The sequence below is a fragment of the Brevundimonas sp. genome (genome assembly GCF_032017145.1).
Lineage (GTDB): Bacteria > Pseudomonadota > Alphaproteobacteria > Caulobacterales > Caulobacteraceae > Brevundimonas.
In genome coordinates, this window is sequence record NZ_DALZQC010000012.1 from 1 (window position 1) to 47131 (window position 47131).

The 47131-nt window shown below is 66.5% G+C and carries 39 protein-coding genes and 1 pseudogene; 13 read left to right on the forward strand and 27 right to left on the reverse strand.

The annotated features are described in order from the left end of the window. Positions 1-75 precede the first annotated feature (75 nt). From RTU05_RS03625 to RTU05_RS03670, 10 genes and pseudogenes are all read right to left on the reverse strand, one after another. Positions 76-2130 carry a TonB-dependent receptor domain-containing protein gene (locus RTU05_RS03625; RefSeq protein ID WP_312595791.1) on the reverse strand — a complete coding sequence of 685 codons (2055 nt, stop codon included), beginning with the start codon at positions 2128-2130 and terminating at the stop codon, positions 76-78. Positions 2131-2201: 71 nt separating this feature from the next. Continuing rightward, entirely contained in the window at positions 2202-2981 is a 780-nt protein-coding gene (locus tag RTU05_RS03630; RefSeq protein ID WP_312595793.1) for an SDR family oxidoreductase, read from the reverse strand. Continuing rightward, complete coding sequence (locus RTU05_RS03635; RefSeq protein WP_312595795.1) at positions 2978-3409, reverse strand: nuclear transport factor 2 family protein; 432 nt, start codon at positions 3407-3409, stop codon at positions 2978-2980. Before RTU05_RS03635 ends, RTU05_RS03630 begins: the two co-directional genes overlap by 4 nt. A gap of 47 nt (positions 3410-3456) precedes the next feature. Beyond that, positions 3457-4218 carry an SDR family NAD(P)-dependent oxidoreductase gene (locus tag RTU05_RS03640; RefSeq protein ID WP_312595796.1) on the reverse strand — a complete coding sequence of 254 codons (762 nt, stop codon included), beginning with the start codon at positions 4216-4218 and terminating at the stop codon, positions 3457-3459. A gap of 97 nt (positions 4219-4315) precedes the next feature. Further along, positions 4316-5599 (reverse strand): AMP-binding protein, encoded by a 1284-nt coding sequence (locus tag RTU05_RS03645; protein ID WP_409411590.1) that lies wholly within the window; start codon positions 5597-5599, stop codon positions 4316-4318. Between the two features lie 14 nt (positions 5600-5613). Beyond that, a pseudogene (locus RTU05_RS03650) lies at positions 5614-6702 on the reverse strand (acetyl-CoA C-acetyltransferase); the annotation flags it as partial. Positions 6703-6837: 135 nt separating this feature from the next. Beyond that, positions 6838-9507 (reverse strand): LuxR C-terminal-related transcriptional regulator, encoded by a 2670-nt coding sequence (locus tag RTU05_RS03655; RefSeq protein WP_312595799.1) that lies wholly within the window; start codon positions 9505-9507, stop codon positions 6838-6840. Between the two features lie 176 nt (positions 9508-9683). After that, positions 9684-12020: a TonB-dependent receptor gene (locus RTU05_RS03660; RefSeq protein WP_312595801.1), complete on the reverse strand. Its 2337-nt coding sequence runs from the start codon at positions 12018-12020 to the stop codon at positions 9684-9686. Positions 12021-12094: 74 nt separating this feature from the next. After that, on the reverse strand, positions 12095-13174 hold the full coding sequence (locus RTU05_RS03665) for a 2Fe-2S iron-sulfur cluster binding domain-containing protein (RefSeq protein ID WP_312595803.1): 1080 nt from the start codon (positions 13172-13174) through the stop codon (positions 12095-12097). A gap of 15 nt (positions 13175-13189) precedes the next feature. Then, the gene (locus tag RTU05_RS03670) at positions 13190-14293 is read right to left on the reverse strand and encodes a fatty acid desaturase (RefSeq protein WP_312595805.1); all 1104 of its coding nucleotides are present in this window, start codon (positions 14291-14293) and stop codon (positions 13190-13192) included. A 135-nt stretch (positions 14294-14428) separates the two neighbouring features. On the opposite strand from RTU05_RS03670, the gene RTU05_RS03675 reads away from it, so the two are divergent. The 9 genes from RTU05_RS03675 to RTU05_RS03715 all read left to right on the forward strand — a co-directional run bounded on the left by RTU05_RS03675 (position 14429) and on the right by RTU05_RS03715 (position 26072). Continuing rightward, positions 14429-15208: an enoyl-CoA hydratase-related protein gene (locus RTU05_RS03675; RefSeq protein WP_312595807.1), complete on the forward strand. Its 780-nt coding sequence runs from the start codon at positions 14429-14431 to the stop codon at positions 15206-15208. Positions 15209-15321: 113 nt separating this feature from the next. Then, complete coding sequence (locus RTU05_RS03680) at positions 15322-16425, forward strand: NAD(P)-dependent alcohol dehydrogenase (RefSeq protein WP_312595809.1); 1104 nt, start codon at positions 15322-15324, stop codon at positions 16423-16425. 21 nt (positions 16426-16446) lie between these two features. Then, positions 16447-17871, forward strand: coding sequence for an aldehyde dehydrogenase family protein (locus RTU05_RS03685; protein WP_312595811.1), 1425 nt, complete (start codon positions 16447-16449; stop codon positions 17869-17871). Positions 17872-17944: 73 nt separating this feature from the next. Next, positions 17945-18721 (forward strand): enoyl-CoA hydratase-related protein, encoded by a 777-nt coding sequence (locus RTU05_RS03690; protein ID WP_312595812.1) that lies wholly within the window; start codon positions 17945-17947, stop codon positions 18719-18721. A 3-nt stretch (positions 18722-18724) separates the two neighbouring features. Beyond that, the gene (locus tag RTU05_RS03695) at positions 18725-19375 is read left to right on the forward strand and encodes an acyl-CoA dehydrogenase family protein (protein ID WP_312595813.1); all 651 of its coding nucleotides are present in this window, start codon (positions 18725-18727) and stop codon (positions 19373-19375) included. A gap of 86 nt (positions 19376-19461) precedes the next feature. Then, the gene (locus RTU05_RS03700) at positions 19462-21819 is read left to right on the forward strand and encodes a TonB-dependent receptor (RefSeq protein WP_312595815.1); all 2358 of its coding nucleotides are present in this window, start codon (positions 19462-19464) and stop codon (positions 21817-21819) included. 533 nt (positions 21820-22352) lie between these two features. After that, positions 22353-23342 carry an SDR family oxidoreductase gene (locus tag RTU05_RS03705; RefSeq protein WP_312595817.1) on the forward strand — a complete coding sequence of 330 codons (990 nt, stop codon included), beginning with the start codon at positions 22353-22355 and terminating at the stop codon, positions 23340-23342. Continuing rightward, entirely contained in the window at positions 23339-25186 is a 1848-nt protein-coding gene (locus RTU05_RS03710; protein WP_312595819.1) for a glycoside hydrolase family 15 protein, read from the forward strand. The genes RTU05_RS03705 and RTU05_RS03710 overlap by 4 nt, the downstream gene beginning before the upstream one ends. Then, complete coding sequence (locus RTU05_RS03715) at positions 25179-26072, forward strand: SDR family oxidoreductase (protein ID WP_312595821.1); 894 nt, start codon at positions 25179-25181, stop codon at positions 26070-26072. The genes RTU05_RS03710 and RTU05_RS03715 overlap by 8 nt, the downstream gene beginning before the upstream one ends. A gap of 56 nt (positions 26073-26128) precedes the next feature. Here RTU05_RS03715 and RTU05_RS03720 read toward each other — a convergent pair whose 3' ends face one another. The 12 genes from RTU05_RS03720 to RTU05_RS03775 all read right to left on the reverse strand — a co-directional run bounded on the left by RTU05_RS03720 (position 26129) and on the right by RTU05_RS03775 (position 38869). Continuing rightward, positions 26129-27784, reverse strand: a complete 1656-nt coding sequence (locus tag RTU05_RS03720; RefSeq protein WP_312595823.1) for an SDR family oxidoreductase — start codon at positions 27782-27784, stop codon at positions 26129-26131. 65 nt (positions 27785-27849) lie between these two features. After that, positions 27850-28035 (reverse strand): hypothetical protein, encoded by a 186-nt coding sequence (locus RTU05_RS03725; protein WP_312595825.1) that lies wholly within the window; start codon positions 28033-28035, stop codon positions 27850-27852. A 113-nt stretch (positions 28036-28148) separates the two neighbouring features. Beyond that, positions 28149-31454 (reverse strand): DEAD/DEAH box helicase, encoded by a 3306-nt coding sequence (locus RTU05_RS03730; RefSeq protein ID WP_312595827.1) that lies wholly within the window; start codon positions 31452-31454, stop codon positions 28149-28151. A gap of 87 nt (positions 31455-31541) precedes the next feature. Beyond that, complete coding sequence (locus tag RTU05_RS03735) at positions 31542-32396, reverse strand: glycosyltransferase (RefSeq protein ID WP_312595829.1); 855 nt, start codon at positions 32394-32396, stop codon at positions 31542-31544. Continuing rightward, positions 32393-32974, reverse strand: a complete 582-nt coding sequence (locus RTU05_RS03740; protein WP_312595831.1) for a class I SAM-dependent methyltransferase — start codon at positions 32972-32974, stop codon at positions 32393-32395. Before RTU05_RS03740 ends, RTU05_RS03735 begins: the two co-directional genes overlap by 4 nt. Next, complete coding sequence (locus RTU05_RS03745; RefSeq protein ID WP_312595833.1) at positions 32967-33674, reverse strand: PIG-L family deacetylase; 708 nt, start codon at positions 33672-33674, stop codon at positions 32967-32969. Before RTU05_RS03745 ends, RTU05_RS03740 begins: the two co-directional genes overlap by 8 nt. Next, complete coding sequence (locus tag RTU05_RS03750; protein ID WP_312595835.1) at positions 33668-34768, reverse strand: acyl-CoA dehydrogenase family protein; 1101 nt, start codon at positions 34766-34768, stop codon at positions 33668-33670. Before RTU05_RS03750 ends, RTU05_RS03745 begins: the two co-directional genes overlap by 7 nt. After that, on the reverse strand, positions 34765-35796 hold the full coding sequence (locus tag RTU05_RS03755; RefSeq protein ID WP_312595837.1) for a glycosyltransferase: 1032 nt from the start codon (positions 35794-35796) through the stop codon (positions 34765-34767). The genes RTU05_RS03750 and RTU05_RS03755 overlap by 4 nt, the downstream gene beginning before the upstream one ends. Beyond that, the gene (locus RTU05_RS03760; protein ID WP_312595838.1) at positions 35793-36761 is read right to left on the reverse strand and encodes a glycosyltransferase; all 969 of its coding nucleotides are present in this window, start codon (positions 36759-36761) and stop codon (positions 35793-35795) included. The genes RTU05_RS03755 and RTU05_RS03760 overlap by 4 nt, the downstream gene beginning before the upstream one ends. Then, entirely contained in the window at positions 36758-37864 is a 1107-nt protein-coding gene (locus RTU05_RS03765; RefSeq protein WP_312595840.1) for a glycosyltransferase, read from the reverse strand. Before RTU05_RS03765 ends, RTU05_RS03760 begins: the two co-directional genes overlap by 4 nt. Before the next feature lie 190 nt (positions 37865-38054). Then, positions 38055-38495, reverse strand: coding sequence for a DUF1810 family protein (locus RTU05_RS03770; protein WP_312595842.1), 441 nt, complete (start codon positions 38493-38495; stop codon positions 38055-38057). After that, complete coding sequence (locus RTU05_RS03775; protein ID WP_312595844.1) at positions 38492-38869, reverse strand: hypothetical protein; 378 nt, start codon at positions 38867-38869, stop codon at positions 38492-38494. Before RTU05_RS03775 ends, RTU05_RS03770 begins: the two co-directional genes overlap by 4 nt. Between RTU05_RS03775 and RTU05_RS03780 the strand changes: the two genes are divergently transcribed. Then, a complete protein-coding gene (locus RTU05_RS03780; RefSeq protein WP_312595846.1) occupies positions 38855-39457 on the forward strand; it encodes a HipA domain-containing protein in 603 nt (200 codons plus the stop codon). The two genes, RTU05_RS03775 and RTU05_RS03780, sit on opposite strands and share 15 nt — an antisense overlap. Position 39458: 1 nt before the next feature. Next, positions 39459-39581, forward strand: coding sequence for a hypothetical protein (locus RTU05_RS03785; protein ID WP_312595848.1), 123 nt, complete (start codon positions 39459-39461; stop codon positions 39579-39581). Between the two features lie 90 nt (positions 39582-39671). On the opposite strand, the gene RTU05_RS03790 is transcribed toward RTU05_RS03785, so the two are convergent. From RTU05_RS03790 to RTU05_RS03810, 5 genes are all read right to left on the reverse strand, one after another. Beyond that, positions 39672-40859, reverse strand: coding sequence for an acyl-CoA dehydrogenase family protein (locus tag RTU05_RS03790; protein ID WP_312595850.1), 1188 nt, complete (start codon positions 40857-40859; stop codon positions 39672-39674). A gap of 2 nt (positions 40860-40861) precedes the next feature. Beyond that, the gene (locus RTU05_RS03795) at positions 40862-42067 is read right to left on the reverse strand and encodes an acetyl-CoA acetyltransferase (protein ID WP_312595852.1); all 1206 of its coding nucleotides are present in this window, start codon (positions 42065-42067) and stop codon (positions 40862-40864) included. A 24-nt stretch (positions 42068-42091) separates the two neighbouring features. Then, positions 42092-43372, reverse strand: coding sequence for an OB-fold domain-containing protein (locus RTU05_RS03800; RefSeq protein WP_312595854.1), 1281 nt, complete (start codon positions 43370-43372; stop codon positions 42092-42094). Positions 43373-43521: 149 nt separating this feature from the next. Next, positions 43522-44388, reverse strand: coding sequence for a MaoC/PaaZ C-terminal domain-containing protein (locus RTU05_RS03805; RefSeq protein ID WP_312595856.1), 867 nt, complete (start codon positions 44386-44388; stop codon positions 43522-43524). Positions 44389-44394: 6 nt separating this feature from the next. Next, positions 44395-45300 (reverse strand): SDR family NAD(P)-dependent oxidoreductase, encoded by a 906-nt coding sequence (locus RTU05_RS03810; protein WP_312595858.1) that lies wholly within the window; start codon positions 45298-45300, stop codon positions 44395-44397. 96 nt (positions 45301-45396) lie between these two features. Between RTU05_RS03810 and RTU05_RS03815 the strand changes: the two genes are divergently transcribed. Next, positions 45397-46173 (forward strand): IclR family transcriptional regulator C-terminal domain-containing protein, encoded by a 777-nt coding sequence (locus tag RTU05_RS03815; protein WP_312595859.1) that lies wholly within the window; start codon positions 45397-45399, stop codon positions 46171-46173. Between the two features lie 12 nt (positions 46174-46185). After that, on the forward strand, positions 46186-46995 hold the full coding sequence (locus RTU05_RS03820; RefSeq protein WP_312595860.1) for an enoyl-CoA hydratase/isomerase family protein: 810 nt from the start codon (positions 46186-46188) through the stop codon (positions 46993-46995). The last annotated feature ends 136 nt before the right edge of the window (positions 46996-47131 follow it).

Genomic DNA, 47131 nt, shown 5'->3' on the forward strand with positions numbered 1-47131 from the left:
CGGCCGGCTGGGCCAGGGCGGGCGCGGCCGCCAGGACCGCCAGGCCGCAGACGGCGATGAGCAGGGCGCGGCGCATCAGAAGGTGTAGTTCACGCCGATCCAGCCGCGACGCCCGTCGCCCTGGAAGTCGTAGTCGGCGACATTGATCGCCTCGTCGCCCAGATTATAGACACCCGCCTTAAGGCTGACGGCTGGGGTCACGCGCCAGTTCGCCCCGACGTCGATAGTGGTGTAGCTGGGATAGCGCCGCCCGACCTGGGTCGAGCCGTTCAGGATCGGCTGGCCGTTCGCCCCCACGCGCAGGCCGGCGTTCAGCTCGGCTCCGTGATAGTTGACCGCGCCCCACAGGTTCAGCCGCTCGCTGACGTCATAGTCGGCGCGCAGGTTGGCCATATGCTCGGGCGTGCGCGACAGCGGCAGACCCTTGTAGGTCCCCGACTTCTGCTCGGATTCGGTATAGGTGTAGCCCGCCTTCAGACCCAGGCGGTCGATGGGCCGCCAGCGCCCCGAAAGCTCCACGCCCTGCAGATCGGCGTCCTGAAGATTGTACCAGTAGTAGAGGCGATAGTTCGGGTTCTCGCTCCAGCGGGCGATGGTCCCGTTGGCGTTATAGACCAGGGCGCTGTCGATCTTGTCCTTGAAGGCGGTGCGGAACACCGTCGCGCTGGCCGACAGGGTGGTGGACGGGTTCCACAGCACGCTGATCTCATAGTTGGTGCTGGTCTCGGGTTCGATGTTCGGATCGCCCAGGATGACGCCGCAGGTCCCGTTCGGTCCGACCGAGCAGTTGGCGCCGCCGGTGGTGTAGGCATAGCCGGTCGCCACCTGACGCAGTTCGGGCGCCCGGAAGCCGGTGGAGACGCCGCCCTTGATCGTCCAGGCCTCGGCCGGGGTCCAGACCGCATAAAGACGCGGGCTCCAGTGCGAGCCATAGCGTTCGTGGTCGTCGAAACGCAGGCCGGCGGTCAGGGCCAGGCGGTCGTTCAACCGCCATTCGTCCTCGACGAACAGAGCGCGCTGCCATACGGTGAAGGTTCCCGGCTGGGTCGCGCTGACGCCGGGGTTCAGATCGACCAGCTTGTTCTCGATATACTGACCGCCGACCACCAGCTGGTGATCGCCCAGGCGCGACCCTTCCAGCGGGATGTTGAACAGGGCGTCATAGACGGTGTTGGTCAGTTCGGGCGCGCGCGCGTCCTGAGTGAACGAACCGCTGCGCTGGGTGAAGGTCTTTCGCTGGGTCTGTTCACGCAGCACCGACAGGGCGCTAGTCCCCCAGTCCCAACGGCCGTTCCAGCCCAGGGAGGCGGCCGTCCGCTCATTGGTGTTGTAGTTGGACGCGGCCGTGGCGGCCAGGGTCGCGCCGGCGGTGTTCTCGCGCCGGACATCGGTGCGGTCGACCTGCAGCAGCACCTCGTGATCCGTATTCGGCGTCCAGGCCAGGCGGCCGGTCAGGTTCCAGTCCTCGCCGCCGTTGACGCCGCCCAGGATGCGATCCTCGTCGCGCTTGTAGGTGCGGCCCCAGATCTGCGCGCCCAGCACGCCGTCCGCCAGCGGCCCGGCCAGATAGCCCTGCGCCTGGCGCCAATCGCCCGAAGCGTTCTTCTCCTGGGCCACATAGTCGCCGCCGATGGAGCCGCCCCAGCGCTCGGGCACCTTCTTGGTGATGATGTTGATGACCCCGCCGATGGCGTCCGATCCATACAGCGACGACATCGGCCCGCGCACCACCTCGATCCGCTCGATGGCGCCGGACGGCGGGGTGAAACTCTGTTCGAAGCCGGCGTTGCCGTTGACCCGGCTGTCGCGCGTGGACTGGCGCTTACCGTCCACCAGCACCAAGGTGTAGCTGCCGGGCAGGCCCCGAATGAAGACGTCCTGATTGTTCGACCCGCCGCTGATCGACACGCCCTCCACGTCCCGCAGCGCATCGGTCAGGTCCGCGTTTGGTCGATTGGCCAGGGTCTCTGCCGTCACCACTGAAATCGAGGCCGGCGCCTCCACCACCCGCTGCGCGCGCGTCGAAGCCGTGACCACCACATCCTCGAGCGCCGCGGGCTGCTGCGCCTGGGCGAGCGCCGAAACGGGCGCAACGGCGAAAACGGTGGCGAGCAACAGGTGACGGCGCATGACGAATCCTCAAATCCGCCTCGCTGTTAATGAGAATAGTTATCAAATGCAAGAATGAGGGATGATGTTGCTCAGTTCAACGCATCGGCGCTGGCGTCGCCCAGGTCGTTGCCGCCGTCGACGTTGAGGATGGCTCCCGTGACGTAACCGGCCGCTTCGCTGGCCAGATAGAGGGCCGCCTGGGCGATGTCCTGGCGGGTTCCGTAATCCCGCAGGGCCAACCGTCCCTTCAAGGCGGCCTCGGACACCGGATCGGCGGTCAGACGGGCCATGCCTTCTGTATCCTTGATGGGTCCGGGCGAGATGGCGTTGACCCGCACGCCGGCCGGTCCCCATTCCAGCGCCAGGCATTTGACCACCATGTTGACGCCGGCCTTGGCGGCGCAGGCGTGCACCTGGAAGGGCATGGGATTGACGGCCTGACCCGCCGTGATGGCGATCAGGGCCGCGCCGGGCTTTCGCAGATAGGCGAAGGCCGCGTGGAAGACGTTGAAGGTGCCCAGAAGGTCGATGTCGACCACCGTCTTGAACCCATTGGCCGACAGCTTGGCCGCCGGCGCCAGGAAATTCCCGGCGGCGCCGGACACCAGGACATTGATGGGGCCATGGGTTTCGGCGACCTCGGCGAAGATCGCTTCCAGCTGGTCATGGTCTCGGACATCCCCGGCATAGGCCGTCGCATCGAGGCCAAGCGCGCGCAAACCCTCGGCCGCAGGCTCGATCCGTTCGGGATTGCGACTGAGGATGACCACCCGCGCCCCGGCCCGGCCATAGGCCTCCGCGATGGCAAGGTTGATCCCCCCGGAGGCGCCGGCGATGAAGGCGACCTTGTTCTCGAACGACGGTTTCATGTCGCGTCTCCTGGCGCTGGGCCGCGCATCATGGCGGCGATGTCTGGATGCTCCCTGATCCTGGCGGTCATTCTTTCGAGAAACAGCAGGGCGACCTTGGGCGGCCGAGAAAAGATTTCGAAGACCGAGATCAGGCCTTCATCGTTCAGGAGCACCCAGTCGACGCCGGACAGGGCCTGCCCCTCCACCTCGGCTTCGAAGCGCAGGATCAGGATGTCGCCATCCGCCACGACATCGGTGTAGCTCAGGCGATCGAACGACGCGGCCGCGAACCCGAGAAGCGGGGCCACAAGCCCCCGGCCCCTCCAGGATTTTCCATAGGTCGGGGGACGCAACTCCACATCCTCGGCCAACAGACTGTCCAGCGCACCCGGAGCCTTGTCCTGGAACGCCGCGATGATGCGGGCGCTGACTGCGTCTGTCGGCATGGTTCAAGGCCTCGTGCTTCGCGCCTCGTGGACGGGGCGTCGGACGCCTATTTGGCGCCCATGCGGATGGCGCCGTCCAGGCGGATCACTTCGCCGTTCAGCATGGGGTTGGCCACGATCGACGACACCAGATGGGCGAACTCTTCCGGCTGTCCCAGACGGCTGGGGAACGGCACCTGCTTGCCCAGCGAATCCTGCGCCTCCTTGGGCAGGCTTTCCAGCAGGGGCGTCCAGAAGATGCCGGGGGCGATGGTCATCACGCGAATGCCGTAGCGGGCGAACTCGCGTGCGACCGGTAGGGCCATGCCGACGATGCCCGCCTTGGAGGCCGCATAGGCCGCCTGGCCGATCTGACCGTCGAAGGCGGCGACGCTGGCGGTGTTGATGACCACGCCGCGCTCCTCGCCCACCGGATCGGCGTCGTGCAGACGGGCGGCGAACTTGGACATCACATTGAAGGTGCCGATCAGATTGATGGCGATGATCTTGTGGAACAGCTCCAGGGCCAGGGGCTGGCCATCCTTGCCGATCACCTTGTTGGGCGGGCCGATGCCGGCGCAGTTGACCAGGATGCGGGCCTTGCCATGCAGACCCACGGCCTCTTCCAGGGCGCCGGCGACCGCCTCGGCGTCGGTGACGTTCACCTGAAGAAAGGCACCGCCGATGCTGTCGGCCAGGGCCCGGCCGGCTTCGGCGTTCAGATCGAAGATCGTCACCTTGGCCCCGCCCTTGGCGAGGGTTCGCGCCGTCGCGGCGCCCAGGCCGGATGCGCCGCCGGTGACGATGGCCGGGATGGCTTCGGTGATCATGGTGTTCTCCAACTGGAATGCGAACGGGGACGACGCCCGATGGCGGGCGTCGAAGGGAAATCTTGGGACGCGGCGCGGCCGCCTTGTTCGGGCGCGACTAGACCGGGGCGGGCGCCGCCTCGCGTTCGGCGGCCTCGATCAGGACGCCGCGCACGACCTTGCCGGTCGGGGTGCGCGGCAACTGGTCCAGGATCATCAGCTGGCGCGGATGCTTGTATCGGGCGATCCGGCTTTCCAGGAAGGTGCGGACGGTCGCCAGGTCCACGGTCGCGGGGTTCACCCCGGGACGCAGAACGGCCGCCGCCGCGATCCGGCTGCCCCAGCGGGCGTCGGGCACGCCAAACACCGCCGTCTCCTGAATGTCCGGGTGCTCCAGAAGCGCCGCCTCGACCTCTGACGGATAGACGTTCTCGCCGCCGCTGATCATCATGTCGCGGGTGCGGTCGACCACGGTCACCAGGCCCGTCTCGTCCACGAAGCCGGCGTCGCCGGTCATGTACCAGCCGTCGCGGAGAACCTTGGCCGTCTCGGCGGGGCGACGCCAATAGCCGCCCATGATGGAGGCGCCCCGCAGGGCGATTTCGCCGACCTCGCCCGTGGCGGCTTCCTCAACACGCTCGTTGACCACCTTCAGCTCCAGGCCCTTCTGCACGCGCCCGGCGGCCCGCAGGGGCGGGTTCTCGCCCAGATGGTCGTCGGGCGACAGGCTGACGGCGGCCGCCGTGGTTTCGGTCGCCGCATAGACCTGGGTGAACTGGCAGCCGAACACCGTCATGCCGCGCTGAAGCGTGGGCAGGGAGATGCCCGATCCGCCATAGATGATCGACTGCAGGCGTGCGTGGTTCAACGCCTGCACGCGCTCGTCGCGGCTCAGCATGTCGATCAGGGTCGGCACCAGCGGCATGCGCGTCACCCCGCCCTGGTCCAACGCCTTGAGCGCGCTGTCCGGCGAGAACTCGCGCAGCAGATAGACGGCCCCGCCCTGCAGCAGGGTGAACAGGGTGAAGTTCGCGCCGATGGCGTGGAAGACCGGAAGAGCGATCAGACAGACGTCGCCCGGCGCCCATCGGCCGATGCCGCTGTCGGCCCAGGCGCGATAGGCCGCCATATGGTTCAGGTGCGTCTGGGGCACGCCCTTGGGCACACCGGTCGTACCGCTGGTGTAGAGTTGCAGGAAGGGGGCGGCGGCGTCGCCGACCGGGGCGATGTCGGCGGCCTCTTGAGCGGCCGAGCGCAGGGACGGCAGCACGCCATCCGCGCCCGCGCCCGCGACCCAACCCTTGCGACCGCCTTCGGCCAGGGGACCGGCGAACTCTTCCGACACGATGACCAGGCGCGGCTCGCTGTCGTCGAGAATGGCCTCGACCTCGCGAATGGCCAGTCGCCAGTCGCCCTGAGGGCGTGGACCAGGGTCGCGGTCAGCTTGGCGCCCGAGGCGCCCAGCGGGTGGCCCAGGGCGATGGCGCCGCCGTTGACGTTCATCCGCTCCGGGTCCGCGCCAAGGGTGTTCGCCCAGGCCACCGGCACGCTGGCGAAGGCTTCGTTCACTTCGTAAAGGTCGATGTCGTCCAGCGACAGTCCGGTGCGCTCCAGCGCCCGGCGCGTGGCGAAGATCGGCTCTTCCAGCATGATCAGCGGATCGCCCGCCGTGACCGTCATGTTGTGGATGCGCGCGATGGGCGTCAGGCCGTGGGTCTGGAGCGCGCGTTCGCTGACCACCAGGACGGCGGCGGCGCCGTCGCAGATCTGGCTGGCGTTGGCGGCCGAGATCACGCCGCCGTCGTGCAGCAGCTTGACCGATCCGATCGATTCCAGGGTGGCGTCGTAGCGGATGCCTTCGTCCCGGCGGTGGACCTGCGGCCCTTCGGGCGTGTCCACGGTCAGCTCGACGATCTCCTTGTCGAAGGCGCCCGCCTCGGTGGCCTCGATGGCGCGGCGGTGGCTTTCCAGGGCGAAGCGATCCAGGGTGTCGCGGTCCAGTCCGTGCTTCTTGGCCAGCATTTCCGCGCCCAGGAACTGGCTGAAGTTCTGGACGCCCCATTCGGCCTTCAGCTTGGCGCTCAACGGCCCTTCGCCGATCCCGGCCTTTTCGTGCAGGGTGAAGTTGGAGAACATCGGCACGCGCGTCATGCTTTCGGAGCCGGCGGCGATGACCACGTCCTGGACGCCCGACATCACCGCCTGGGCCGCGAAGGACACCGCCTGCTGCGACGAGCCGCACTGACGGTCGATGGTCACCGCCGGCGTCGAATTGGCCAGACGCGAGGACAGGACGGCGTTGCGGCCGAAGGCGAAGGCCTGTTCGCCGGCCTGCATCACACAGCCCATGATGACGTCGTCGACCCCTGCCGGGTCCAGCCCGCTGCGCTCGACGACCGCGTTCAGCACCTCTGCGCCCAGATCGACGGGGTGCCAGCCCGCCAGCCGTCCCGCGCGCTTGCCGCCTGCGGTGCGAACCGCCTCAACGATATAGGCCTCAGCCATGATCCGATCCTTCCGGTGTTGCGAGGGTCAGCCCGGACGCCTCTCTGACTCAGAGGCCTAGGGCCGCCCGACGCACCGCGCCCCCGACGAAAGTATGGCGGGCGCCGACCGGAATCGGCCGGGGACCGGGCGGCGTCAGATCAGGTGTAGGTCGCGCGCCAGCCGCACCGCGCTGGCCCGATTGCGGACCTCGATCTTGGAGAACAGATTATGCAGATGCCATTTGACGGTCGGCACCGCGATGCCCAGACGCACGCCGATCTCCTGATTGCTCAGGCCGCCGTCCAGGAACTCCAGCATCTCACGCTCGCGCTCGGTGATCTGGAACCCGGCGTCGTGCGCCTCGGCCGTCTGCACCAGGCGCGCCTCGGCCCGGACCTCCAGCCCCAGCAGGTCGCAGAACCGCCGCCACGCGCGGGGATTATTGCCCAGAGGCGTGCGCTCTCCGGCCTCGGCCAGTTGTTTGAACATCGGCTCGATGAAGCGGCGTTCGCGCAGGAACGGCCGGTACAGCCCGTCGCGAACCGCCGTCTCGGCGCATTGGATCACCAGCCTGAGCGCGGTGGCCTGTTTGCCCATCCGGTACAGGGCCGAGGCGCGCAGCAGGGTCAGTTGCATGTCCGCCAACCCCCTGCCCTTGCGCTGGGCGTCGGTGATACCCGGCACCAGCAGGTTCAGCGCCTGCTCCAGATTGCCTCGGCGGATCTGAAGGCGGGCCTGGATGCCTATGTTCAGATCTCGCAGCTGCCAGCCATGCGCCAGGAAGTGCGGGTCCGCGCTCTTGGCCGCGTCCATGCGCGCATCGAACACCGCCACCGCGTCCTCCAGCACCGCCAGGTCCACGTCCTTCTGGGTCACCGCCTCCAGCCTGTAGGCCTCGCGGATCAGATTGATCGCCGGCGACCGCAGATGGTTCTCAAGCCGACGCTCTTTCCAGTTCAGGCTTAGGGCGCGCGCCACGGACGCCGCGCAGACGACGATCAGGGGCAGGCCGTGCTCGTCGTCGGACTGTTCCGCCTTCTCAAGGTCCGAAATCGCGCCCTCGTCGTCGCAGGCGTACCATTCGACGGAGGCCGCGACCAGGCGGGCGACGCGTGCGATGGGGGCGTGCGGCCCCATCAGGGCCTCGACGGTTCGGATCGCCTCCCTGGCCTTCAGCCCGCCCTCGTTGACCTTGCCCTTCAGCAGACTGGTGAAGGCCGTCAGGGCCAGGACCCAGACGCGGCCATAGGAGAAGTCGGTCTTGTCGATGGCGAAGCGGGCGCGGTGCATCGACTGCTGCGCGCTGTCGAACGACCCCTGGGCCAGTTCGGCGACGGCGGCGGCGCAGTACATGACGCATTGGTTGAAGGCCGAACCGGGCGCGCCATCGGCCAGCCAGCGGTCCACCGTCCGCCGCAGGGTCGGCTGATCGTCGCTGAAGGCCGACAGGGTGGCGGCGATCACCGGATGGGCCGCATCGTCCAATCGGTTCTGCACCGCCAGGGCGTCGCGCCAGCGCCCGCTGAACACCAGGCTCCACAGCCACCAGTGCTTGACCCCGTCACTGAGGTCGGTTCCGCGCTCGACCAGGGTGTCGATCCACTGGGTGAACAGAAACACCTTGCCGTCCAGCGCCAGACGGCTGTCGCCGTAATCCTCGATCATGGCCAGGACATCGTCGCCCCCGGCCTTCAGGGCGTAGCCGATGGCCTGTTCGTGTTCGCCCCGTTTCAGATGCCAGGCGCTGGCCCGCGCATAGACGTCGCGGGCCGCATCGTCGGCGCCCGCCTGTCGCTGCGACAACAGGAAGTCGCGGAACAGCGAGTGAAAACGGTAGCGCCCCGAACCTTCGACCGTCTCGGTGATGAAATAGTCGTCCTTGGGCAGGTTCTGGAACCGCTGCTGCGTCTCCTGGCGCCCGAACACCTCGTCGATCATCTCCGCCGTCATCTCCTCCAGCAGGGCGATGTCGCGAAGAAACGCCTGACGGGGCGCGGGCAGATGGTTGAAGAAGGCCTTGCTGAGATAGCGCGCCACATCGGATTTCGGCCCCGACAGGTCCATGCCGCGCGCGGCGGCGCCGTCCGTCTGATCCAGCGCCAGGCGCAGAAGCTGCACCGCCGCCGGCCAGCCCTCGGTCATCTCGACCAGGCCGAACAGGGACAGGGACAGGTCGCGCCCCCCGTCCGGCGCCAGAATCTGGGCCGCCTCGTCATTGGTGAAGGCCAGGTCCCGCGCGCCCAGTCCGGTGAAGGCGCCCGCCATGCGCCAGGTCTCGAACATGAACTCCGGCACGCCGCGCGACGAGACGACGAAGTTGACCAGGTCATCCGTCTCGATCAGCAACTGATCGAAGAAACGGTTGGTCGAGGGCGCCTCGATGAAGTTCCAGTTGTCGATCAGGACCACGACCGGCGCAGCGGCGGGACCGCCCTGCGGCCCCATGCCGACGGTGGCGCGATAGGCCAGGGAGGCGAAATCCTCACCCGGCAGGGCCTCCAGCGAGAACAGGCGCGCCAACTGGGCGGTCAGCATCCGCGACAGCCAGGCCGCATCGCGATCGGCCTCTGTCACGCTCAACCAGAGGCAGGCCGCGCCCGCGTCGCCCAGCGCGCGGAACGCCTCGCTCATCAGCGTCGTCTTGCCATAACCCGATGGGGCGCAGATCAGGGTCAGGCGCTTGGTCAGGGCCGCCGTCCGCACCCGCTCGGTCAAGGCCGGGCGGGCGATCTGATTGGGATGGGCGCGAGGCGGACGGACATGGGCGGGCAAGGCGGCGCGGACATCAAGCGGATCCTGAGGCCCGTTCAACTCGTCCGTCATGCAGCGCTCCCCCGCCTGATCTTCGTCCGCGTTTGGTGCGGGCGTTCGATCCCGTTTTTCCGGGATCGCCATTGCGGGTCATGCCAGCATCCGCCTCTCGTCAGGTCAAGAGACGCGGGCGCCTTCGGGCCGCTTGAGGGAGACGCGGTTCGCGCGCCTCCCGCTGTGGTCATGCGTCAGAAACGATATCGGGCGTTCAGGCCGTAGGTCCTCCGCTCGCCGCGCACCAGGAAGTCCACGCCGATCGAGTTGCGAAGGTCCAGACCGTAGGAGAAATACTCCTCCTCGAAGATGTTCTTCACATAGGCGCCGATCGACAGCGGTCCGCGCTCATAGCTGGCCTGAAGATTGGCGACCCAATAGCCGTCCTGCTGAAGATTGGCGTTGCCGTTCTTGTCGTTGAAGGGCGAAAGCCAGGTATGGCCGGTGTAGACCACGTTCGGCCGCACGATGAAGGCGCTTTCGCCGTCGTCGAACAGACGGATTTCCGCATCGGCGTTCAGCGTCATCTCGGGCGCGTTCGAGAAGACGTTGCCGCTCAGATCCACGCCCGCCAGCTCCAGCGTCTTGTACTCGCTGTCCAGATAGCCGAAGCCCAGGTTGAAGGTCAGGGCGTTGGTCGCGGCGAAGGTGGCGTCGAAATCCACGCCCAGCACCTGGCCTTCCGGCGCGTTGCGAAGGAAGGGAACGATGCCGACGATCTCCTGCAACTGCTGATTCTTGTAGTCGTAGAAGAAGACCGCCCCGTTCATGCGCAGGCGCCGATCCAGGAAGCGGCTCTTCAGGCCGATCTCATAGGCGGTGACCTCTTCCGGCTCGACGAAGGTCAGCTGCGTCGGCGATGCATAGGCGGTGCCGTTGATCGCGCCGGAGCGATAGCCGCGGCTGTAGCTGACATAGGCCAGCACGTCTTCGGCCACGTCGTAGTTGAGGATCAGTCGGCCCGTCACGCTGCTGGAGTCGGTCTCAAGCGACGGGCAGCCCGGCGTATCGGGGCATTTGGAGCCGGGCGGCGCCAGGAAGGGAATGAAGTTGAACTGCGGCACGCCGGCGTAGTTGCGGGCGGTCGAGCTGACATCGGTCAGTTCCAGATCGTCGCGCGTATAACGCAGGCCCGCCGTCAGGGTCAGCCGGTCGGTGATGTCCCAGTTGCCGTCGCCATAAATGGCCGCCGACTTGCGCGTCTGGGTGAAGCGGTGATCCACGTTGAACCCGCTGAAGACGCCCGGCACGCCGCCGAACAGGCCCGGATAGGGCGGAGGGGCGAAGATGTTGGGCGGATCGAACGCCGGCAGGCCCGGCACCCCTTCCAGGAAGCCGAAGAAGTCGTAGGTGTTGAAGGTCTTGTTCTGATCCCAGCCGTAATAGGCGCCGATGATGCCGCGCACCGGGCGGCTGGGATCGGACGCGATACGAATGTCCTGGCTGAACTGTTCGTAGTCCGAATACCAGTTGATGTTGAACTCATCGACAGGACCGCCGTCGGCGTCCTGATCGACGCGCAGTTCACCCTTGTCGTAGGCGGTGATGGAGATCAGGTCCCAGGCGCCGAGCGCCAGCTTTCCGGTCACCGAAATCCCGCTGGCCTGGGCGCGGTTATGACCGACATAGTTGGTCGCGGTCTCGTAGAAGCCCATGTCCTTGGGCCGCGAATAGCCGGTGATGGGGTTCACGCCGCCGGGACCCGAACCGATCACGAACGGCGGCTCGCCGGTCGGATTGCTCTCGCCGGTATAGGCCCGCACCAGGAAGGACAGATCGTCCGTCGGCTTCCACAGCAGCGAACCGCGAATGGCGTAGTTGTCGATCGAGCGTTCGTCGGGATTGCCGGGGAAGAGGTTCTTCAACTGGCCGTCGCCCTTCTCGACCGTTCCCGCGATGCGGAAGGCCAGCCGGTCCTCGACCAGGGTCCCGCCCGCCGCGCCCGTCAGGGACCAACGGTTGAAGTTACCGTATCCACCCTCGACGAAGCCGTTCAGAGGCGCGAACTCGGCCTTGCGGGTGATGATGTTGATGGCGCCGCCGACGGTGTTGCGGCCGTAAAGCGTGCCCTGCGGCCCCTTGACCACCTCGACCCGCTCCAGATCGAACAGGTTCATGCCCTGGGCGAAGCGGGCGCTGAGATACACCTCGTCCAGATAGACGCCGTTGGGCGAGGCCTGGTTGGCGTTGAACTCATTGGCGACCGAAACGCCCCGCAGGCTGAAGTTCGGCTGGGTCTTGCCGTACGGCGAACTCACCTGAAGGTTCGGCACGATGGCCGAAAGCGAGGCGGTGTCGACGATCCCCTTGTTCTCCAGGGCCTCGCCGCCGATGGCGTTGATCGCCATGGGCACGTCCTGAAGGTTCTGGCTGCGGCGGTTCGCCGTCACCACGATATCGTCGACCGTGGCCGCCTGCGGCTCGGCCGGCGGGATCGGCGACGCCGTCTGGGCCATGGCCCCTCCGGCGCCGAAGCCGCCCGCCAGGGCGACGCTCAACGCCAGAATCGAAGTCTTCGTCTTGGGCTTCATGGTTTCCCTCCATCGTCGCAATTATCGCGATCTTGAGAGGGTGGTACGCGGCCCGCCGAGGCCTGGCCCCATACTTAAGGTTTGGCCTCGGCGATATCTTTGAGCCGCGCCTGGGTTCCGCTGGACATATCCAGGAAGCGATCGGCCAGAATCCGGTCGGACGCCCAACCCTGGGCCGCCAGACTGTCGGCGCAACTGTCGACCATGATCGGCGGACCACAGAGATAGGCGTGGCCCGCCGCGCCGCCGAAGCCGTTGAACTGCTCAAGCGCCGAGGCGGCGAATCCACGCATCCCGATCCAGTCGCTATCCTCGGCCTCGGCCGACAGGATCGGCGCGAACCGCCAATTCGCGGGCCAGCGCTCGGCCAGGGCCTGGATCCGCTCCAGCCCGAACAGATCCGCCTGGGACCGCACCGCCAGGAAGAAATGCACGTCGCGCGTCTGGCCGCTGTCGAGCGCGTGCTGCAGCACGGCCAGGATCGGGGCCAGGCCCGTTCCCCCCGCGACGCACAGCATCGGCGCCTCGTCTTCCGACAGGCCGAAGCCGCCCAGCGGTCCCTCGACCGTCGCCTTCTCGCCCGTGAAGTCCCTGGCGAACAGCGCCTCGGTGAACTGGCCGCCGGGCGCCAGGCGAATCATGAACTCAACCTCCTGCCCGACCTGCGGCCGGCACGGCGTGGCGAACGAGAAGGACCGCGCCACCGGCACGCCCTCCAGACCGACATGAGCATACTGGCCGGGCCGATAGGTCATCGGCTCATCCAGCACGATCCGCAGCCCCATGATGTCCGAGGTCAGGCGGGTCTGGCCCGCCACCCGGCCGGACACCTTGGCGAAGTCCGCCTGAGAGCCCAGATCGACCTCGATGGTGACGTCGCTTCGAACCGAACTCTGGCAGGCCAGGATATAGCCGGCCCGCAACTCCTCCCCGGTCAGGGGCGACAGGGCGAAGTCCGTCAGCTCGACGATCTTGCCCTCGGTCAGGCGGCATTTGCAGGCGCCGCAGGTGCCCACGGTGCAGTTATGCGGAAGCGGCACGCCGGCCAGCAGCGCCTCTTCCAGAAGAACCCCGCCTTTTCTGGCCGAGAACTGGCGGCCCGCCGGCGACACGGTGATCGTGCGCGGCGGCGCGGGGCGGAACAGATTGAACATCGTCGGCTAACCTGATCAGCGCGCGGCGACGATGGTCGCGGTCGCCGGCTTGTCGATCCATCCGGCGCGGACATTCTCGGCATGGGCCAGGGCGCGCTCCTTGTCGGTGGCGAACCGCTCGTCCCAGTCCTGAAGGCGGGGCCGAATCACGGCGAACCAGGCCGGCGGCGCGAAGGCCAGCAGCACGCAGACCAGGAAGTGCGGCTGTTGCGGCCCGGTGCGGTCCGGCTCCAGCAGATAGAAGGGCTTGTAGCTGTCGACGTGGTGGCCGGCGTGGTTGGTGATCTCGAAGCTGAGAACCCGCACCAGGGGGCTGAGGTGGTTCCAGGTGTGACGCGGCGCGAACCGGCCCGGATGCTCCGTCACCAGACCGTAGTGACCGACGTAGTTGAAGATCTCCAGGCTGACGCGCGGGATCAGACAGGCGCCGGCCACGCACAGGGGCGCGACCCAGCCGCCGCCGATGACGGCCGCGGCGATCAGAAAGGCCGCAACGGCCAGGACCGCGCGAAACACCATGCCGTGCTGGGAAATCATCCCGACGCCGCGCTTGGTGCAGACCATGCGGTCCAGCTTCCAGGCGTCCAGCATCTGGTGCGCCAGGGAACGCGGCAGGAAGGCGTACAGATTGTCGCCGCGACGCGCCGTGTCGGGGTCGTTCGGCGTGGCGACGTGCAGGTGGTGGGTCACCACATGGGTCCGCTCGCGCAGGGGATCCAGGATCAGCATCTGGCTCCAGCGGCCGAACACCCGCTGCCAGGGCGACCGGCGGTGGAACAGTTCGTGGATGGCGGCGGTGATCGGCACGAAGCCGATCAGACCGGCGTTCAGACTGGCGCTGACGATGGTTCCCGTCGTCCATCCGGCGCGACCGACCTGCCAGGCCAGGACCGCGATCTGGACGAAGCCGAGCAGCACCGTGAAGATGATAACTGTGTCGTAGAGCGCCGGATAGCGTGGATCGCGACGGCTGAAATCACGCGGCAGCGCGATATCTATGACCAGCAGGGCGAGCACCAGGGCCGTACCGGCCCAAACCCAGGCGCCGCCGGCCAACAGCCCGGCGATGCTTACACACACCACGAATGGCGAGATCAGATATTTGGCAGGATCTTTCACGGGCGCCTCCATCATTTTGACGGCAAGCTAGCCCCGGGGGCCGGATCGCACCCCCACCGGAAGTTCGGGGTCGCCGGCCCGCCCGCCGCCTATGGCTGGCGCCACGTTCAAACGCGGCGACGAAGAGAGGCGAACATGGCGATCGATCTGACTATCGAGGGCAAGACGGCGCGGATCGTCCTGAACCGGCCCGAGGTCGGCAACGCCCTGGACACCGACAGTTGCCGCGCCCTGCTCGACGCCGTTCATCGCTGCGAGGCCGATCCGGCGATCCGGGTCGTGATCCTGACCGGCGCCGGGCGTATGTTCTGCGCGGGGGGCGACGTGGCGGGCTTCTCGTCGGCCGGCTCGGACCTGCCGCGCCTGTTGCGCGACCTGACGGCGCCGCTGCACATGGCCGTGGCGCGCCTGGCGCGGATGCCCAAGCCGGTCATCACCGCCGTCAACGGCGCGGCCGCCGGGGCCGGTCTCAGCCTGGCCCTGATCGGCGACATCGTGCTGGCGTCGGACGCGGCCAGCTTCTCCGTGGCCTATCCCGGCGTGGGCCTGTCGCCGGACGGCGGGGCGACCTTCCTGTTGCCGAAGCTGATGGGGCTCAGGCGGGCCCAGGCCTTCATCCTGCTGAACCGCAAACTCTCGGCGGCCGAGGCCCTGGACCAGGGCCTGGCGACGTTCGTCTGCCCGAGCGCGGATCTGGCCGCCGAAACCCAGGCCATGGCCGAACGGCTGTCGGCGGCCCCGACCCTGGCCATCGGGCGGTCCAGAATGCTGCTGGCCGACAGTTTCGCCGCCGCCCTGGAAAGCCAGCTGGAAGCCGAAGCGCGCGCCATCTCGGCCTGCGGGGGCGAGCCTGACGCCCTGGAGGGCATCGCCGCCTTCGTTGGGCGTCGCGCCCCGGTGTTCGACCGCGACTGAGCGCCAGGACCAAGCCGCTGGGCGCCCCTTCCCCCCCCCAGACTTTGGATGGGGGGCGGGCGATGTGAAAGGGCGCAACACTCGGGTCAAACAGAAACGCGAGGAGACCTCCTGTGAAAGCCGTCGCTGCGGTTCTTAAGGAACCGAACACCCCGTTCGTGCTGGAAGAGCTGGATGTCGCCCAGCCGCGACCGGACGAGATTCTCGTCCGCATCCAGGCCGTCGGCATCTGTCACACCGACCTGGTCTTCGCCAGCGGCGCCATGGGTACGAATTTCCCCCTGGTGCTGGGCCACGAAGGCGCGGGCGAGGTCGTCGCCATCGGCGAGAAGATCACCAAGGTCGCGCCGGGCGACAAGGTTCTGCTGACCTTCGATTCCTGCGGTCACTGCGCCAACTGCGAAGCCGAGGCGCCGGCCTATTGCGACAGTTTCACGGGTCTGAACTTCGCCTGCGCCAGGCCTGACGGCACGTCGCCGCTCAGCAAGGACGGCCAGGCGGTCTCCGGTGTCTTCTTCGGCCAATCCTCCTTCGCCAGCCTGGCGGTGGCGCATGAGCGCAATGTGGTGAAGGCGCCGTCCGACGCGGACCTGTCGCTGCTGGCGCCCTTGGGCTGCGGCGTTCAGACCGGGGTCGGGGCGGTGCTGCGTTCGCTGGAGGCGCGCAAGGGCAGCGCCCTGGTCGTCCTCGGCGGCGGGGCGGTGGGCCTCAGCGCGGTGCTGGGCGGCGTTCTGGCCGGGTGCGACCCCATCATCCTGATCGAGCCGCGCCCCGAACGGCGCGCCCTGGGCGCGGAGCTGGGCGCCCATCATGTGATCGACCCGGCGGCCGGCGACATCACCGAGGCGGTGCGCGCGATCTCGCCGCGCGGCGTCGACAACATCGTGGACACCAGCGGCGTGGTGAAGGCGCTGGAAGGCGCCCTGGGCATGCTGGCGCCCAAGGGCGCTTTGGCGCTGATCGGCGTTCCGGGATCGCTGGACGCGGTCCTGCCCGTGCCGATCGTCGGCGCCATCACCTATGGCTTCACCGTCAAGGGGGTGATCGAGGGCGACAGCGATCCCGACGTCTTCCTGCCGCAACTGGTGGAGTGGACCCAGTCCGGCCAGCTGCCGCTGGAGAAGATCGTGCGACGCTACCCCTTCGCCGATATCAACCAGGCCATCGCCGACGCCCACGACGGACGTTGCGTGAAGGCCGTGCTCATTCTCGACTGACCGCTTCCCTGGAGCTTGTTCATGACTGACTATCTTCCCATGACCGTCGGCGGCGTCGATCTGGACGCCGAGAAGCGACTGCAGATCCTTAACCCCGCCGACGGCTCTCCGGTCGGCGAAACCCCCGACGCCGGCGAGGCGGAGCTGGAGACGGCCATCGCCGCTGCCCAGGCCGCCTTCCCGAAATGGGCGGCGACGCCCTGGGCCGAGCGCCAGGCCGCCGTCGCCGCCATCGGCCAGACCCTGCTGGACAACGCCGACGAACTGGCGCGGATGCTGACCCGCGAGCACGGCAAGCCGATCGACCAGGCCGCGTTCGAGATCAACGCCGCCGGACAGTGGTGTCTGGCCACCTCGAGCTACGCCGATCCGGTCACCGTGGTCGAGGACACGCCGGAACACCGTATCGAGACCCACCATGTGCCCATCGGCGTCGTGGGGGCGATTTCGCCGTGGAACTTCCCCGTCCTGCTGTCGATGTGGAAGATCGGCCCCGCCCTGCTGGCGGGCAACACCATGGTCCTGAAGCCCTCGCCCTTCACCCCCATGACGGTGCTGAAGATCGGCCAGCTGCTGCGCTCGGTCCTGCCGGCCGGAGTGCTGAACCTGATCACGGGCGGCGATCACCTGGGACCGCTGATGACCTCGCACGAGGCGTTCGGCAAGATCAGCTTCACCGGCTCCACCGCCACGGGACGCAAGGTGATGCAGAGCGCGGCGCCGACGTTGAAGCGTCTGACGCTGGAGCTGGGCGGCAACGACGCCGCCATCGTCTTCCCGGATGTGGACGTGCGCGACACGGCCGAGAAGCTGTTCTGGTCCGCCTTCACCAACGCCGGTCAGATCTGCGTGGCCACCAAACGCGCCTATGTCCACGAAGAGGTCTATGACGCCGTGCGCGACGTCATGGCGGAAATGGCCCGAACCCTGCCGATCGGCGACGGGTCGCAGCAGGGCGTGGCCTTTGGTCCCGTTCAGAACCGCCCGCAGTACGACCGCGTGCGCGACCTGATCGCAGACAGCCGCGCCTCCGGCCACACGGTTATCGAGGGGGCCGCCCCGCCGCCCGGCGACGGCCTGTTCGTGCCCGTCACCCTGATCGACAACCCGCCGGAATCCAGTCGGATCGTCCAGGAGGAGCAGTTCGGCCCCGTCCTGCCGCTGATGCGCTTCAGCGACGAGAAGGACGTCATCGCCCTGGCCAACGCCAGCGAGTTCGGCCTGGCCGCCACCGTCTGGACCAAGGACGAGGATCGGGCCATGCGCGTGGCCTCGCAACTGGAGGCCGGCAGCGTCTGGATCAACGAAGGCCTGGCCCTGACGCCCTTCGCCGCCTTCGCCGGCCACAAACAGTCCGGCGTCGGTCAGGAGAACGGCCTGGGCGGCCTGCTGGAATACACCAACCCCAAGACCGTCACCCTGCGGCGCGCCCCCGTCGCGGCCTGACCGTCCGACATCCCTGTCCTGCAAGGCGGTCGAGCCTCTCGGCCGCCTTTCTTTTCACAAGAGCACAAGACCCATGAGCCAAGCCTACGCCGTCGTCGAGCGGGACGGACCGCTGACGATCATCACCATCAATCGACCCGAGGCGCGAAATGCGCCGAACGGTCCGGCGCACGAGGCGCTGGGCGACATCTTCGACGACTTCGCCTCGGACCCGGATCAATGGGTCGCCATTCTGACCGGCGCCGGCGACAAGGCCTTCTGCGCGGGGCAGGATCTGAAGGTCCAGGCCGAGGGCGCCGCCCTGGCCCTGCCGAGGCGCGGCTTCGGCGGGCTGACCAGTCGCAGAGGTCTGGACAAGCCGGTGATCGCGGCCGTCAACGGCTTCGCCTTCGGCGGCGGTTTCGAACTGGCCCTGGCGTGCGACATCGTCGTCGCCGTCGAGGGCGCCGCCTTCGCCCTGCCCGAACCCAAGGTGGGACTGGCGGCCCTGGCCGGCGGGCTTCAACGCCTGCCGCGCGAGATCGGGCTGAAACGCGCCATGGGCCTGATGCTGACCGGCCGTCCTGTCTCGGCGCACGAAGGCTTGGCCCTAGGCTTCGTCAATGAGGTCGTCGAGGCTGATGTCCTGGGCGCGGCGCGCCGCTGGGCCGACGACATCCTGAAATGCAGCCCCATGTCCGTTCGCGCGACCAAGGCCGCAGTTCTCGCTGGACTGGACCAACCTCTGGACCAGAGCCTGGCCGAGGTCTGGACCGCCCCCGCGACGCTGAAGATGCTGGCCTCCGAAGACGCGCTGGAGGGGCCAAAAGCCTTCGCCGAAAAGCGCGCGCCCGCCTGGAAGGGACGCTGAACCATGATCCTGTCCGAAACCCAGACGATGATCCGCGACGCCGTGCGCGACATGGCGCGCGAGCGGATCGCCCCTCACGCCGCCGCCTGGGAGGCTGCGGGCGCCTATCCGCCCGATCTGTTCAAGGACCTGGCGGACCTGGGCCTGATGGGCATGACCGCGCCCGCCGAACATGGCGGCGCCGAGGCGGACTATGTGTCCTACGCCCTGGCCCTGATGGAGCTGGCGGCGGCCGACGGCGGCGTTTCGACCGTGGTCTCCGTCCACAATGCGCCAGTGGTGGCGGCCCTGTTGCGCAACGGCACGGACGCGCAGAAGGCCGCCTTCCTGCCCCGGCTGTGCGCGGGTGAAATCATCGGCGCCTTCGCCCTGACCGAGCCTGGCGCGGGATCCGACGCCTCGGCCCTGAAGACCCGCGCGGTGCGTGACGGCGACGATTGGCGTATCGACGGGACCAAACAGTTCATCACCTCGGGCCGCATCGGCGGACTGACCATCGTCTTCGCCGTCACCGACCCGACGGCGGGCAAACGCGGCCTGTCCGCCTTCCTGGTTCCCGCCGACATCCCCGGCCTGACCGTCGCCCTGCCCTGCCAAGACGCCGCACCCCGCCCCCAACTTTCGTACAGGTCGCACGTCGTCCGCATCTCCTAGCGTCGCTGCAAACGGCACAGACCGTTTTTTGATAACGCAATGGGAGGATTGCAATGAGGGGACCAATCGGTCGGAATTTCACCGCGATGCTGATCACATCGTGCTCTGTCTCGGCCCTGGGAACGGCTGCGCTGGCGCAGACCGCACAGACGGGACAAGCGCAGGCCGAGACCGTATCGTCCGTGGACGACATCGTCGTGACGGCGCGCAAACGCTCCGAAACGGTCAATGACGTGCCGCTTACGATCCAGGCGGTTTCGGGCGAGGCCCTGACCCAGGCGGGCGTCAGCGACACCTCCAATCTGGTTCAGATCGTCCCGGCCCTGAACTACAGCAAGTCCAGCGCCAATACGCCGATCTTCACGGTGCGCGGCATCGGCTTCAACACGCCGAACCTGTCGTCGACCTCGCCGGTCGGCATCTACGTGGACGAAGTGTCCTACGCCTATCCCTATATGGCCAACGGTCCGATCTTCGACGTGGCTCGGGTCGAGGTGCTGAAGGGGCCTCAGGGTCTGCTGTACGGCCGCAACACCACCGGCGGTCTGGTCAACTTCATCACCCAGAAGCCAGGTCAGTCGTTCGCCGCCTCGGCCACCGCAGAGATCGGCAACTATCAGACGCGCAATGTCGAAGCCTATGTCAGCGGCCCGCTGTCGGACACTGTGGGCCTGCGTATCGCGGTGCGCGCCGAAAACTCAGGCGAAGGCTGGCAGGAAAGCGTCTCGCGCCCCGGCGACCGCCTGGGCGAAAAGGACCGGACCGCGGCGCGTCTGACCCTGACCGCCAATCCCAACGACCGGCTCAGCCTGGACTTCACCGCCAACTACTGGCGCGACCAGTCCGACACTGTCGCACCCCAGGCCATCCAGTTCCTGCCCGACCAGGCCGCCTTCGCCGTCCCCGGCCTGTCCAAGGCGATCATCGCCAACCCGGGTTCAAAGGACGCGGACTGGGATGCGCCTGAGGCCGGCAAGCCTCCGTTCGCCACGGACTCGCGCTTCTGGTCGGCGGCGCTGCGCGGCGAACTGGCTCTATCCGATTCCATCAGCCTGGTGTCGCTCACCGCCTATAACGACCTGCGTCGGCGCGACTTCAACGACCTGGACGGCACCCCCTTCGAGACCCTGGCCTATGGGTCGAACGGCACGATCACCTCGTTCTCGCAGGAACTGCGTCTGATGGGGGATGCGGGACCGGTCGACTGGATCCTGGGCGCCTACTATTCCAAGGACAAGATCGTCGACGACCAGTTCGCCTATTACGGCCAGTCCTCGACGGTCCGGCTGCTGCGCTTCATCGGCGCCAATCGGGTGGTCCAGAACCAGTATACGCCGGCCCAGATCGCCTCGGGCATGCGCAACTTCCTGAACAATACGGCGCAGGACAGCCAGTCCACCTCGGTCTTCGCAAACATCGACTGGAAGCTGGCCGAAAAGTTCACCCTGTCGGGCGGCCTGCGGTATTCGGACGACAGCCTGTCGTACCGGGGCTGCACCCGCGACATCGACGGTCAGGTCCTGCCGGTCTGGAACACCGGGGTCGCCTTCGTCGTGCGCGCGACGCCCAATGTTCAGCCGAACGAATGCCTGACCTTCAACACCAACTTCACCGACAACGTCCCGATCGTGGAACGGTCGCTGGACGAGGATAGTCTGGCGGGCCGACTGAACCTCAGCTTCGCGCCCAACACCGACACGCTTCTGTATGCCTCGATCAGCCGGGGCTACAAGTCGGGGGCCTTCCCGGTCTTGGCCGCCAACAACGAAGCCCAGTTGGAAGCCGCCCGTCAGGAAGAGGTCCTGGCCTATGAGGTCGGGCTGAAGGCGACGCTGGACGGCGGCCGCCTGCAGTTCAACACCAGCGGCTATTTCTACGACTACAAGGACAAGCAGCTCTTCGGCGAGATCCCCGACCGGGTCTTCACCACCCTGACCCGTATCCTGAACGTGCCCAAGTCCGAGGTTTACGGCGCCGAAGCCGATGCGTCATGGCGGCCTGCGCCGTCGCTGTTGCTGAAGATCGGCGCCTCCTACACCCGCACCGAAATCACCGAGTTCACCGGCTTCGATCGGGCGGGCGTGGCCACCGACTTCGCCGGCGCCCGCTTCCCCTATACGCCCGAATGGCAGGTGAACGGCCTGGTGAACTGGGATCATCCGGTCAGCGAGACCCTGGGCGTCAGCGCCACCCTCAGCGCCGCCTATCTGTCGGACGCCGAAGGCTCCATCGAGGCGGAGCCGGAGTTCCACATCGACGCCTACACCCTCGTGAACGCCAATCTGTCGCTCTACGCCCTGAACGACAGCTGGCGCGTGGGGGCCTATGTCAGGAACCTGTTCGACAAATACTACTGGACCAGCGCCGACACCAATGTGGACACGGTCGTCCGCATCCCCGGCATGCCGAGAACCTTCGGCGTCACCCTGACCAAGTCCTTCTGAGTTCTCCCCACTGACTGCGCCCCCGTTTCGACGGGGGCGCCTCTTTTTTCTCGGGTGAGCACCGTTCGCGGGGACCATGCGCCTCTGCGATCAGAGCGCGCGAGACGCGGGCCGTCGCGCATTTCCCGCTATACTCCATCGCTTTGACGCCGGTCAGCGCGATCAGTCCATTGAGGATCGGTGTCGCTTGCGGACCGTCAGGACGCTGGATCAGTCATCCCTAAACATGGCGTTCTGAGCGGCGACGCCGAACGCCTGCGTCAATGCGTCGTGACCCTGGTTTATCAAGGCAGGAACGCGGCCGCGCGACCCGTCACGCCCATACCTCTCATGACGGAGTGTCGGTTGCGCCTTCTGCCTCCAACGCATCCCGGTTGCTCGGCCTTCCCAGCAACAAGAGCGACACTGTTCTCAGGATCGTCCACGCGGCGCCGGTTTTCGGACGGCAACCTTACCCGATGCGTGTCGTTGTCAGACCCTCCCATGCGGCCCGAACCGCAACTTTCAGTCACGGTTAGATCAGAGGGATCGCGATGCCGGTCATCGTCGTCACAGGGGCCAGCGCCGGGATCGGTCTGGCGATCGCGGAACGGTTCGCCCAGGCAGGATGGCAGGTCGTTGTCATCGCCAGACAGGCCAAGCGTCTGGCCGAAGCCGTCGAACGGCTGGAACGCTCGGGCGGCCGCGCCACTGGCATTGCAGGTGATGTTTCCAACCCCGAGTTCGTCGAGCAGGTCGGCCGCGATGTGACGGAAGCCTTTGGCGGCATCGACGTCTGGGTCAACAACGCCATGTCCACGGTCATCGGGCGCGATGAGGATTTGACCGACGCCGATTACCGCCGTGTCGCCGAGACGACCTATCTTTCGCAGGTCTACGGAACACGGGCGGCTCTGCGGGCTATGCGGCCGAAGGACCAGGGAGCGGTAATCCAGATCTCGTCGGGCCTGGCGTTGCGGCCTGCCCCCCTGCAGGCGGCCTACTGCGGGGCCAAGGCGGCCGTGGATGGATTCACCCAGGCCATCCGGGCCGAACTGATCGCGGCGTCCTCCAACGTCACGCTGACCACGGTCTATCTGCCTGCGGTCAACACGCCCCAGCCGCTGTGGTCGCGTAATCGCACGGACCGGGCGCAGGTCATCCCCGATCCCCTGTTCGATCCCCGCCTGTGCGCGGAGGCTGTCTGGTCCGCAGTGCAGAACCCAAGCCGCAATATCTACGTCGGCCGCTTGACATGGCTGATGGCCCTTGCGCAACGACTGGCGCCGGCGCTGGCGGACCGCAAGGCCGCAGATATGATCGCCGCACAGCAGGGCGAACCTCAACTTCCCCGCCTGGGCAATCTCGATCAACCCGAAGAAGGACCGGCGGCCATCGACGGCCCTAAAGCCGAACGGGTCATCAAGCCGTGGATCGGCTTCGTCTCCAGCCGCCAGACGGCCGCGCTGAAGGTCGTGGCGCTCGGCGTGTTTACAGGCCTCGCCATGACGACGGGCTTTGCGATCGGATTCTCGAAACGATGACCGCGACGCCCTTCACGCCCCATCCCCCGCATTCCTCAGAGCTTCTTCGGCCCGAGGGATACGCCGCCCTGGAGGATTACGGCGTCCTGGGCGAGGGTCGCACGGTAGCCTTGTCGGCCCTGGACGGCGGCATCGATTGGTGGTGTGTCCCGGCGATCGACGCCCCGCCCCTGTTCGACCGTCTGCTCGATCCCGAGGGCGGCCGGTTTTCGATCACGCCGACCGAAGCCTTCACCGCCACCCGCCGCTACCGTCCCGACAGCAATGTGCTGGAGACGGAGTTCACCACCGCGACCGGTCGCGCGCGCCTGACCGAAAGCCTCAACAGCGGCACGGCCGGCCGCTTGCCTTGGTGCGAACTGGCCCGGCGCATCGACGGCTTGGAGGGCGAAGTCACCTTCGCCCTGGACATGCGTCCGGGGCGTCGGGGCGATACGGCCAACCCCTATCACTCCAAGATCGGCGAACACACGGTCTTCCATGTCGAGCGGGTGCTCGGCCTGTTCGTGCATGATCCGCGCGTCTCGTGCGAATGGTCCGACGAGGGCATTGTCGGAACCATCGTCGTCGGCGCGGGCGAGCGTCGCACGGTGGCCATTGTCGCCGGACGCGACGAGCCGCTGGTCGTCCCCTCCATCGAAGAGATCGACGCCCGCATCGACCTGTCCGACCAGGAGTGGCGGGACTGGGCGGCGCGCTTGAACTGCCCCGGTCTGTATCGCGACGACTTCGTCCGCAGCGCCCTCGCGTTGAAGCTGCTGCTCTATTCCCCGTCGGGCGCCATCGCCGCGGCCGCCACCACGTCCCTGCCCGAGCGTCTGGGCGGCGACAAGAACTGGGACTACCGCTACGCCTGGCTGCGCGATGCGGGCTACACGATTGAGGCCTTCCTCGCGGCCGGCGCCCAGGCCGAGGCCAAGGCCGCCTTCAGCTGGCTGCTGATGCAGCTGAAGAACCACGGCGCGAAGGTCTGCTACAGTCTGGACGGCGCGCTCGTGCCGGCGGAGACCCGCTGGGGCATGCCCGGCTATCAAGGCTCCCGTCCGGTCGTCACCGGCAATCGGGCCTCCGATCAGGTTCAGCATGGCGTGTTCGGCGACATCTTCGAAACGGCGTCACGCTTCGTCGGCTGCGGCAACATTCTGGACAGCGCCAGCGCCCAGCTGCTGTCCGAACTGGCGGACCGGTGCGCGGACGCCTGGCGCCAGCCGGACGCCGGCATGTGGGAGCTGGAGGACCGGCAGCACTACACCATGTCCAAGATCAGCTGCTGGCAGGCCCTGGCCCGCGCCGTGGAACTGGCCGACGCCGGGCAGCTGCTGACGACCTGCCGGGACCGCTGGCGGCGGGAGCGCGACCGGATCTTCGACTGGGTCGAGACGCACTGCTGGTCCGAAAAACTCCAGGCCTTCGTCATGTATCCGGGCAGCGACAGGCTGGACGCCGCCGTCGCCCTGGCCGTCCGGTTCCGCTTCGACGGCGCGCACCGGCTTCGCGCGACCCTAGAGGCGCTGGACCGCCATCTCGGCGCCGGCGTTTTCCACTATCGCTACACCGGCATGGAGAAGGAGGAAGGGTGTTTCATCGCCTGCTCCTTCTGGATCGCCGAAGCCTGGGCGACCCTGGGCGAGCCGGACAAGGCGCGCGCCCGCATCGACGCTCTGCGCCAGGCCCTCGGCGGACGCTGGGGCATGCTGACCGAAATGATCGACCCGGACACCGGCGCCTACCTCGGCAACATGCCGCAGGGGCTTAGCCACCTCGCCCATCTGACCGCCCTGACCGCTATCGGGCAGGCGCAGACCTCTTCCCCCCAGCCCGAAACGGAGACGTTCCATGACTGATCGCCTGACCCTGCAGGACCCGCGCGCGCAATATCCGAAGCCGCCCTTCCCGCGCCAGCCCCAGCCGATCCCCGGCGAGGCCCGCGAGATGGACCCCAAGCCCGATCATGGCGAAACCAGCTATCAGGGCGCCGGCAAACTGAAGGGTCGCAAGGCTCTGATCACCGGGGCCGACAGCGGCATCGGCCGGGCGGCGGCCATCGCCTACGCCCGCGAGGGCGCCGACGTCGCCCTGTCCTACCTGCCCTCTGAGAAGAAGGACGCCGCCGAAGTCATCTCTTTGATCGAAGCCGAGGGCCGCAAAGCCATCGATCTGCCCGGCGACATCACCGACGAAGCCTGGTGCCGGCAAATGATCGAACAGGCCGTGTCGGATCTGGGAGGACTGGACATTCTGGTCATCAACGCCGGGCGTCAGCAGTATCGCGAGGACATCTCGCAGGTGACGTCGGAGGACTTCGACAAGACGTTGAAGACCAACCTCTACGCCATGCACTGGATCGCCCAAGCGGCCGTACCCCACCTGCCGGCGGGCGCCTCGGTCATCACCACCGCCTCGATCCAGGCCTATGAGCCCTCGGCCATCCTGCTCGACTACGCCACGACCAAGGCGGGGATCGTCGCCTATACCAAGGCGCTCGCCGCTCAGCTGATCGAAAAGGGCGTACGGGCCAATGTAGTGGCGCCCGGCCCCTTCTGGACGCCGCTGCAGTCGTCCGGGGGCCAGCCGCAGGAAGCGGTGATGAAGTTCGGCGAACAGGTGCCGCTGGGCCGTCCCGGCCAGCCCGTCGAGATCGCGCCCGTCTATGTGCTGCTGGCCTCGCAGGAAGGCAGCTACATCACCGGCGAAGTGTTCGGCGTCACCGGCGGCAAGGGCGTCGCCTGACGAGAGTAACCGGCGGCGGCATCGTCCCGCCGCCGGTTTCTCTTTCGGCCGGGCGACTAGCCGGCGATGGTGGCGACAGAACCTGAATCCACCCGAATGCCTGCGCCATTGATAAAGCTGGCGCGGTCAGAACACAGGAAGGCGACCGCCGCCGCGACCTCTTCCGGCCGGCCTCTGCGATCCAGGGTCATGCCGGGACGCTCTTCCTTCAAGAAGCTCTTGATCGCCTCGTCGAAGGTTTCGCCCCGTTCCTTCGCGCGCTTCTCCATCATGGCGTCGGTCATCGGCGTGGCGATGAAGGCGGGCGAGACGGTGTTCACCATCACATTGTCGCATCCGTAGGCCTTGGACAGCCCCTTCGCCAGGCTGAGAATACCGGCCTTCGAAGCGCAATAGGCCAGTTCGTCGACATAGGGCTGCACCGCATCCTCCGAGGCGAACAGGACGATCCGTCCCCAGCCCGCGCGACGCATCGCCGGAATGGCCTGGCGGCACATCCTGACCGCGCCCATCAGGTTGATGTCGAGCGTCTGCTGCCATCCGGCGTCATCGACATCCAGGAAGTCGCCGGTCGCGCCCGTCACGCCCGCCGCGTTCACATAGATGTCCGGGTCGCCCAGGCGGTTTCTGACCTCCCGCCAGAGCCGTTCCACATCGTCGGCCTTGGTCACGTCGCCGGTCACGCCGATGCATTCGCCCAAGGGGGAAAGCTCTTGAACGGCCTCGTCCAGAGTCCCGTCCGGCTTGTCGGTCAGGGCGACCTTTACGCCGGCTTCCAGCAGCAGCCGCGCCGTCTCCTTGCCCATGCCGGAATCGGCGCCGGAAATGAGGGCGACACGCCCCTTGATCCCAAGGTCCATCACAAGTCTCCTGTTTGTTGGTGTTCGAGGAAGCGATCGGCCGTGCGCAGGGCGACGGCCATGAGGGTCAAGGCCGGATTGCACGGTCGCGCCGGCCATTTCGGTGAAGTCTCGGATCAGGTCGGCGAGACGCTTCGGTTGTTCCTGCGGAATCAGGTGCGCCGCCTTCGGCACGACCACCACCTCGGGTTTACGAAAATGCGGCGCGTTGCATCGCCGCTGCGCCGCCTCGCCCAGATCTCCATCCTCCGCGCCGGCGATGATCAGTGCTGGATACGGAATGACGCCGGCCTGGGCGGACCAGTCCTCGCGCGATCCCTGGGCCAGCCATCCCCGCCAGGCGTCGGGGGACATCCGGTGGAAATCGTCGAGCGCCTGCTGAAAGGCGTCTTGCGGCAGGCCGGCGTCGGTATTGGCGTCGATGAACTGGTGCGCCCTGTCACCGATCTTCGCGGGATCGTCGAACCAGGTCAGCATCTCGGCGCGCCGATCCTCGTCCATAGGTTCAGGGGACGGCGGTGATCCAGCGACGAGCACCACGCCGAACAGCCCGCACAAACCCGCCGCCCCGTCGCGCGCGCGCGCGGCGATCAGGGTCGCGAACTTGCCGCCCATGCTGTGGCCGACGATGACCCAAAGCCCGAGATCGAGATCGGCCAGACGGCGGCAAAGATCGTCGAGCACCCCCTGCACATCGCCATAGCCTTCCCGAGCCCGGTCGCCGAACCCTGGAAGATCCATCGCGACCGTCTGCGTATCATCGGAAAACCGGGCGATGACGTCGTCCCATTCGCGACGACTGGCGCCCAGGGAATGGAGGAAAACGACAGTGACGCGAGGGTTTGGGCGCATTGAGACGGTGGGTTCAGAGCGGAGATGCGAGACCGCCCGCCGGCGTCGGCGGGCGGTTCGTGAGCTTAGTTCTTGGGATGACCGGCGCCCGGCTCGCTCGTCTTCGGCGCCTTGCCGTCCTCGGCGCGACCCTCATTGCGCAGGTCGCGACCTTCCTGGGCCTTGCGCTGGGCTTCGGCGCTGTCGCCGTGTTCGTTCAGCTCTTCCTTCACGAAGCCGGCGGCTTCCTTGATCTGGCCTTTGAGGCTCATGGACATTCTCCTGACCACCGCAATCCGGTGCGGTCGATCAGCGCGCCAGAACCGCAATGGCTCCCGACAAAACCAACCTCGGACGCCGAAGTCGGATGCAAAGCTTCCGGTCCTCAGGCCGCGGCGAGTTCGGTCAGAAGCCTTTCAATGAAAACCGCGTCATGGGGTCGATCATTGGCGGCCTCCACGATGAGACGGCCGTCGGACCAGCGTCGGTCGTCGCTGTCCGGAAAGGCCGTCTCCATCTCGTGTCGGCGCGCGTCCGCGATCCGCAACGCCGTCGCCTTCGGACCCGACACGATCTCGGTGACGCCCGCGTTTCGGGCGAGCGCCGCGAGGCGACGGGCGGCGAACAGATTCTCTGCGGGGTCTGGCAGCGGCCCGAACCGATCCTCGGCCTCGTCGCGCAGAGCATCGACGTCCTCGGCCGTCCCGGCGCGCGCCAATCGGGCGTAAAGGTTGATGCGAACGGTCGCGTCGGGGATGTAGTCCGCCGGAAAGGACCCGGTCGCGCCGACGTTCAGGCTGGGATCGGCCCGATCAGGGTCGGGGTCGCCTTTCGCCGCGGCCAGCGCGCGCGCCAGGACAGACTGATAGAGGGCCGAACCGATCAATCTGACGTGCCCGGCCTGGTCTTCGCCCACCAGATCGCCGCCGCCGCGCAGGTCCAGATCGCGTCCGCTGATTGCAAAACCGGCGCCGAGCCGATCCAGAGCTTCCAAGGTCTGGAGACGGGCCTCCGTCGTCGCCGCCATCGGCGCATCGGGATCCGAAAGCAGATAGGCGAAACCCTGTCGCCGCCCTCGTCCGACACGGCCACGAAGCTGATGAAGCTGGGCCAGGCCGAAACGGTCCGGCCGCCAGATCAGCATCGTATTGGCGCGCGGCACGTCCAGGCCGGTTTCGATGATGTTCGTCGCCAGAAGCACGTCCCCCTCCCCGTCGGAGAAGCGGCTCATGACATCGTCGATTTCAGCGGCCCCCAGGTCGCCGTGCGCCGACACCACCGAAAGTTCGGGCGTCAGGGTTCTCAGACGTTGCGCCAGGGATTCGATGTCGTCGATTCTCGGCACGACTACGAAACTCTGTCCGCCGCGCGCCTTCTCCCGCATCAACGACAGGCGCACCGCGCCCGCGTCGAACGGGGTCATGAAGGTTCGGATCGGGCGACGGCGGGCGGGCGGGCTGGCGATAAGGCTGACGTCCTGGATTCCGACCAGGGCGCCCTGCAGGGTCCTCGGGATCGGCGTGGCCGACATCGACAGCAGATGCGGCGCCTTTCGCGCCAAGTCCGCCTTCATCTGGGCGCCGAAACGGTGCTCCTCGTCGATGATGACCAGCCCGAGTTCCGGGACCTGCAGCGCATCCGACGCCAAGGCCTGGGTGCCGACCACGATCCGCGTGGACCCGTCCGCCAGCCCCGTCTTGACCGCGCGCGCCTCCGCAGCATCCGCCGCCCGCGACAGGTGTCCGATCTGGACGTCCTCGTCCTTGAACCGCTTCCTGAAGACCTCAAAATGCTGACGCGCCAGCACCGTCGTCGGCGCGACCACCATGACCTGCTTTCCGGCAAGGGCCACGGCCGCCGCAGCGCGCAAGGCGACTTCGGTCTTGCCGAAACCGACGTCGCCACAGACAAGCCGGTTCATGGGCTTGCCCGAGCCGAGGTCGGCCAGAACCGCCTCGATCGCCTGCGCCTGATCTGGCGTTTCGGGAAAGGCGAAGCCGGCGGCGAAGCGCGCGAGCGCTTGACGCGGGGGCGCGATGGGCTCTGTCCTCAAGGCCGCGCGCGCCTCGGCCCGGGCGGACAGGGCCGCCGCGGCCTCGTCGATCTGGGCGCTAACCTTGGCGCGACGCTTGAGCCAGCCTTCGGTGTTCAGCCGATCCAGCGACACCGCGTCCGGCTCCGAGCCGTAACGCCAAATCTTGCCGAACTCCTCGATCGGCGCGAGGACTGCGCCCCCGCCGTGATACTCGATGCGCAAGACGTCGCGCTCCATCCCGTCGGCGGTGACGCATTCCAGCGCCTTCAGCACGCCAAGGCCGTGGTCTTCATGAATGACCACATCGCCCAGCCGAAGTTCGGTGTCCCCGAAAGCGTCGACGGAACCGGAAGATCCGCGCGCGATCCGGCCGCCGAAGATGTCCGACGGGGTCACGACGACGAGACCGGCTTCCTGCTGTTGAAAGCCGGTGTCCAGGTCAGCGACAACAAGGCCGATCCGCCCCGGCGCGAGCGACGCGATCGCGTCCCAGTCCTCCAGGGCCACGGGCGCCTCGACGCCCTGGCGGCGAAGCAACCGCGCGAGACTTCGGTGCTCGTGCGCTAGTCCCGTCAGGACCACGCGATCGCCCGCGTCACACCGGTCGGCGATAAAGCATTTCAGCGCCCGCCCTGGCGCTCGCTCCAAGGCGAAGACGGGCGCCGGCGCGAAGGTCTCGACGGCCAAGGTCGTCGCACCTTTCAAGGCCCGACCAATCTCGGCGTCCGTCAAATAGACACGGTCGGGTTTGACAGGCGGCGCGCCGTCGCTGAACCGCAGGCGGGTGTCATAGGCCTCGATCACCTGCGCGCCTAGGCGTGCGAACCGATCATCCAGACCGATGTCGGTCAGGATCGCCGGGTCGACGAGGAAATCGAACACTGTCGTCGCGCGCCCCCCGTCCCGCGACGCCCCCGCATCGGGATCGTCGTGGTCGTCGCGCGCACCCGCGTCTGGCCCCCATTCGGAGGCTGGCGTCAGACAGAGCGTCGCGGTCTCCGCCTCTCGACGCTGCGAAACGGGATCGAAGGCGTGGATCTCGATGATCCGGTCCGCCTCATCGAGGGTCAGGCGGTACGGTCGGGCCGAGGCGGGCGGGAAGACATCGATCACCGCGCCCAGCACCGCATATTCGCCGGGCTCATCCACCCGCTCGTCCGCCGCGTAGCCCGCATCGCGCAGGAAGGTCTCGAACGCCGCGCGATCCAGCGTCTCGTCGGCCTTCACACGCAGGCGGGCGTCGATCCGTTCACGCGGCGGGGTACGTTGCGCCACAGCGTCGGGAGAGGTGATCAGAAAGGTCCGACGGTCGCCGGTTTCGGCCAAGGCCGCCAAGACCGCCATTCGCCGGCCCATGCTCTCACGCGAGGGCGCTGCGCGGTCATAGGGCAGGCAATCCCAAGGCGGCAGGACCAGAACCTCGGCGTCACCGACCATGACGGCGAGCGCGGCCGCGATCTCGTCAGCACGACGTTCGCTCGTTGCGACAAAGACGACAGGCTGCAACGGCGTCGTCTCCCTTTGCGCCAGTGCGGCTGCAACGGCCGACGCCGGCATCTTCCAATCCTTCAGATCATCGGGGCGGGGCACTGGCCCCTCGACCAGAACCTGCTGGCCCGTGGCGGTCATGTCGGGGATGTCGGGTGAGGCGATCATCCTGGCTCAACACCAAGGATCGGCCGGGGTTGCGCCCGCTTCCGTACGCCCGTCCCAGCAATCGCAACCGCGCGCGCCCGAGGCGCATCAGAAGGGATCCGCAGGACCTTTGCGCGCGGCGGCGATCTCGTGCGGGGTAGGCGCGCGACGGATCGTCAATCGGTCCGACGACCAATCGATCAGGCCGCGTTCCGCCATCGCGCGTAGCCAGCCGGCCATCGGCCAGATCGACCACCTAGCATGAAAGCGGTTGGCGTTGGCGACCAGGGCCTGGAAGTGCTGCAGAGGCGGATCATAGCCCTCGTGATGCTGATGGAAGACCGGCGCGCCGCCGGCGAAGAGGAGCGGCAGGCCGTCTCGCGCGATGCGAAAGCCCAGGTCGGTGTCCTCGGCGCCGTAGCCGACATAGGCCTCGTCGAAGCCGCCAATCCTATGAAAGGTCGAGCGACGGAGCGCGAAGGCCAGCGACCAGAACAGGCCGGGATTGCGCTCCAGTCGTTCGCCATCCTGCGGGAAAGGCCGCACAGGGTGGGGACGCCCGGCCGTCTTCAGCTCCGTGGTCGAGAGCGGCCCGGGCGGGATGGCGTGGGCGGGAAGATAGAGCACCTCCGGACAGACGACGGCGTCGTGATCGGCGAGCAAGGCCTTCATCCGGCCGCAGACCGCCGACGACACGATGCAATCCACATCCAGGAACAGGAGGACGTCGCCTGCGGCCGAGGCGGCGGCGAGATTGCGCGCGGCGGCCAGGGGCAAGACCCCGCCGGGCAGGCGTTTGACCGAGACCGGGAAGTCCAGCGGCGGCAGCGTCACGGGCGCATCGCTCATGTCGATGACGATCATTTCGTCAGGCGGCGAGGCGCTGAGGGTCAATCCCTCGACCAAACGGTCCAGATGCGCCTGCCTGTTGCGAACCAGCGTGAGAGCGGACAGCGTCGTCATCGGCGGCTCCACAAATCCAGCCGATAGTTCGGATGCCGTTCGGCGAGATCCACTTTCATGACAGCCGACAATCCAAGCCAGAGGCGTCCCACGGCGTCGTCGGCGGTTTGGGGGTAGTCGGTCTCGCCGGTCCAGTGCACGAGGAGAACGCGTCCGCCCCCAACCAGGGTCTCGGCGATGCGGCGCGCCGCCAGGTCGAGGTCGGCGTCGCTCCAGTAGTAGGCCACTTCGGACAGGACGACGAGGTCCAGGCCCGGCACAACCGGACAGTCGCGGGGAAAGGCGGCGACCTCGAACCGGACGTTCGGCCGTCCCGACAGACGCTGTCGCGCCCGCGCAAGCGCGGTCGGGCTGATGTCGATCGCCACCAGATGATCGCAGACCGCACTGAGCCGCTCGGTCAGGACGCCGCCCGCACAGCCGACCTCGAGCGCAAAAGCCGCTCGCCGCGCCGACAGAGCGGCCAGGGTGCGGTCGAACTTGGCCGCCTCGTACGGGCTGGAGGCCAGATCCCATGGATCGGCGTCGCCGGCGAAGATGTCCTCGAAATAGGCCGGGGGAAGCGAGCGTTCAGCCATAGGCGTCGCGCCGATACAGGGTGTCGGAGGCGGGGCGCAGCCTCCCGTCCGTCTGAAGCCGGAACCCCCGGCCGAACTTCGGCGTCAACTGGCTTTGATGGGCCGACAAGGCATAGGCCCTGAGGCCGCCGCTCAAAGGTCGCGTCGTGATCCGCACCCTCGCTCCGGACGAAGCCGCCCCCCATACCGCATAGTCGAACACCGCCACCCGCCGACGGGCCCTCTCCGCCGCGTGGCGCGCGAGTTGGGCCGCCGCTTGATGATCGCAATGGGGATCGTCCGGCCCTGTGACGGCGATCGCATCCACGCATCGCTCACGGCACAGCGTGGCGAGGCGACGCGCGGTCGCCTCGAACACCGGACTTCCGGGAGGGGTAGGCCGGGCGTCCATCCAATCCAGAAAGACCGGCGACAAGGCCGCCGCACCCGCCAGACGTCGGACGGCGCGACCCGCCTCCAGGCGTCGGAGCCGGACCAGCCGTGCGCGCGAGGCCGTGTCGGGGTGATCGTGCGAGCCCGCGCCGTCGGTGAGGACAACGACACCCGCCAGGCGTCCAGTCTCGGCGGCTTGACGGATAAGAGCGCCGGCGCCCAGAGTCTCGTCGTCGGCGTGCGGCGCGATGACCAGCCAACGCGCGGATCGCCAGGGCGAGCATTCCAGCGCCAGGGTCGCCAGCCGGCCGGATTTGGGGGTCACCATAGGGCGTCGCCCTCGCCCCAGAGATCGCGGTCCAGCCAGGTTCTCGCCGCCTGGTCCTTGGCATGGTCCGGTCCGGCCTGCCTCAGATAGAGGCTCAGATCGCGGGTGATCTTGTCGACCCGCTCCCCGTCGAAGGCGCTGCGCGTCCCCACCGCCCGCGCCGCCAACTCCATGACATCCAGGGCGCTGCGTTCTACGACGCCGCGCGTGGCGCGTGCGAAATCCTCGGCGTCCGCCGCTTCGGACGCCGCCCGCCTTGCGGCTTCGCGCACCCAGAGCCAGGCCGTTCGCGCGGCCACGACCGCATCGGCGAAGCGCGCGCGCTGGATCGGATCGCCCCGCGCCGCCTCGGACAGGGCCTCGCGGAGCGCCAGGACGAGGCCTTCGATTCCGCCCAGCTGCACCGCCGTGAAACGCCATGCCCCGGCCGTGAAGCGGGGCTCGCGATCGTAATCGCCCGGTCGCCCCAGCCGCTGTTCGGGCTCGATCTTCAACCCGGTCAGATCATAACGCCCGCTGGTCGTCGCGCGCATGCCGCGCACGCGCCAGCCGCTGAGGTCGGCGCGCGCCGCCTCATCCGCCGCAACGATGATCAGTTGGCGTTCGCCCTGCTCGGGTTGGGCGGTGACGACCGCATGGCGCAAGCCGCCCGCGCCCGTGGCGAACATCTTGGCGCCGTGCAGGCGATCGCCGATGAGACGGACGCCAGGCGGCGGCTCCGTCGCCCAGACGCCGAACCAACCGCCTCGCGCCAGAACGGCGCCGAGCCAGGCCTTCTGGCGGGGGTCGCCATACCAATCGAACAGCGCCAGGGCGTTCACATGGCCTTCGAAGAGCCGACCGACGCTGAGATCGGCCCGACCCACGCACCGCAAGGCGTCCATCAGGGCAAGCGCCTTGTCGGCCGGTCCGTCGTATGCCGCCCCGCCGCTCTCAACCGGCGCGAAACGTCGGCCCCAGCCCTCGTGTGCGAGCAGGGCCAGGCTCTCGACGGGATAATGCGGCGAGGCGTCGTAACGCGCGCCGAGATCGGTCAGCCGACCTTCGAGGTCGATCGATGCCGCTGGGCTGACACCCTGGGTCTTGTGATTCACGTCCGGCCTCGCATGTCCGACACAAGGCCGAGGAGCCAGTCGCCGGCCGCCTTCAACCCCTCACCCGTAACGGCCTGCCGATCGCATGCCCGCAGGGCCAGACTGTCCTGAAGAATCGCCGGCCATCGTGACGCCTCCGGCCAGTGGTCGAGCATGATCGCCGCGCCGGCGCGCGCCAAGGCGTCGGCCTTGGTCACCTGCTCGCCGTAGGCGCGCGGCTCGGGCAGGCAGATGAACGGCTTGCCCGCCGCGATCACCGCATTCACCAGACCATCGCCGGCCGCGCCCACCACGATCTCGACCTTGTCCATCTCCTCGGCGACACTCTCGATCCAGCCGCGAAGCTGGAGGTTCGGCGGAAGGACGGGGGGCGAGGTGATGGGGCCGATGCCGGTCCACGGTCTGTCGGGCGTCATGGCGGCGGCCTCGGCCAGACGCGCCCCGTCCAGCGGCGGCCCTCCGCGGCCGTGGACGACCAGAACGCCCGAGCCTTGCCGGCGACCGGAGGCGTCACGGGGCGCGACATAATGCGTCTTTTGTCGAACCCAGTCCGGCGCGAGGCTGTCCAGGTTCTCGTGAAAGGGCGCAAGCAGGGCCGCCGCGCCTCGAAAGGCGTCCAGGTGGGCCGGGTCCGACCGATCGCCCGACAGCCGGACATAGACGACGGGCGTGGAGCACAGCCGCGCCAACATCGCCATCTCCACCGAGACATCGATCACGACCAGCGCCGGCGACGTTCTGGCGATCCAGTCTGCGAAACGGGCCGCCCGCGCCCGGACGCCTGGATGGTGATAGGGCGCATAGTGGAGGGCGTCGGGTCTGGCCGGCGCATCGTCTCGGCTCGAGAACGCGTCGTCCGCATCGGGTCGATCATCGTCCAGATCGACGCTGGCGACGCCCGGCGTGCTTCCCGTCAATCCGGTCCCGAGCAGGACGAACCGCTCCGGCGCAGCGGATGCGATCTCAAGCGCCCGCTGGCGATGTCCGTCGCCCTGATGATGCACGTAATAGCCGATCAAATCGCTCATGCGGCGCCTGCATGACGCTGGCCGAGGTCGGCGCAGTCGGCCCAGGACCGCAGATTCAGATCGAGCGGCATGGGCTCCAACTGGGCCTCGAGAAGGGACAGCCCCTGATCGCCGCCGGCGCTGGCGCGTTGGGCGCGTCGCCAGACCACCCTCCGCCGCCAGTGTCGGAAGTCCGGCGCCAGGATCGGATCGCCGTCGCGCGCCTGGGCGAAGAGGCGCGCCATGTGCTCAGCCATGCCGGCGGCGGCGCGCCCCGTAAGGCGTGGCGACACCCGCGTCCAGACCGAGAGGGGATGGACAAGTCGCGCGCCCTGGGCCTGCGCCGCGATCACAAGCCCCCGATCCTCCCCCGTCGGCAGTTCCGGCACGCCTCCGGCCTGCCGATAGGCCTCGGCGGTGATGGCGAGACTGGCGCCGGTATGGTCGCCATGGCGCGGCGACGGATCGAACGGCGACGGGTCAAGATCGTCCTCAATGGCGCGGACGGCGGCCCAATAGGCGTCCCACACCTGCTGCAGGGCGACCATCGAGCGCGGGAGGTCTTCGGCCTCGTCGATCACCAGACGTCCGCCGACCATGTCCGCGCCGGCGGAGAGGGCTGCGAGATTGGCCGATAGCCAAGTCTGCGGCGGGCGCGCGTCGGCGTCCGTCGAGATGAGCACACCGTGCTGCGCCGAGCCTAAACGCACAAGACCGGCGTCCATGGCCGCGCGCCTCGCCGCGCCCGCATGAGCGCGGTGGGGCGGAAACCATTTTACATCGAGGCGGATGTCCAGTCGCTCCCGCCAGCGGTCAGCCGCTTCCTCAACGACCTCGACCGAACCATCGGTGGAGTTATTGATGCAGACGACCACGGGTATGGGGCCGCGATGATCCTGGTCCGCGAGCGCCGCAAGCAGAACGGGAAGACGCCGCTGTTCGTTTCGGGCGGGCACGCAGACGCAAAAACGCAAAGACGACGTCATGCGATCAAGCGGTCCTCGACGGCGTCATTGGCGCGCACGGCCGAGGCGTGGTGCATCTCGACAAGCTCGACATAGAGCTGCTCGTAGGCGTCGACCATGCGCCCCATGTCGCAGGCCGCTTCCGCTCTGGCGCGACAGGCCGACCGTGACAGACCGATGGCCTCCATGATCGCGCGGGCCAAATCCTCGACGTCGTCAGCTCGGGCCAAGGCGCCGCAGTCTGGGGTGAGGATGTCGGGAATGGCGCCTCGAGCGAAGGCCGCGACCGGCGTGCCGCAGGCCAAGGCCTCCGCCACCACCAGCCCATAGGGTTCATCCCAACGCGGCGTGCAGACGAAGGCGGCGGCCTTGCCGATTTCTTGCGACAAGGCGTTGTGGTCTAGGTGACCCAGATAAAGGGTGTTCGACGTCAGCCGCGGCGCAATCTCGGTGGCGAAATAGGTCTGGTCCAGGATCGGGCCTGCGAACCGGAGCGGAATCCCGGTGCGCGCGGCGGCGTCGAGCGCCAGATGAAGCCCTTTCTCCGGCACGATCCTGCCGAACCAGATCAGATGGGGCGGCTCCTCGATGCGGTCGCGCCAGGCGAAGCGCTGCAGATCGATCCCGTTGGGAATGACCCGGTCGATGGTGCGGACATCGCTCCATTGCCGACGCATGGCCTCCGAAACGCTGACGAACCTAGCCATCGGCGCGCGCGCCTCGCGAATGCCGCTCTCCAGCCAGCAAAAGGGGGGCGTATGCAGCGTGGTGACCATGGGCATCGGCAGGGTCTCGGCCATCGAGACCGGGAGATAATGCAGGCTGTTGTTATGGATTATGTCGAACGCACTGCGCCGAAGTCGGCCCATCAGGGAGAGATAGGCGTGATGCTCCTTGAAGAAGGCGATATCGCTCGCCTCGGCGGTGCCGACCTTTGAGATTTCCGTCTGATCGCAGACGGCTTCAAGACCCAGCTCCGGGTCGGAATGCGTCGCCGCAAACAGCGTGACCGCATGACCCTTCCTGCGAAGTTGCTGACAGAGGAGATGGGTGTGCATTTCAAGGCCGCCCGCAAACGGCTCGGCGATCGGATATTTGAGATGGGCGATAACGCCGATGCGCATCAATGCCGTCCGTGACCGACAACCCGATCCCCCTCGGACCGGTCCATGGCGTTACGCCTGGGTTTCAAAGTCGATGCGGGGCAGTTCGTTCCTATGTGCGGTTTCGCTCCCGGCTTCGGCGAGACCAAGGCTCTCGTTCGACCGTCTGGCTCCTCCGCCCCCTACCCCGTCCGGCGACGACAGACCCCGCTCAAAGGCGATCCGGCCCGATCCGGGCGGCCGCCACGAGGGTCGACGTCAGCGGATCAGGCGACAGAGCCCAACGAGCGAGCGCGGCTTCAAACACCGTCGGGTCGATCGCCACGGCGGCGAAGTGCGTCATCGACGACCGAAACTTCAGATCATCCGGCGATCCGAGGAGTTGGCGCAGCGACGCCGCCGGCGCCGTTGTCGCTGTCTGGGCGGCCCGGCGCAGCCGTTCTCTCAAGACGGGGGCCGCCATATAGGCATGCGCCTTCGCGAGAGACGTGATCCCATAGAAGGCGGCAGTCGAAGACCGCCCTAAAGATCGGGCCTGCGGAAAAATGAACCAAATCCAATGGCCCGCCTTGCGACCGGCGGCGAGCTCGGCCATCGCCCTCTCGAACACCGGGTCTTGCGCCTCGATGTAGCGGTCCAGCCCTGCCGTCATTCGCGTGTCTCGCCCAAATCTTCGAACCAGTCTGCATAGGGGGTGTTGAGCGCCATGTGTCGGTTGAAATCTGGCGAGCCGTCGGTCCACCACACCGGTCCCCTTTCGCCTAATCCGACCTTGGCCTTGTCGACCCCGCGCTGCGCCGTCGCCAGGGCGTCCGCATCGCCCATGTGGGCAAGCGTGGAATGTGAGCCCTCATCTACGAGCCGGACCAACGCCCCGAAACTCCGGAGATCGACCTCGACCTCGATCGTCTCGCCGATCAGTCCAGAGACGTCTTGAGGTGAGAGGCCGACGAGGTTCTCGAAGACCTCATCGCCCTCAACGGCTCGTCGACTGGGGCGCGTCCCAAGGCGATGATCGGATTTCATCCGGAAACCGGAGACGTCATCCACGGGGTCGATGCCTTGCCTCCGGGTTATAAGGCCTGGCTCGTCAAGTTTCCGAACACCCAGGACGGCAGAGACGCGGGCGCGATCGAATATGTCTATGCGCAGATGGCGCAGGCGGCGGGCGTCGCCATGACCGAAACCCGGCTGATCAGAACCGCGAAGGGCGGCGCTTATTTCGCGACCAAGCGGTTCGATCGCGCGAGGAGCGCTCGCCTGCATGCGCACACGGCTTCCGGCCTGCTTCATGCGCACCACCGGACACCCTCGCTCGATTATGAGACCTTGATCGCTCTGACCCAAGGCCTCACCCGGGATGTCCGCGAGGTCGAAGCGATGTTTCGCCTGGCCGTGTTCAACGTCATCGCCCACAACCGAGACGACCATGGCAAGAACTTCACCTATCTGATGAACGCCAAAGGCGAGTGGCGTCTATCGCCCCGCCTACGATCTGACGTTCTCTTCCTGCCCAGGCGGGGAACAGACAACGACGGTGATGGGACAAGGAAAGACGCCGTCAGTCACCGACCTAACCCAGCTCGGCGATATCGCGGGTCTGTCGAAGGCTGATGTGCAGGCCATTATCGGAACCACCCGTGAGGCGGTGCGCGCATGGCCTGAACTCGCCGCCCGACACGGCGTGACCAAGTCCCAGATCAAGCTGATCGGGTCACGGCTGGCCGCCATGTCCTGACAAGTTGCTGTCAGTTTCGCGATAACTTCCCTTCTCTAAAGGCCGTTTAACGGCATGATCGAGTATCGGCGTTGACGCAGCCCTTGGTCTTCAGACCCCACCAGAAGAACCCAGGGTGATGTTTTCGCCTGATAGCGCTTCACGGATCATATCTCGCGCAATGATCAATTGCTGGATTTGGGTCGTGCCTTCGTAAATGCGGAACAGGCGGACATCGCGATAGAAGCGTTCAACCGCACTGTCTCGCATATACCCTGCGCCACCGTGGATTTGCACAGCGCGGTCAGCGATCCGCCCGACCATCTCCGAAGCGAACATTTTACAGCAGGACGCTTCCCGCGACACTCGATGCCCGGCGGCGTGACGACGCGCTGTCTCACGGACCATGCATTCGCTGGCGTAAAGATCGGCCTGGCTATCAGCCAGCATCGCCTGGATCAGTTGGAACTCGGCGATGGGTTGTCCGAACTGCTTGCGATTCATCGCGTAAGTCACGGCTTCATGCAGGATTCGCCTCGCCTGACCGACGCAGACTGCAGCGACATGGATGCGACCGCGGTCCAAAACCTTCATTGCGGTTCTAAAGCCAAAACCTTCCTTGCCGCCCAACACAGCGGTTGCCGGCACGCGCACATCGTCCAGAAAGACATCGGCCGACAATGCGCCGCCCTGCCCCATCTTCCGATCCTTTGCGCCGATGCGCACGCCAGGGGTTTCAGCCGGCACAAGGAACGCCGTTACGTGAGTGTTGCCGGGCAGACGATCCGCGGCCGTTCGCGCCATTACGGTAATCAGCCCGGCCGTCGGGGCGTTAGTGATGTAACGTTTGGCGCCGTTGAGAATATAGTCTTCGCCGTCCCGAACGGCCGTGGTTATGAGAGCGGCAGCATCTGAACCTGAGTCTGGCTCGGTCAAGGCGAAACTGGCAGTGATCTCCCCCGAAGCGATACGCGGCAGCCAGAATTTCTTCTGGTCTTCAGTGCCGTCCATCACCAACCCTTGCGAGCCCACCCCAAGGTTGATGCCGAGAAGCGAGCGAAACGCCGCCGAAGCCCACGTCAGTTCGATCACGATTTCGACCTCTTCAGCGACGCTCAATCCCAAGCCGCCGTACGCCTCAGGCACCGTCAGTCCGAAAAGACCCAGATCGCGCATCTCCTGAACGATCGCGTCTGGAATGACGTTGGTCTCTGCAACAGCCTCTTCAATCGGAACGAGCCGTTCGCGCACGAACCGTCGAACCGTCTGGCGGAATTGCTCAAGCGTCTCGACGTCCATTCTTAAGCTCCCATCAGGCCAACGATGGAGATCGCGCTGACATTCAGATTGGGCGCGCCGCCAAGATTGTGCGACAGCGCAAGCGACGGAGGTGTAGCGCGCTGTCGCGAGCCGGCGCGACCGAGAAGCTGCAGATAGTTCTCATAAATCATTCGGATACCCGACGCGCCGACCGGGTGGCCAAAGCACTTGAGGCCCCCGTCGATCTGACAGGGCAACGCGCCATCTGAATCGAAGACGCCGTCCATGACGTCCCGGACGGCCTCGCCTTCCTTGCTGATGAAGAGATCTTCCATGGTCACAAGCTCTGTCACCGAAAAACAGTCGTGCACCTCAGTCAAACTCAGTTGGCGACGCGGATCGCTGACGCCGGCTTCCTGGTAGGCGCGCGTCGCAGCCGTGCGCGTGGTATGGAAATAGCTGCCGTCCCACCCTGATCCTTGAAGCTCCCAACCGTTCGAGGCGGCTATAGCCAGAGCCTTGACGGTGACGATGTCGCTCTTGCCCAAAGCGCGCGCGATCTCCGGCGTGGTGACGATGGCGCAGGCGGCGCCGTCCGATACGCCGCAGCAGTCGTAAAGGCCGAGCGGCTCCGCGATCATCGGCGCATTCAACACCGTATCGATATCAATGGCTTTGCGGAGATGCGCCTTGTCGTTCTTCAGGCCGTTCGCGTGGCTTTTGACCGACACATGCGCCATGGCGCGTTTAAGATCGCCCTTGTCGACCCCGTGCCGCGCCCGATAGGCGGACGCGAGTTGAGCGAAGTTGCCGGGCGCCGAACCCACCACTCCCGCCATGTCCGCAAGGGTTCCGCGCGTTCTGACAGGAAGGCCGCCGTAGCCAGTGTCCTTGAGCTTCTCGACGCCCATCGCCAGGGCGATGTCGCAGGCCCCAGATGCGACGGCGTAGACGGCGCCGCGAAACGCCTCTGTTCCAGATGCACAGTAGTTTTCGACCTTCGTGACAGGGATATTGGGCAGCCTAAGCGCGACGGAGAGTGGAATCCCGGATGGTCCGACGTTGAGCGGGTCGAACGCCACCGAAAGCCAAGCCGCGTCCAGCTGGGCGGTTTCCACTCCTGCATCTGCAAGGGCCTCCTGATAGGCCTCCAGCATAAGATCGTCGGGTTCGGCATCCCATCGCTCGCCGAACCTAGCGCACCCCATGCCCAGAATGGCTACCTTGTCTCGAATCCCGGACGCCATATTCAGTCTCCTTGACCGCCGCGCTCAGAGCGCCGGGGCCGCTTTCCAAAAATAGCGGGTGAAGCCGCGAACCTCATCCACGCCCTTGATGCGGAACACCATCCGCATCGGCTTGCCGACCTCCACGTCGTCTTCGGATGCATCAGTGAAGTCGACGTTCATCCGACCACCGCCCTCGAACTCGACCATGCCGAAGAAGCCGGGAGGGTCCGGCGTGTAACCAAGGCGATCCGCGGTGTAGGTCAGAACGGCGGCGCGGCGCTCAGCCAGCGGATAATCGACCTGCGTATCGATGAACCGGCCATTGGGATTGACGCTGATCCGCGTTTTCGGGAACTGGATCGCTCCCGTCTCCCGGCATTGACCGCCGACCAGGCCCAAAACAGTCTTTCTGTTTCGATAGGCGGCGGTGAGGAAGGTTTTCTGATCCTGCTCCGCGCGCATGCCGCGGTCCATCTCCAACAAATTGTTGAAGAATAGGAACTGCATATAGTTCGTTTCGGCGCGACGGTTGGCCAGGCTGGCCGCCGGTCCTCGTATCGCGCTTCGTGACACGCCGGTCGCCTGCAGGATCAGGACATCGCAGCCTTGACCGAACCCGGCGACCAGAATCACCTCGCCCGCCGCGGCGGTTTCGAGGGCGACGGCGAGCATCAAGAGAGGATGCGCCGCGCCTGAAAGACCCACGGTCAGGAGCAGGTCGTCCTGGACGGCCTCCAGCCGCACGCCAGCCTGTTTGGCGACGCTCGCTGCAGCGCCTCTCATCGCAGCGGGGAAGATAAAGCGATCGACCTGCGCCCCTGTCATCCCAGCCTTTGCCAAGGCCTGGCCCACGGCGTCGCCCGCGATTCCGCCATATCCCTCTTCGCGGATCCAGCGCCCCTCCCAATCATAGTCGAAGCGAAAGCCCTGTTTTCGAAAGTGATCGACGAAGTCCGTCGATAAGCTGTGCGAGGCGATGAACCGCGCGATCGCCGCCTCGCCTTCGCCGACCAGAAACGCGGCTGCGGCGTCGCCGTTTGTCAGTTCCGCTTCCGAACCTGGACGGGCCAGCCGTTTGTCGGCCGCCACACAAAGGTGTCGGCCTCGCCCCGCTTCAAGCGCATCGATCAGCGAGGCCAATCCCGCGCGTTGACCGCCAGCAGCGTCTGCGGTTCGAACAGAGTCCTCAAGGTTGAGCGCCTCCTTTACGATCACCGCATTCTGGCGATCAAGAAAGGGCGCTGTCGTAGAGGCGAAGGTCAGCGTATCTATCCCGGTACGTTCGTCTTCCCCGAAACAATCTCTCGCCGCCTCCACCGCCATGGTGACGGAGTCTTCGTCCCAATTGCACATGGCCCGCTCGCCCTTGGCGGCTCCGCTAAGGCCTGGACTGAACCACGCATTGGCGGCGAATACAGCCGAGCGCTGCAGGCGGCGTTTTGGAATATAGGCGCCGAAGCCAAGAATAGCGGTCATGGTGCGACGATCTCCGCATAGCCGTTGTTGAGGACGACGACGTCGCGATCCAAGGCAACGCAGCGAAACCGCGCCACGCTGGCGGCTTCATGCCAAACGTCGATACGAAGCGTCTCACCTGGCGTTACGACGCTTGAGAAGCGGACATCGAGCCGGCGCAGACGATCGGCGCGGCCTTGGCACGCCAGATGAATTAGCCCCCGAGCGGCGAAACCATAGGTGCAGAGTCCATGCAGGATCGGCCCGTCGAATCCGGCGCTTCGGGCGATCGCCGGGTCCGCATGCAGCGGATTCATGTCGCCGTTCAAGCGGTAGAGCAGCGCCTGATCTGTACGCGTCCGCAGCGTGAGGCTGTCGTCAGGCGCTCGGTCCGGCAGCGGAGACATGGAAAGGGCGGGGCCGTCTCCCCAATCGCCGCACCCGCCATCGCCACGCAGGAACGACGATTGCCGCACCGTAGCGAGAAGCGAGCCCGTGGCTTCATCATAGAGCCGTCTGGTCCAATAGAGCAGAGCCCCCTTGTCGGCGCCCTTGTCGATCAGGATGTCGAGAGCCGATCGCGTCTGGACGACGCCTGCCGACGCAAGCGGCGCATGAATCTCGACGGACTGCTCCCCGTGAAGGACGCGACGCCAGTCGATGCCATATTCCGCTTCGCCCTGCCAAAACCCCGGGTAGCCGAGGACAACCGCCATCGATGGCAGAGTCTGGAGTTGGCCCTCATAAACAAAGGACAGTTCATCCAGCCCAGGCTCAGCGCCCGCACCGATGCTCAGGGCATAGAGAATGACATCCTTGGCCCCATACACTTGGCGGACCTCATGGATCGGGGTGGCGAACAGCTTTTTCGGATCGAGCGCCATCGCGGTTCAGATCGGATCCCAGGCGAAGACGTCGGACGATCGCTGCAATCGCTGGAAGCTCGGGCGAAACGCCGGAAGCAACTCCTCCGCTACGGATTGAGGCGTCCAGCCTTCGGACCGATGCATTGATCGAATAGGCATTGGTCGACTGAAGAGAAATATCTCGTTCTTGCGCACGCAGAAAATCTGGCCGCTGACCTCTTCGGACGCGTCGGCGCAAAGAAAGGCCGCCAATGGCGCGATCTTGTCGGCGCTCATGGACTTGAAGCGTTCAACACGCAGTTTCTCCGCTTCCGTCTCGGCCGGGATGGTGGCGGTCATGCGACTCCAGGCGAAGGGCGCGATGCAGTTCGAGCGAACGCCGAACTTCTGCATGTCGAGCGCAATCGAGTTGGACAGGCCGACCACGCCCATCTTGGCGGCCGAATAGTTCGCCTGTCCGAAGTTGCCGATCAGGCCGGAGGTGGAGGTGAAGTGGACATAGGCGCCGGAACCCTGCGCTTTGAAGTAGGACGCCGCAGCTTTTGAAACGTAGTAGTAGCCGTTCAGATGGACGTCGATGACATCGTCCCAATCGACTTGGCTGAGCTTGTGGAAGATGCGATCCCTCAAGAAGCCGGCGTTGTTGACGACGGCGTCGATCCGACCGAAGGCCTTAACGCCATCTTCGATAATCGAGGCGGCGCCTGCCGGATCCGAAATGCTCGCAAAATTGGCGATGGCGCTCCCGCCCGCCGCCATGATCTCAGCCACGACCTCCGCAGCCGGACCGGCGTCGCGACCGTCGCCGTCAGCCGATCCTCCAAAATCGTTGACCACGACGTGAGCGCCTTCTCGCGCCGCAGTGAGCGCAATTTCTCGACCGATGCCGCGGCCCGCGCCAGTGACTGCTACGACCTTGCCCTTGAGCATTCCACCACTCCCTTGATGCCGGATTGGTGTAGGCCGGAACAAACCCTCTTTCAAGTGGGTGAATGATTATGCAATATACTGAACATGAGTGAGCTTATGAGCGAACCTAAATCTGATGTCCCCAAGGCCCCGGCCGTCGCCGCCGCGATCGCGATACTGCGCCACCTCGCCAGCCAATCGACGCCGGTGGGCTTGACCGCCATCTCCCGCGCGGTGGGCCTAAGCCCAAGCAGTTGTTTGAATATCTTAAGAACCTTGGCCGCTGACGCCTTCGTTTTTTTCGATCCGGACACGAAAGACTACACACTGGGTCTGGGGTCGATCGCGTTGGCGCGCCGGGCCTTGGACCCTGCCGGCGCAATGGATATCGCACGGAGCGATCTTCGCAGGATGGCCTTGGAGCACGAGGTCACGAGTTCACTTTGGCGATTGGCGCCGAATGAACGACTGGTTCTCGTCGGGTTCGAAGAGAGCCTCGCGACGACGCGCGTCCATCTGACGATTGGTCAGCGTCTGCCTCAGTATCTAGGCGCGATGGGGCGGTGCATCGCCGCCTATTCTAACATCGAGGGTGCGGAGTTCATACCGCATTATGAGGCGCTTCGTTGGCATCGTGACCCAGGGCTGACGGCCTACCGTGCTCAGGCCGCCGAGGTTCGCGCCCGGGGTTGGGCGATCGACATCGACAATTTCATGCAGGGCGTCACCACCTTGGCGGCGCCGGTTCTGGATCGTGCCGGGAACGTCAGGTTCTGCGTCACCAGCACGACGTTCAGCGGGCAGAACGACGATGCAGGCCTAAACCGGATCGGAACCGAAACCGCCCGGTTGTCTCACGTCCTGTCCACCCTGTTGTTCGGCGCAGAGATTTGAAAGGAGCGCCTCATGGCGTTGGAATCCGGTAACGAGGACGCCGCCATCGACTTGGTGCAGGTCGAATGCGTCGACGGCGTCATGATCATCCGCATGAACCGGCCCGAGACGAGAAACGCCTTGACGCCAGACCTTCGCGACGCGCTCGGCGTGGCCGTCTCCGCCTTCTTCGCCGACGCTGACGCGCGCTGTCTCGTTATTACCGGCGTGGGTACGGTCTTCTGCGCGGGAGGAGATCTCAAGAACTTTAGACAACGGCAGACCTTTGAGGCCGCCAGGGCGAGAATGCGGCTGTCGCATCAGTGGGTCGGTCAGATTATGTCCGGCCGGAAGCCCGTCATCTCAGTCGTGAACGGCCCCGCCGTGGGTGCCGGCCTTGGTTTGGCTATGATGGCCGATCTGGTCTTCATGGCCGATGACGCCTATTTGCAGCCCGGTTTCACCGCAGTTGGTCTTGTACCAGACTACGGTCTGGGCATGATTTTGCCGCGGCTCATGGGGCCGATGCGGGCAAAGGCTTTTCTTTTCAACAACACGCGGATCACGTCTCAAGAGGCGCTCGCGCTCGGCCTAGCAGTGGAAGTCCACGCCCACAATGTGCTGCTAGAGGCCGCCTTGGCCCAGGCCCGCCGCTTGGCGAAAGGTCCGACACAAGCCTTCGGCCTGACGAAAGCGCTCATTGAAGCAGGGTACGAAATCTCCGTCGCCGACTATTTGGAACGGGAGGGCGACGCTCAAGCCCTGGCTTTCACCACTGAGGATCATGCCGAAGGCGTGGCCGCTTTTCAGGAGCGACGCGCGCCGTTCTTCGTCGGAGCTTAACTCACCGCGCCGCCGACCACCTGTGATCCCCATCACGGTCCGCAAGCGGCGCCCCTGCCAATGTTTTTTGGGAATATCGCAATGAAGGTACTCGTCCCCGTCAAACGGGTGATCGACTATAACGTCAAGGCCCGCG

Bases quoted from the DNA above. Each gene is read 5' to 3' on its own strand.
- RTU05_RS03800 (WP_312595854.1), bottom strand. From the start codon at position 43,372: ATGGCGGTGGAGGCGGCGAGAGATTGTTTCGGGGAAGACGAACGTACC.
- RTU05_RS03635 (WP_312595795.1), bottom strand. From the start codon at position 3,409: ATGCCGACAGACGCAGTCAGCGCCCGCATCATCGCGGCGTTCCAGGAC.
- RTU05_RS03755 (WP_312595837.1), bottom strand. From the start codon at position 35,796: ATGAGCGATTTGATCGGCTATTACGTGCATCATCAGGGCGACGGACAT.
- RTU05_RS03655 (WP_312595799.1), bottom strand. From the start codon at position 9,507: ATGACGGACGAGTTGAACGGGCCTCAGGATCCGCTTGATGTCCGCGCC.
- RTU05_RS03730 (WP_312595827.1), bottom strand. From the start codon at position 31,454: ATGATCGCCTCACCCGACATCCCCGACATGACCGCCACGGGCCAGCAG.
- RTU05_RS03740 (WP_312595831.1), bottom strand. From the start codon at position 32,974: ATGGCTGAACGCTCGCTTCCCCCGGCCTATTTCGAGGACATCTTCGCC.
- RTU05_RS03665 (WP_312595803.1), bottom strand. From the start codon at position 13,174: ATGTTCAATCTGTTCCGCCCCGCGCCGCCGCGCACGATCACCGTGTCG.
- RTU05_RS03805 (WP_312595856.1), bottom strand. From the start codon at position 44,388: ATGGCGCTCGATCCGAAAAAGCTGTTCGCCACCCCGATCCATGAGGTC.
- RTU05_RS03810 (WP_312595858.1), bottom strand. From the start codon at position 45,300: ATGCTCAAGGGCAAGGTCGTAGCAGTCACTGGCGCGGGCCGCGGCATC.
- RTU05_RS03690 (WP_312595812.1), top strand. From the start codon at position 17,945: ATGAGCCAAGCCTACGCCGTCGTCGAGCGGGACGGACCGCTGACGATC.
- RTU05_RS03795 (WP_312595852.1), bottom strand. From the start codon at position 42,067: ATGGCGTCCGGGATTCGAGACAAGGTAGCCATTCTGGGCATGGGGTGC.
- RTU05_RS03625 (WP_312595791.1), bottom strand. From the start codon at position 2,130: ATGCGCCGTCACCTGTTGCTCGCCACCGTTTTCGCCGTTGCGCCCGTT.
- RTU05_RS03745 (WP_312595833.1), bottom strand. From the start codon at position 33,674: ATGGTGACCCCCAAATCCGGCCGGCTGGCGACCCTGGCGCTGGAATGC.
- RTU05_RS03780 (WP_312595846.1), top strand. From the start codon at position 38,855: ATGATCGGATTTCATCCGGAAACCGGAGACGTCATCCACGGGGTCGAT.
- RTU05_RS03815 (WP_312595859.1), top strand. From the start codon at position 45,397: ATGAGCGAACCTAAATCTGATGTCCCCAAGGCCCCGGCCGTCGCCGCC.
- RTU05_RS03725 (WP_312595825.1), bottom strand. From the start codon at position 28,035: ATGAGCCTCAAAGGCCAGATCAAGGAAGCCGCCGGCTTCGTGAAGGAA.
- RTU05_RS03640 (WP_312595796.1), bottom strand. From the start codon at position 4,218: ATGATCACCGAAGCCATCCCGGCCATCGTCACCGGCGGCGCATCCGGC.
- RTU05_RS03770 (WP_312595842.1), bottom strand. From the start codon at position 38,495: ATGACGGCAGGGCTGGACCGCTACATCGAGGCGCAAGACCCGGTGTTC.
- RTU05_RS03735 (WP_312595829.1), bottom strand. From the start codon at position 32,396: ATGACGACGCTGTCCGCTCTCACGCTGGTTCGCAACAGGCAGGCGCAT.
- RTU05_RS03675 (WP_312595807.1), top strand. From the start codon at position 14,429: ATGGCGATCGATCTGACTATCGAGGGCAAGACGGCGCGGATCGTCCTG.
- RTU05_RS03715 (WP_312595821.1), top strand. From the start codon at position 25,179: ATGACTGATCGCCTGACCCTGCAGGACCCGCGCGCGCAATATCCGAAG.
- RTU05_RS03820 (WP_312595860.1), top strand. From the start codon at position 46,186: ATGGCGTTGGAATCCGGTAACGAGGACGCCGCCATCGACTTGGTGCAG.
- RTU05_RS03710 (WP_312595819.1), top strand. From the start codon at position 23,339: ATGACCGCGACGCCCTTCACGCCCCATCCCCCGCATTCCTCAGAGCTT.
- RTU05_RS03685 (WP_312595811.1), top strand. From the start codon at position 16,447: ATGACTGACTATCTTCCCATGACCGTCGGCGGCGTCGATCTGGACGCC.
- RTU05_RS03765 (WP_312595840.1), bottom strand. From the start codon at position 37,864: ATGCGCATCGGCGTTATCGCCCATCTCAAATATCCGATCGCCGAGCCG.
- RTU05_RS03705 (WP_312595817.1), top strand. From the start codon at position 22,353: ATGCCGGTCATCGTCGTCACAGGGGCCAGCGCCGGGATCGGTCTGGCG.
- RTU05_RS03660 (WP_312595801.1), bottom strand. From the start codon at position 12,020: ATGAAGCCCAAGACGAAGACTTCGATTCTGGCGTTGAGCGTCGCCCTG.
- RTU05_RS03695 (WP_312595813.1), top strand. From the start codon at position 18,725: ATGATCCTGTCCGAAACCCAGACGATGATCCGCGACGCCGTGCGCGAC.
- RTU05_RS03760 (WP_312595838.1), bottom strand. From the start codon at position 36,761: ATGACGTCGTCTTTGCGTTTTTGCGTCTGCGTGCCCGCCCGAAACGAA.
- RTU05_RS03700 (WP_312595815.1), top strand. From the start codon at position 19,462: ATGCTGATCACATCGTGCTCTGTCTCGGCCCTGGGAACGGCTGCGCTG.
- RTU05_RS03790 (WP_312595850.1), bottom strand. From the start codon at position 40,859: ATGGACGTCGAGACGCTTGAGCAATTCCGCCAGACGGTTCGACGGTTC.
- RTU05_RS03775 (WP_312595844.1), bottom strand. From the start codon at position 38,869: ATGAAATCCGATCATCGCCTTGGGACGCGCCCCAGTCGACGAGCCGTT.
- RTU05_RS03720 (WP_312595823.1), bottom strand. From the start codon at position 27,784: ATGCGCCCAAACCCTCGCGTCACTGTCGTTTTCCTCCATTCCCTGGGC.
- RTU05_RS03630 (WP_312595793.1), bottom strand. From the start codon at position 2,981: ATGAAACCGTCGTTCGAGAACAAGGTCGCCTTCATCGCCGGCGCCTCC.